This is a genomic window from Yersinia artesiana (assembly GCF_902726545.1).
In the GTDB taxonomy this organism is placed as follows: Bacteria; Pseudomonadota; Gammaproteobacteria; order Enterobacterales; family Enterobacteriaceae; genus Yersinia; species Yersinia artesiana.
This window is the reverse complement of the sequence record NZ_CACVAD010000024.1, coordinates 1-57,671: the sequence shown is the minus strand read 5'-3', so window position 1 is coordinate 57,671 and position 57,671 is coordinate 1. Positions and strand designations below refer to the sequence as shown.

Here is a 57,671-nt window from a genome sequence, read left to right as displayed (position 1 = left end):
TGACAGCTTTTGGTTACGAACCTGGCCAAATGGCCGGTTGCCCGGCAGCTTTCATTGCTGATCCCAAGTTGGTTGAATTGGCTGAAAGTTGCATCAAAGAATTGAAGTTAAACGCAGTACGCGGCCTGATTTGCAGCGGTGATGCTTTTATTAATGGTGCTGCTCCTTTGGCCCGCATTCGCGAAACCTTCCCGACCGTTGCAGCAGTTGAAATGGAAGCGGCGGCTATCGGCCATGTTTGCCACCTATTTGAGAAACCTTTTGTTGTCGTCCGTGCTATTTCTGATGTCGCCGATCAAGAATCTCATTTAAGTTTTGATGAATTCCTGACTGTCGCCGCTAAACAGTCAACGCTGATGATAGAAGCAATTTTAACCAAGCTAGCTAAATGCGGTTAATGGTGCGGTTTAATATTCTTTCCTGGGTTCGAGCGGCAATCATTCTGCCCCAAGCAGCGATGCTATTGTTGCTCGGCCTGTTGACCTTACCCACGCTGGCAGCAGAGCGGGTTATCAGTTTATCACCTAGCACAACAGAAATGGCCTATGCTGCTGGGCTTGGGGATAAACTGGTTGCAGTAAGTGCTTACTCTGACTACCCAGAAGCCGCTAAAAAACTCGAACATGTTGCTTCGTGGCAAGGGGTGAATGTCGAACGTATTCTGGCGTTAAAGCCGGATTTGATCCTCGCCTGGCGCGGAGGAAATCCACAACGTCCGCTAGATCAATTAGCCTCTTTTGGTATTCCGATCTTCTATTCTGATCCCGTTAATATTGATCAGATAGCGGATGATCTGGATAAACTGGCCCAATACAGCCCATATCCAGAGCAAGCACATCAGGCTGCGCAACAGCTACGTCAGGAAGTTAGCGAGTTACGCAGCCATAATGCGCGTAACCAACCATTGCGCACGTTCCTGCAATTTGGTACTCAACCACTGTTTACCAGTTCCGGACATACATTACAAAGTGAGGTTATTTCCCTTTGTGGTGGCGAAAATATTTTTGCTGGTAGTCGCGTTCCCTGGCCGCAGGTCAGCCGTGAACAAGTGATGATCCGCCAACCACAGGTGATCGTAGTCAGCGGTGATAAGTCTCAAGCAGATAACATCAGCGCTTTCTGGCGTCCCCAACTTGCAGTACCAATAATAACTCTTAATGAGGACTGGTTTAATCGCGCTGGCCCACGTATTCTGCTGGCCGCTAAACAGCTGTGCCAACAAATGGCCAGCCTTCCATCCTCAGTGGCGGAGTCACATTAATGCTGGTCTATTGGCTGGATATTTTAGGTACTGCGGTATTTGCAATCTCTGGTGTATTGCTGGCGGGGAAGTTACGTATGGACCCGTTTGGTGTGCTGGTATTGGGTGTAGTGACTGCCGTGGGTGGTGGCACAATTCGCGATATGGCCTTAGCTAATGGCCCTGTGTTTTGGGTGAAAGATCCCACAGATCTGGTTGTTGCGATGGTGACTTGTCTGGCTACTATTTTGCTGGTGCGGCAACCGCGACGAACCCCAAAATGGATCCTGCCCGTACTGGATGCTATTGGTCTGGCGGTATTCGTGGGTATCGGGGTCAATAAAGCCTTTGCTGCGGGTGCCAGCCCGCTAGTTGCTATCTGTATGGGGGTGATAACCGGCGTTGGAGGCGGGATTATTCGTGATGTTTTAGCTCGCGAGATCCCCATGATTCTACGGACTGAAATCTATGCCACTGCCTGCATCATTGGTGGAATTGTGCATGCTACAGCGTTCTATACTTTTGGTATGCCACTGCAACAAGCAATGATGCTGGGCATGGTGATAACCCTCGGTATCAGACTTGCCGCTATCCGTTGGCGCTTAAAACTACCCACATTTGAAATAGAGCATTAGTTGTAATTTTCAGTTTTTGATTGTCAGGTGTAGATTGTATTTTATACAATATGTTCCCTTGTTGGCTCTTACAGAGTCTACAAGGCCTGTAAATACCGATGAAATACGTTTTTAGTGCGAGTTAAATCTTCAAGTTTTTAAATAATTAGCCGATATCTAGCGTTATCGCTACCGACTCCGGTAGCGGCAGTTAAAAATGTAGTTATAAATTATGAAATATTTTTTGTTGATGTTTTGGCTGGTCTTTCTTGCCAGTCCGTCGCTAGCCCAGGGGCTAAGCGGCACAATAAATTTACAACTGACTATAGTGCCATCTTGTCAGGTACAATCGCCAAATCAAAACGAACACGTAGCAAATGACCCAAAAATGAATTCTCCAGAAATACAGTGTCATAGTGGAAATGGATTGATTAGAGAACCTAAAATCAGCCACTCTTTTATTGCATCAAATGGTACGCATGTTAGCAAAACCCGTGCCGACCAGATGGCGCAATTGATTACTGTAGAATGGTAATATTCAGATATAAAAAAAACCGCAGTTGTTAAAGCTGCGGTTTTTTTATCGAAAATCTAGCAGTGGCCTTATACCCGAACTCATTGCTGTTAAGGGTAAATTAGATGCTGAAAGAAGAACCGCATCCACAAGTACTCTTCGCATTCGGGTTAGTCACGATAAAGCGAGAGCCTTCCAGACCTTCGGTGTAATCTACTGCACCGCCAACCAGATATTGCAGGCTCATAGGATCAACGACCAGCTCGACACCTTGCTTCTCAATAGTCATATCGCCATCGTTGATTTGATCATCAAAAGTAAAGCCATACTGGAACCCGCTACATCCGCCACCGGTAATGTAAACCCGCAGTTTCAGATTTGGATTTTCCTCATCAGAAATCAGCAGTTTCACTTTTTTTGCCGCTGCCTCGGTAAACTGCAGGGGCAGTACTGTTTCATCGCTCATACTCATCACTCCCAACCGGTGTTCGAGGTGCAGGTTACTACAATGGCAGCCTGATCTGTGTATTGATTATCTAATACCCGAGTAATTCATTCAAGTATTGTGGCTTAATGTTATATATTATCTACCTGTTTGAGTGCTACTTTCAACCGCTGCTTGCTCTTCTGCTGCCTTTGCTGCCTGCTCTTGTCTTTGTAATGTGCGGGCCAAAATAGCTGAATACAAGGGCTGCCCTCCCATAAACTGCGCGATTAAAGTCGCCCCCAGACAAGTCACTATCATCGGTAAAATAAGCTGATAATTATCGGTCATTTCCAGTACCAATACGATCCCGGTCAATGGCGCACGCACCGAGGCGGCAAACAACGCTCCCATCCCAGCAATGGCAAAAGTACCAGCATCAATGCTGTACTGTGGGAAAAAGTGCGCACAAGACAAGCCAAAAGCGGTTCCCAGAATAGTTCCCAGAGCTAGCATCGGGGCGAATATCCCACCAGGGGCACCAGAACCAAAACACAGTAAAGTAGTAATCACTCTGGCAACAAAAATAAAGAGCAACATACCAATACTGAAATTGCCGGCGACTGCGATAGGAATTAATGCAAACCCGCCCCCCACGGCCTCGCCATGAATCAATGCAAGTAAGCCACACATCCCGCCCAGCAGGCCACCTATCAGTACCAACTTGCGCCAGTCACCACCGTGAAAACGCATAAACAGATCTTGTGTGCGAAATATTAGTGCATTGAACATCACTCCCACTGCACCGAAAATAATGCCTAGTAACAAATAGAGCCACAAGGTATTCAAAGAGACATCACTGAGTTTACCAACATCAATAATTGCACGTTCACCATTAAAATAGCGATAAACGATAGTTGAAGTAATAACCCCAACAAAGACAGCTTTAATTGAAACCAAGCTATAGCGGAACTGCGAGCGCATCTCTTCGATAACAAATAAAATCCCAGCTAGCGGAGCATTAAAAGCAGCTGATAGCCCCGCAGCGGCACCAGTCGCTAATAATGAGTGACGCGCTTCAGCGCTGCGTAGGCGGAAGATATCGACAACCATTCGCCCACTGTTGCCCCCCATTTGTACCATTGGCCCCTCTCGGCCTAATACCATGCCAGCACCGAGCGTACCAAGCCCACCAATGAACTTGACCGGGATGACGCGCCACCAGCGAACGGGTCGCATCTCTTCCATTGCTCCCTCTATTTCAGGTATTCCCGATCCTCCCGCCTCAGGAGCAAAACGGCGCACCAGAAAGTAGCCCACCATAGCCAACAGTGCCGACATAATAAAAGCCAGCGGCCAAACTAAAATCGCACTATCAGCAACTTTAGCCAAGGTTGCCAATCTCTCTTGCTGGATCCAATCAACGCCACGATCGAATGCCACACCTAATAAACCAGTAACTGCGCCGACGACAGCAGCCATGATCAGAATGACCAAAGGTGTTGTGTCACGATTAACCAATGCGTGGATAAAGCGACCACGCTTAACTTCAGAAATACTTTCAGCAGGTATATTTTGGGTTGAATCAGTCATAGTTAGTATGCTTGTCAGTTAAATAATAAGTAATACAAATCCGCTGTATGAGTCTAGCCTACACGCTGCTAGTGCGCCTGTTTAAACACCGATGAAATGATCTTGCACAGAAAAAGTTTTTTTCTTGAGTTTGCGGCACATCGCGCAAGCTATACGCAAAATATGCCCAATCATTTGATAACCGCTGCCAGTCCTTTAGAATAAGCAGCATTGTTATAACCAAGGCTAATACCAAGGTTAATGTCGCCAAATTCAGGAGCCAGTTTATGAGTAAATCCGAAAGTCTGTATGCCCAGGCTAAACAGTTGATCCCAGGCGGGGTTAACTCTCCGGTACGTGCATTCACTGGTGTAGGGGGAATTCCATTATTCATCGAACGTGCCGATGGCGCTTATCTGTTTGATGTAGATGGTAAAGCCTATATAGATTATGTTGGCTCTTGGGGGCCAATGGTCTTGGGGCACAATCATCCGGCAATTCGTCAGGCGGTGATTGAAGCCGTGGAGCGAGGTCTGAGCTTTGGTGCGCCGACAGAGATGGAAGTCAAAATGGCCGAGTTGGTCACCAATTTAGTCCCAACCATGGACATGGTGCGAATGGTCAATTCAGGAACTGAAGCAACGATGAGTGCCATTCGTCTGGCCCGAGGCTTCACTGGCCGCGATAAGATCATCAAATTTGAAGGCTGCTATCATGGCCATGCAGACTGTCTGCTAGTTAAAGCCGGTTCAGGCGCTCTGACACTGGGTCAACCTAACTCACCAGGAGTGCCTGCTGATTTTGCCAAGCATACCCTGACTTGCACTTATAACGATTTAGTTTCTGTACGTGAAGCCTTTGAACAGTATCCATCTGATATCGCCTGTATTATTGTCGAGCCTGTCGCCGGTAACATGAACTGCGTGCCACCATTGCCAGAGTTCCTGCCGGGTCTGCGCGCATTGTGTGACGAATTCGGTGCACTGTTAATTATTGATGAAGTGATGACCGGTTTTCGTGTCGCATTAGCGGGTGCGCAGGATTACTACAATGTGATTCCTGACCTGACCTGTCTGGGTAAAATAATTGGTGGTGGTATGCCAGTGGGTGCCTTTGGTGGCCGTCGCGATGTGATGGATGCTCTGGCACCAACTGGCCCGGTCTATCAAGCAGGAACCCTGTCTGGTAACCCAATTGCCATGGCTGCCGGTTTTGCCTGTCTGACTGAAGTTGCGCAGGTGGGTATTCATGAAACGCTGACTGAATTGACTGATTTACTGGCAGATGGCTTGCTAGATGCAGCTAAAGAAGAAAATATCCCACTGGTGGTTAACCACGTTGGCGGCATGTTCGGCTTATTCTTTACTGATGCCCCAACTGTGACTTGCTATCAAGATGTGATGCATTGCGACGTCGAGCGCTTCAAACGTTTCTTCCATTTAATGTTGGAAGAAGGTGTTTATTTGGCACCTTCAGCCTTTGAAGCTGGCTTTATGTCAGTGGCACACAGTAAAGACGATATCCAGAAAACAGTTGATGCTGCTCGTCGGTGCTTCGCTAAGCTTTAATATCAATATATTAGCCATCTCCCTATGCTGGGAGATGGTATTAATAAAATCTGGTTACCGCCCCTGTTTACGCAATAAATAAACAAAATAGGGTGCGCCAATGAATGTCGCCAATAAACCCGCAGGAATCTGATTAGGGAACAACAACATCCGGCCGCACCAATCGGCGAATACCATTAATAATCCCCCCAAGATAGCCGCAATAAATAGCTGTGGAATGGCACGGCGGAAGCCCAACATGCGGGCCATATGAGGTGCCATCAGTCCAACAAAACTTAATGGCCCAACCGTTAATGTAGCTGCCGCCGTCATGATCGCAGCCAATAGCAATATGGCTAATCTGCTGGGTGCCAGCGCCACACCTAATGCTCTTGCCGTCACACTACCCAATGGCAAAATCATTAACCAACGGCGGCACAGCGGTGTTAATGCAATTAGAACCAAAGCAATAACACCTGTACCAAGTGCTTGCGGGCCATCAACAGAATAAGTAGAGCCTGAAATCCATGCTAGCAAGCCGCGCATTCGTGGGTCGCCACTGGCGAGTAGCATGGTGATTACCGTAGTAAAAGCGGTGCTCAGCGCAATCCCGGCCAAGAGCATTCTCCCAGGGGAGAACCCGCCCCGCCCAGCCACAATCAGAATTAATAATAAAGTCGCGGCCGCGCCTAAACTTCCTGCGGGTAATAACCATGCCAACGCATTATCTGGCACGATAAACATCATGATCACCACACCAAAACATGCACCAGAGCTTATCCCCAGCACTTCGGGGCTAGCCATCGGGTTACCCGTCAGTTTTTGAATTAATGTTCCCGCGACCGCCAGCATCATACCGGCGGCCAATGCCGCTAATACCCGTGGCCAACGCCAGTGTAATAATGCCTGAATGTCATCACCGGCAATCCAATTCCAACCGTAGCTATCACGACCAAACATCAGTGCCACGGCCAATCCAGCGAGTAGGATCAGTAAACCACCACTGATCCATAAGCCCAAATGTTGCCGTTCAGCAGGAACGTTATCGCCAAAATCCATGCTGGGTGCCGTCGCACTGTGTAAGCGGGGCAACAACCATAGTAGTAGTGGTGCACCAATCAGCGCGGTTGCCGCCCCTGTGGGAATTTCTTGCCAAACCTGTGCCAACCAGATTAGCCCTTGATCCGTTACCCACAACAATAAAGCACCTAATACAGGTGCCAATATCAGGCGTTGCGATAAGCGGCGAGCACCGAGAATTTTTGCCAACAATGGGGCAAACAAGCCGATAAAGCCAATCACCCCAACAGCATTGACCAACATTGCGCTGAACAGGATTGCCAGCCCCAAAGCACACAATCGAGCCAGTGATAGCCCTAGCCCCAGATTACGAGCGACACCATCATCCAACCCGAGCAAGGTTAATGGGCGAATCAATAAAGCAGCCAAGACACCGGTTATCAGCAAGCGAGGCAGTAAAAACTGTACCGTGCTCCAATCTTGTTGATTCAGAGCACCGCTACTCCACAGGAACAAACCTTGCAGTTGGTCATAATTAAATAGCGCCAGCAGATTACTGACCGCGCTACAGTAAAGACCAAGTACCAGCCCCGCCAGTATCAGGGTGACCGGCGACATGCGTTTACCCCAGGCCACACCGAATACCAACACACCAATAAGGATGCCACCGGCCATCGCTGCCAACTGGTGGGTTAGTTCACCGCCGGGTAGCATCCATAACGTCGCGATAGTCAGGCCAAGCTGGGCTCCCGCAGCCACACCCAATGTGGCTGGTTCAGCCAGTGGGTTCCGCAAGACTTGCTGGAACAAAACCCCCACCAGCCCCAATCCAGCACCGGTTAACAATGCCACCGTCAGCCGAGGAAGTTGGCTGTAATGGAATAACATTTGGCGCACGTCATCGCTGTCAGGCTGCCATAGCGCGGCCCCCCAGAGCGGGGCTGGTAATACCTGACTAAAATTGTATAACGTCAACGCCACGGCAAAAATCAGCAGTAAGCTCAGTAAGCTGGCTGGCAGAAACCAACTTTTACGTAGGATCTTTGCCATCATGAGGGTTGACCCCATGCCGATTCTAATAACCGCACAAATCGCATGGCGGATAATGTCGCGCCATAGAACCACACCGCAGGCAGTATTTGTAATTGATTTTGACGCACGAATGACATGGATTGCCATAATGGTGTACTGGCAACTCGTTGTAACATTTCACTATTACCATGGACAAAGCACATTGCTCGCCCTGGTTTTACTGTCGCTAAACGTTCAATTCCCACCACTGCACTGCCCCAAATATTAGTCTCGCCCTGCCAGGCATTTTTAATATTCAATTCGTTTAATACATCCTGAAACAAGCTGCCTTGGCCGATGACCAATGCATGGCGAGTGTCCAATAGAGAAAACATCAGTAATGATGTGTTGCTGGTATCAAAAAGACGTTGCCGGGCAGCTTGCATAAATTGATTAAAATCATTGAGATGTTGTTCGGCAGCGGCCTCTAATCCAAGACGCTGGCCTAGTGCGCGCAATGAATTTTTACCGACAGCAAGGGGAGTGCTACCCTGTTGGCTGAAAGCAAAGCTCATTGAAGGGGCGATCGGATCGAGTTTTTCCGGTGAAGGGCCGAAACCTTCAGACATCAGAATCAGTGATGGAGCCATTTGCTGTAGCAATTCCAGATTAGGTTCTGTGCGCTGCCCGATATCAATGACACTGGCGGGTAATTCAGGTTCCTCAACCCATAAACGGTAATTATGAGTATCTGCCACACCATACGGAGTTACGCCCAAGGCCAGCAGTAACTCAACAGGCAACCATTCCAGAGCAACCACCCTGCGGCTATCAATCTTAGGGGGGTTCACTGCCCATCCGGGTAATGAATACAATAATGGCGATAAACCCAGCGCAGTGAGCAATCTGCGACGGGTAAGGTCTGGCGGCGTCAGATGAGCGTGTTTCATGGATAAATGCATTTTCATTAATACACGAAACTTACCGGCGCACCACCGGCCGGATGAGGCAATATTCCCATAGGAATACCGTAAATCTGCTCCAGAACAGCACCTTGCATCAGGCTGTCAGCAGGGCCTTGCGCGATCATCTCGCCACCACGTAACGCCACCAAATGGTCGCAATAGCGGGCCGCCATATTGATATCGTGTAATACCGCAATAACTGTCAGGCCGCGCTCGCGACTAAGCCGTTGAATCAGCCCCAGCACCTCAACCTGATGCGCGATATCGAGTGCCGAGGTCGGCTCGTCTAGCAACAGGCATCGGCTATTTTGCGCCACCATCATCGCCAGCCAGGCGCGTTGGCGTTCGCCGCCGGATAAGCTGTCGACCAACCGATTCGCCAGTGGTTTTAAATCCACCAGCGCTATCGCTTCTTCCACCTGTTCGCGGTCTGCCTGACGAAAACGCCCCAGCGCGCCATGCCATGGGTAACGGCCAATCGCGACCAGCTCGCGCACGGTCATCCCTTCAGCTGCCGGTAATTGCTGCGGCAAGTAAGCGACTTCGCGGGCAAAGGCTTTGTTGTCCCACAGGGATAATGGCACATCATTGAGCAACACCTTGCCACTGGAGGGAGGTTGATGGCGACCCAGCATTTTTAAAAGCGTCGATTTACCGGAACCATTATGACCAATCAGCCCACAAACCTTCCCTTGTGGAAATGTCAGTGACAAAGGTTGCAATAAGGTTCGGCCAGGAACCGAAAAGCTCAGCTCGTGAAGTGAGAATACGCTGGATTGGCTTGCCTGTTGGTCCAAGATGGTGTCCTGCGATTGAAAAAGTTAACGGGTATTGTTGTTATTGCAACCCGAACGTTATCGATAAATAACGAGAAGGTGAATCGAAACGATAATAATTATCAAAGCGAATAGTTTATGCGTAACCGACGATGAACTGCAAGTGCAATGCCAGCCGATTGACCCAGATGAAATGCAGAAGATAGGTACGAAGGGTGAAAGTGAAGAGAAATGAACAATTGGCACGATAACAGTAACCGTGCCAATTGTTTGGGCTTTATTGGCCGAACATATCTTTGATCCAACCCGCGACACCATCGCCATCAGGTTTGGCTTGTTCCGCAGGCTGAGCAGCCTGGCACAGCCCTTGTGGATTCTCTGTCCAGACCGGGATTGAGCGCATACCGCCCCCATCACCGCAGACAAAATTCCCCGCCGAATCAATATTCATCTGGCTAATCCCTTCCGGTGGCTGCAATACCAGCGGTAATGGAGTTTGATTCTCAAGATAGCGGCGATACAAGGTCAGTGCACCATTAGCACCGGTCAATTTGGCTGGGCCATTATTATCGCGCCCCACCCAGGCAATCGCCACTTCTTTGCCATCAATACCCGCAAACCAGCTATCTCGCAGGTCGTTGGTGGTACCGGTTTTGGCTGCCAGATTGTATTTAGAGAATTTCACTGACAATGAACGAGATGTTCCACGAGCTACCCCTTGTTGCATAGCGTACAGCGTCAGATAAGCGGCCTGTGCCGGAACCATGCGTTCCGCCTGCGGGAAGCTCTGATACAACACAGTGCCATCTTCGGCGATGACCGAGCGCACAGCAGATAACGGCGCACGATTCCCGCCGCTGGCGATAGTCTGATATTCCTGTGCGACTTCAACCGGCGTCAGGTCAATCGCCCCCAGCAACATCGCCGGAACTGGATGAATAACGTCTTTCGGAATGCCCAAACGTTGCAACATGACACTTATCTGATCCAGACCGACTGACATCCCCAGATTAACCGTCGGCACGTTTAGCGAGTTAGCTAAGGCATCGACCAACATCACCTGACCACGGAACTGGCGATCATAGTTTTTCGGTTGCCATGATGAACCGTTGGGTAATTTGATCGACAGCGGTTGGTCCGACAGCCAGGTATTGAGGCGGTATTTATCCGGTTCACTCAATGCAGTCAGATAGGTCGGTGGCTTGGCGAGTGAACCCACCAAACGGCGAGCTTGCATTGCGCGGTTAAAGCCAGCAAATTGCGGCTGCGCGCCGCCCACCATGGCACGAACTTCACCACTGAAGCGGTCAACAATCACCATCGCCGCTTCCAAATCATCCAAATGACGGGCCGCTTTCAATGCCGGGATCCCATCTTCGATGGCTTTTTCTGCTGCATCTTGTGAAACCGGATCTAGCGTGGTGAAGATTTTCACACCGGACAAATCATTGATCTTGTCGCCCAGTTTCTGCTGTAACTCCTGACGCACCATCTGCATAAAGGCCGGTTGCGGGGTGATTACTCCCCCTTTCGGCTGCACACCTAATGGACGGGCGCTGAGCATGGTGTACAACTCGGCATCAATCACCCCCTGGTTCTGTAACAGGCGCAGCACCAGATTACGGCGTTCGAGGGCCAGAGTCGGATTCCGCCACGGGTTATACAGCGATGCTCCTTTTACCATCCCCACCAGCATGGCTTGCTGATCGAGACTCAATTCATTCACCGGGCGACCAAAGTAGTACAGGCTCGCCAAGGGGAAACCGCGGATCTGATCACTGCCACTTTGGCCGAGATAGACTTCGTTCAGATACAGTTCCAGAATCCGGTCTTTGCTGTAACGGTAATCCACCAACAACGCCATATAGGCTTCGTTGAGCTTACGCCACAGTGAACGTTCATTGGTCAGAAATAGGTTTTTGACCAACTGCTGCGTTAACGTACTCCCCCCCTGAACGGCCTTACCGGCGGTCAGGTTGGCAACCACCGCACGGCCAATGGAATACGGGCTAATACCATCATGCTCATAGAAATGGCGATCTTCTGTCGCCAGCAAGGTATCGACCAGCAAATCAGGGAAACCGGCACGCGGTACAAACAGGCGCTGCTCACCATTTGGTGATTGCAGCATGGTGATCAATTTAGGATCAAGACGCAGGAAGCCGAAATCGCGCTGGCTATCCAGATTTTGGATCTGGGCCAATTGATCATTTTTAAACACCAAACGCGCACGAATTTGGCCTTCTTTCGCGTCTGGGAAATCAAACGGGCGGCGCAAGATATCAATGCTGTCACCCTGCACGGTAAACTCGCCTGGGCGAGTCATTCGAGTAACCTGACGATATTGCATCCCTTCCAGCAAATCGATCATCTCTTTTTTGCTGTAGGACATCCCCGGCTCAAGGCTCACCATGCGGCCATAGACAGCAGCAGGTAATTGCCAAACCTTGCCATCAATTCGGCTGCGGATTTGCGAATCCAGGTAAACCCCATAGATTGCCAATACCACGGCACCTACCAGGAACAGTTTGATAAATAACCCAAGCCAACGGCGTTTTTTGCGGGGCGGACGTGATGCTACCTTTCTTGGCATCGGTTCTTCCTCGTCATCATCATAGTCATCATCGTCGTGGTCTTCGTCATCTAAATAGTCTTCTTCATATTCATCTTCATCACGCCGCCGGCGCAATGGTCGTTTCGGTGTGGCTTTGGGTCGGGCTTTCTTGCCTTTGCGCCCTATCGGCTCGCGGTCATCCGCAGACATGTCTTTTTCTCCACGCGCATTGGCGATTATTGCGGCTTAATGTGTTCCCCAATTCATCGAATAGAAAGGGGAAACATCTGAAATTATTGGCTCCTGGCCGAGTGTGCTTAGTTATCCTGATACTTCTTAGTTCTGCGTGTTGGCCGGGTATTCGCGGGATCATCCGGCCAGACATGTTTGGGGTAGCGCCCTTTCATCTCTTTTTGTACCTCGCGATACGCTCCCTGCCAGAAAGCGGCCAGATCGCCGGTAATCTGTAATGGGCGATGCGCGGGTGAAAGTAACTCAAGCACCACGGCAACCCGCCCACTTGCCAACATAGGACTGTGTTGCTCGCCAAAAACCTCCTGTAAACGCACCGCCAACACCGGTGGCCGATCAACATAATAACGAATTGGCAGACGGCTACCGGTCGGCACAGTGTAATGAGTTGGCAGCTCAGTATCCAGCCGTTGACGTAACTGCCAGCTCAACAAACGAGTCAATGCTTCCGTGATGTTCACTTGCCGCAGCCCGCGTAAATCCCGCACGCCGGACAACGACGGCTGTAGCCACAGCTCAAGTTTATCCAGTAAATTGTCGTCATCTACCGCCGGCCATTGCTCTTCGGGTAACCAGCGGCTGGCGCATTGTAAGCGGGTACGTAGCTGTTCGGCATTTTCATCCCAATTGAGGATCTGCAACCCTTGCTCACGAACCCAGTTTAACAACGCGAATTGCAATGCTTCATCACTCGGTTTCGCTAAGGGTTGTGCTCGCAGGGTCAATCGCCCCATTTGCCAGCGCCGCCAGGTGCGTAATGTACCCTTTTCGTCATCCCATTCGACCGCGGTTTGCTCTTCCACTAAATGGGGTAACTGTTTCGCCAACTGTTCAACCTCAATCGGCAGCGCCAGTAAAATACGCGCATCCGGCCCGCTGTTGCTTTGCAACAAGCTGGCAGCCACTAACCAAGGCGCACGTGATAACGCCTCGTCTTGCGCCATGGCGGCCCCCATACCGTTAGCCAACAGATAGCGGCCATCTTGCCCACGTTGTTGCGCGATGCGATCCGGATAAGCCAGCGCCAACAACTGACCCGCCAAATCACCGTCCACAACACCTACCCGAGCATTAATTCTTTGTACCAGTTGCTTCGCCCGCCGCTGCCAATGCGGCTGCGGGCGGCTAAGCCAGTCATGTAAATCAATTTGCCCAGAACGCGGCGGTTCTTCCAGAATCGCGGCTAACAGCGCCGCCGTAGCCAAGGCGTCTGGACTTTGCCCGGCGGCAAAACACAACATAGCGGCCAGTCGTGGTTCACAACCCAAGTTCGCCATACTGCGCCCGGTAGCGGTAAGCTGCCCCTGCGAGTCGATAGCCCCCAAACGGTGCAGTAAATCTTGAGCAACGGCCAGTGCCGTTTGTGGGGGCTGATCCAGCCAACTGAGCTGTGCCGCGTCCTGGCATCCCCAATTCAGCAATTCCAGCCACAAACTGCATAAATCACTGTTAAGAATTTCTGGTTCGCTATATTCCGCCGCCCGCTCGCCCTGTTCTTTAGCAAACAGATGCCAACAGATCCCCGGTTCCAGTCGCCCGGCACGCCCAGCGCGCTGCACCATGGAGGCCTGACTAATACGCTGAGTCACTAATCGGGTTAGGCCGTTTTTGACATCAAAGCGCGCAACCCGTTCCAACCCACTATCGACCACCAGCCGAATACCTTCAATCGTCAGGCTGGTTTCAGCAATATTGGTCGCCAGCACCACTTTTCGCCGCCCAACAGGAGCCGGTTGAATGGCTTTCTGCTGCTCCGTGAGTGGTAAAGCACCATACAGTGGGCAAAGGTCGGTGTCTGTGGCGACATCGCCTTGCAACCGTTCCATAACACGATGAATTTCGCCAACACCGGGTAAAAATAGCAGCAAAGAGCCAGATTGCTCGTTCAATAATCGTTTAACGCGATTGGCAACCCCGTCCTCCAGCCGTTCGTGGCTAGACAAGGGCTGATAGCTGCGCTCGACAGGAAAGCTGCGCCCCGCTGAAACAATCGCAGGGGCTGATGGCAGCAGTGTAGAAAGGCGTTGGTTATCCAGCGTTGCGGACATAATCAGCAGTTTGAGATCATCACGCAGCCCTTGCTGCACATCCAGCAATAGCGCCAGTGCCAAATCTGCCTGCAAACTGCGCTCATGAAACTCATCGAGGATAACCAAAGACACGCTGGTCAACTCGGCATCTTGCTGGAGCATGCGGGTTAAAATACCTTCGGTTACCACCTCAAGGCGGGTGTCCGGCCCGCTTTTGCTTTCGGCTCGCATCCGATAGCCCACAGTTTGGCCCGGCTGCTCTCCCAATTGTTGAGCCAAACGGTAAGCCACATTTTTCGCCGCCAGCCGGCGGGGTTCCAACATAATAATCCGGCCTGATAATCCGCTATATTGTAGAATTTGCAGCGGTAGCCACGTCGATTTACCGGCCCCGGTGGGGGCATGGAGCAAAACTTGCGGTGAGGTTCGCAACGCAGACAAAATCTCACTGAGCACTTCACCTACCGGTAAAGTGCCCATCTGCGCATTATTTTCTCTCTGACTCACCACATTCTTCCCCATACTCTCTACTTTCATCGTCAGCCATTGTAACATCATGACCGTATAGCGTATTTAGCCGAGTGATTATGCCAACCTAATGATTAATGCTGTTGATAAAACTATTGTTAATAAACGACTGTTCTTTGCCCTGGCACTGCCTGATGCCCTGCAACAGCGCATTGTGTCATGGCGAGCCGATAACTTTCCGCCAGAAACTGGCCGCCTTATTGCTGCGGCTAATCTTCACCTGACGCTGGCGTTTCTCGGCGAGGTCAGTCATGCCAAAGCACAGGTCTTGCAGCAACAAGCCGGGCGCATAAGTCAGTCAGGTTTTAATGTGACACTGGATGATATCGGCCATTGGCCCGGTTCCGGTGTGGTATGGCTCGGGTGCAAAAATCCACCGCGCGGGCTGTTACAGTTGGCTCAATTACTGCGCTCCCAAGCGGCACGCAGCGGCTGTTACCAAACGCCGCTGCCATTTCACCCTCATGTCTCCTTATTCCGCGGCGCTATTCGCCCCGTCGCCATACCGGCTAAAACCACCAACGAAAGCTTTCGGGTGGACCATTTTTCGTTATATGAATCGGTATATGCGCGTGGCCGTACCCGCTATAACATGGTGCAAAGCTGGCCGCTGGCTGACAGTGAATAAAAGGAAATTGAATGCCGCTTGATACAAAATTGTTATCTTTTAACCCAAGGTTACAGCCAGCCACACTTATTAAGCGGTATAAACGCTTTTTAGCTGATATTGTGACGCCCGCTGGAGAAGTGCTGACCATTCATTGCGCTAATACTGGGGCAATGACCGGTTGTGCCACGCCAGGAGATACAGTTTGGTATTCGACTTCGGATAACCCCAAAAGAAAGTATCCCCATAGTTGGGAGCTGACTCAAACCCAAACCGGTGACTGGATATGCGTAAATACATTACGTGCCAATGAGTTAGCGAGTGTAGCGATAGATAATAACCAGATAATTGAATTATCTGGTTACACTTCTGTCAAAAGGGAGATTAAATATGGAGATGAGAACAGCCGTATAGACTTGTTATTACAGGCAGAAAATAGGTCTAACTGCTATATTGAAGTCAAGTCGGTTACCTTATTACAGCAACAGTGTGGGTATTTTCCGGATGCCGTCACCCTGCGGGGTCAAAAGCATCTCAGGGAGTTACAAAGCATGGTTGCCAACGGTCACCGGGCGGTACTTTTTTTTGCCGTATTGCATACGGGTATCAGGCAAGTTGCCGCTGCCCGACACATTGACAATCGCTATGCAGAATTGCTGGCCCAGGCTCAGCAAGCAGGAGTGGAGGTTATTTGCTACGGTTTTCAACTATCGCCTGACGGTATCGTGCTGGATGCTCGCCTACCGTTATTACTGGACGAAACACCCAATCCATAACGCCGAATAAAGCAGCGATTATGGAGTAAAGTTGCTCGCCAAATACGCCTTCCTTCACACCATTGTCAAGCAGGCGACAGGAATAATTGCCAACCTACCTTCCTTCTGTTATTTATAGCGGCCTGATTTTTCCCCGTCTTGGGGATTTCGATAGTGCGTATGAATGTAGGAGAAGCATCATGCAAGAAGGGCAAAAACGTAAAACCTCGTCCTTGAGCATTCTCGCCATCGCTGGGGTAGAACCATACCAAGAGAAGCCAGGCGAAGAGTATATGAATGCCGCCCAATTGGCGCATTTCAAGCTTATTCTTGAAGCATGGCGCAACCAGCTCAGGGATGAAGTGGACCGTACTGTATCGCACATGCAAGACGAAGCTGCTAATTTCCCGGATCCGGTTGACCGCGCCGCGCAGGAAGAAGAGTTTAGTCTTGAGCTTCGTAACCGCGACCGCGAGCGTAAACTGATCAAAAAGATCGAGAAGACGCTGAAAAAAGTCGAGGATGACGATTTTGGTTTCTGCGAGTCTTGTGGCGTAGAAATCGGCATTCGCCGTCTGGAAGCACGGCCAACAGCAGATTTATGTATTGACTGTAAAACTTTGGCTGAAATCCGCGAAAAGCAGATGGCAGGCTAACGCAGCAATAATCGGTATATCCAAAGAAGTTGGCGCTATAGGTAGCTAACACCCCTACAGCGCCAAGTACGAAGGATGTGACACGGTGCCAGAGCCACCTCCGGCACCGTATTTATCACGCTGGATCTCCCTTTCCCTTTTATGTCCGAAAATATCAATACTCGACAGTCAGGCTATGTAGGGCGTTTTGCGCCGTCTCCGTCTGGTGATTTGCATTTCGGTTCACTGATTGCAGCGTTGGGCAGTTATCTACAAGCTCGCGCTGAAGGTGGGCGCTGGCTGGTTCGCATTGAAGATATTGATCCCCCCCGTGAAATTCCTGGTGCTGCGGCCCGTATTTTGGCTGCACTAGACCACTACGGCCTGCACTGGGATGGCTCGGTGATTTACCAATCTCAGCGCCACGAAGCCTATCGCGCCACCTTAGACTGGCTGAAGCAACAAGGGTTGAGCTATTACTGCACCTGTACTCGCAGCCGAATTCAGCAGATCGGCGGCTTATACGACAGCCATTGCCGCGATCGTCATTTACCCGCCGTAGGTGCGGCCATTCGTCTGCGCCAGACTCATCCGGTCTATACCTTTTATGATAAATTACTCGGTGAGTTGCATGCGGAACCTGCACTGGCAGAAGAAGATTTTATTATTCGCCGTCGAGATGGTTTATTTGCCTATAATCTGGCAGTAGTGGTTGATGATGCCTTTCAAGGGGTGACCGAGATTGTGCGCGGAGCCGATTTAATCGAGCCAACTGTGCGCCAAATAGCCCTCTATCAGCAGTTACAGCAGCCGGTACCCAGCTATTTGCACTTGCCACTGGCACTAAACCATGATGGTAATAAGCTCTCTAAGCAAAATCATGCGCCGCCGCTACCGAATGGCGATCCGCGCCCGATTTTGGTTGAAGCACTGAAGTTTTTGCATCAACCACTGCCGGAATGCTGGCAAGATCTTGATTTGCCGTTATTATTACGTTTTGCAGTCGAAAATTGGACATTGGCAGCTATCCCACTTCAAGGGGCGATAACCACCACTGAAAACACAACGGCATTCTCAAAGGAACCACGGTGAGCTATGATTAGCCGCTGTTTTTCTGTTGTTCTGTAATTTATTAGCCACTATCGAGGTGTACCATTTTTACCCGAGTAGCCAATTTCTGCCGTAAGGTACTGATTCGCGATGATAAATCAGCTCGCGATAACAAAGCTGTCCGTGATGATGCGGCTCGTGATAGCAGTGCCAGTAAAGATAGAGTGCCCGGTGAAGATAACGTGGCCCGCAAAGAAAAAAGGCCTGCCAGAACGAATACTGGCCGCAAGAATCATGCGGTGTCTGCTTCACAGCAGCGTTCTTCACAACAAAGTGCGATGACGATTATTCCGCGAGATCAGCACAATATTTCTCGTAAAGATATCAGCGATAATGCGCTGAAGGTTCTCTATCGCCTGAATAAATCCGGCTATGAAGCCTATTTGGTCGGCGGCGGTGTCCGCGACCTGTTACTGGGCAAAAAACCGAAAGATTTTGATATCACCACCAGCGCCACACCTGAGCAAGTGCGAAAACTATTCCGCAACTGCCGCCTGGTGGGTCGCCGTTTCCGTCTGGCCCATGTGATGTTCGGCCCGGAAATTATTGAAGTCGCGACTTTCCGTGGTCACCACGAACAGCAACAAGCAGAAGACGGTGACAAAAATTCTTCTCAGCAGGCACAAAATGGCATGCTGCTGCGTGACAACATATTCGGTACGATTGAAGATGACGCCCAACGCCGCGATTTCACCATTAATAGCCTCTATTACGGCATTTCTGATTTTGCACTGCGCGATTACACCGGCGGCTTACGTGATCTGAAAGAAGGGATTATCCGCCTGATTGGCGATCCCGAAACGCGCTATCGTGAAGATCCGGTGCGGATGCTGCGCGCTGTTCGTTTTGCCGCCAAGCTGGATATGACGATCAGCCCGGAAACGGCAGAGCCGATCCCGCGTCTGGCCTCACTACTGCGCGAGATCCCACCCGCTCGTCTGTTTGAAGAATCACTCAAACTGCTGCAATCGGGCTACGGCTATAAAACCTATTTAAAACTGTGTGAATATCAGCTTTTCCAGCCGTTATTCCCGCTGATTGCCCGTAATTTTACCGAACATCATGATTCAGCGATGGAACGTATTCTGGTTCAGGTGCTGAAAAATACCGACCATCGTTTGCATAATGATAAGCGCGTCAACCCGGCATTCCTATTTGCCGCTATGCTTTGGTATCCGCTTATCGAACATGCGCAGAAGCTGACACAAGAAAGCGGCCTGGCCTATTACGATGCTTTCGCACTGGCAATGAATGATGTGCTGGATGAAGAGTGCCGTTCACTGGCCATTCCAAAACGCATTACCTCATTGGTGCGGGATATCTGGCTGCTGCAATTGCGGCTGTCACGCCGTCAGGGTAAACGTGCGCACAAGCTGATGGAGCATCCAAAGTTCCGCGCGGCTTACGATTTACTCGTATTGCGGGCAGAAGTGGAAAACAACCATGAACTACAGCGCCTGGCGCAGTGGTGGGGAGAATTCCAGGAAGCAACGCCGCTGCAACAGAAAAATATGCTAAATACTTTAGGGGCTGATCCGGCACCGCGACGCTCTCGTCCTCGCCGCCCACGTAAGCCAGCACCACGTAAAGAAGGGGCATAATACGCACTATGATCCGGGTCTATATTGCGCTAGGCAGTAATCAGTCCATGCCACTACAACAGGTCAAAACCGCACTGGAAGCGCTGGAGCATCTGCCGCGCACCCGGTTGGTGGCCTGTTCGCCGTTTTATCGCACTAAGCCGTTAGGGCCACAGGATCAGCCGGATTTTCTTAATGCGGTCGTGGCGTTAGATACCGCCCTTCCTCCAGAACAACTGTTGGATAGCACCCAAGCTATTGAGCGCAACCAGGGGCGCGTCAGGAAAGAACAGCGTTGGGGGCCACGGACTCTGGATCTCGATATTATGCTGTATGGCAATCAGGTGATAAAAACCGATCGTCTGATCGTGCCACATTATGGCCTGAAAGAGCGGGAGTTCATGCTCTACCCCCTGGCTGATATCGCCCCTGACCTTATTTTCCCCGATGGCGAATTGCTGTCAGACCGCCTTAAGCTCGTGGATAAAAATGGCCTGGTGCCCTGGTAACTGACCCACAATCCAACACGCTATATACCTATCTGATATCCCGCCATTTTAACCTACCGTCTCAGGAGAAAGAGTGATGAAAGCCACCACCATGAGCCACTTGCGTCAATGGAAACTCGAAAAGCGTAAGTTCGCCACACTGACTGCCTATGATGCCAGCTTTGCTCAGCTCTTTGCCGAACAGGGAATTGAGGTTTTGCTGGTGGGTGATTCGCTCGGTATGACATTACAAGGCTTCGACTCTACCCTACCGGTCACAACTGCGGATGTGGCTTATCACACCCGAGCAGTACGCCGTGGTGCGCCTCATTGTCTGTTATTGGCAGATATGCCGTTTATGAGTTACGCCACACCTGAGCAAACATTTGCTAATGCTGCCGAGTTGATGCGTGCCGGAGCCAATATGGTCAAATTGGAAGGGGGCAGTTGGTTGTGCGATACCGTCAGTATGCTGGCAGAACGCGCAGTGCCGGTATGTGGGCATTTGGGGTTAACGCCACAATCAGTCAATATTTTCGGCGGCTACAAAGTACAGGGCCGCGAAGAAGTGGCAGCTAACCAACTGTTGAAAGATGCTCTGGCGCTTGAAAATGCTGGTGCGCAATTGCTGGTACTGGAATGTGTCCCGGTGGAGCTGGCACAGCGCGTCACTGAAGCATTAGCTATCCCGGTGATTGGTATTGGCGCGGGAAATGTTACCGATGGGCAGATTCTGGTCATGCATGATGCCTTGGGCATCACCGGGGGTCATACACCGAAATTCAGCAAAAACTTCCTGGCGCAAAGTGCGGGCGATATTCGTGCTGCCATTAAGCTGTATATTCAAGAGGTTGAGAGCGGAGCTTATCCCGCTGAAGAACATACTTTTCAATAAGTTTTGTTGATAATACACTGCTATTACATCCCATTTATACCCAATAGATTTCAAGATGCAGGAAGGCGGCAAGCGAAATCATCCCGATGAGCTGACACAAGTCAGTGATTCAGGTGATGAGAGCAGCTAACACACCTGCAGTTTGAAAGATGACGGGTATACGGAGAAAAGAATGCTGATTATTGAAACCCTGCCACTGCTGCGCCAGCAAATCCGCCGTTGGCGTCAAGAGGGTAAGCGAGTCGCACTGGTACCCACAATGGGCAACCTGCATGAAGGGCATATGACATTGGTGGAAGATGCCAAAACTCGCGCCGATGTTGTTGTCGTGAGTATTTTTGTCAACCCGCTACAATTCGAACGCCCAGATGATTTAGCCCGCTACCCGCGCACGTTGCAGGAAGATTGCGAGAAGCTCACCCGCCGTGGTGTAGATTTAGTGTTTGCACCTGCAGCGGCTGATGTTTACCCGGCAGGCTTAGAAAGTCAGACCTATGTTGACGTCCCTGCCCTATCGACTATTTTGGAAGGTGCCAGCCGCCCCGGCCATTTCCGTGGCGTATCGACTATCGTCAGCAAGTTGTTCAATCTGGTTCAACCGGATGTAGCCTGTTTTGGCGAAAAAGATTACCAACAACTGGCGCTGATCCGCAAAATGGTGGCGGATATGGGCTATGACATCAATATTGTCGGCGTGCCCATTGTGCGAGCCAAAGATGGCCTGGCACTCAGCTCTCGCAACGGCTATCTGAGCGCTGAAGAACGTAAAATCGCACCACAGCTTTATAAGATAATGCAGACGTTGGCTGAGAAACTCGCCTTGGGCGAACGGCAGATTGATGATTTACTGGCTGACACCGCAGAGCAATTGCGTAATGCTGGCTTTACCCCAGATGAACTGTTTATCCGCGATGCTCAGACCTTGCAGCCGCTGACGGTTGACAGCAAACAGGCGGTCATTCTCATGGCTGCCTGGCTGGGTAAAGCACGCCTGATTGATAATCAACAGGTTGATTTGCATAGTTAATTTAAAATAGCAAATTATGGCGAAACGAGCATATAAAGTCAGCCATAGACAAGCGATATAAAATCAGCAAAACTGGGCACTTCTCCCTAAATCGGTCGATGATGGGATGGGGTGCCAGACTTATTCTGGGCAATAACCGGGGTCAAAGGTAAGAGTTATGATACGCACTATGTTGCAAGGCAAACTGCACCGGGTGAAAGTCACTCAAGCTGATTTGCACTATGAAGGTTCCTGCGCGATTGATCAGGATTTTCTGGAAGCCGCTGGGATTTTGGAATACGAAGCCATTGATATTTATAACGTTGATAATGGTCAGCGTTTTTCAACTTATGCTATTGCCGCTGAACGCGGTTCGCGGATTATCTCGGTGAATGGTGCGGCTGCACGCTGTGCCTGTGTGGGTGATAAATTGATCATCTGTTCTTATGTCCAGATGTCTGATGCTGATGCCCGCCTGCACCACCCTAAAGTGGCGTATTTTGAAGGTGAGAATCAGCTGCAACGCAAGGCTAAAGCCGTCCCCGTTCAGGTCGCTTAATTACCCTTTGTACTTGAAGCCGCAGGGGTGTTAGCTACGTTCGTTACTCGGCCCGTCCATGGGCCTCGCCTCTGCGAGGCCGCTGCAAGCAGCGTTCAAATCGGTTCCTGACCGATTTGTCACCCGAATCACTGACTTCAGTCAGCTCATCGGGATGCGTTTACTTGCTGCCTACCTGCGACTCCAATTACTTTGGGTAATATCCTTCTTACTGAAGGCTCAGGTTAGCCACGTTTTCTCATCTGTATTCTTGATCTTTCAAGATAAAAAATGGTGCCTTACCAGAGCACCATCTTTCATACCCTCTTCATACCATCGGGTTGTTAATCCGACTCCATCACCGCAGGGGCAGGGGCAGCTGGCTGGCCGGGTTCATTGGCAATACGCTCGGCCATAGTCGGAATTGAATCCGTGCGCAGAATATAAAGCCGTTTGAGGGTATACGGATTATCACCGGGTTTAACCTTGCCCTGCATCGTCGTTACCGCCAAATGGAAACCGGCATTTTTAGCAGCATCAATCGCCGTTTGATTAAAACCACCGAACGGATATGACAAAAAAACCACGTGCGGATTAAACTGCGATAATGCGCGGCGTGAGTGCTCAAAATCAAAAACAATATTGTGATAAGAACGGCTCAATAAGATTGGATTACGTTTATTGTCCGTCCGGTGCAAAAAGTGCGTATGAGATTGAATATCAAATACATCCTGAATCTCTTTCAATTCAGCAATACTCATAAACTGTAATGAGTCAGGATTCCATTTCTGTGGGTGACGTTTTATACGTGATGAAATAATAAAAGCGGTAGCCCGAAAACCATTTTCTTTTAGAATCGGGTAAGCATAGCGATGGACTGATTTAAGACCATCATCAAATGTCAGCACCACGACTTTCCCTGGCAGATTAATCTTGTTATTGAGATAACCTTCAAGCTGATAGAGAGAAATCGTGTCATAGCCTGTCTGCTTGAGATAGGTCATCTGGTTACTAAACGCGGCATCAGAGGTTGTCGTTGATGTGTTCAGGAAACGTTTATTTTCCTCATTTTTCAACATATGGTGATAAGTCAGGATAGGAATGCCGTTATCTATTTCAGCATCAACACTGCTGACATAGCCCAAACGATCGCCAATATTAACCTGATACCAGGTATTACTGAGCCTGTCTTTCAACTTACCCACAATCGGGTAGCGCAAATTTTCGACCAAGGTAGCAAATTGTTCGCTGTCGACATCTGCCGCCAGATAAACCGGCGTTTCGCGCTTAATAATAATGTTTTGGTTTGGTAGAGGCTTATTTAAATCCCCCAATATATCGTTGTTTTTTCGCGCCTTATTGATATCACGTAAATCGTCTTTATCAATAAAGCCGATACCGTTACCAAATTTAAACTCATAGTATTCTGCCGCTGCGGGCAAAACCTGAATAAGCTGATCTTCTTTAACCTCACCGACAGGAATGACTTGCTCACCTACCAGCGAATATATTTCGCTGTCACGATCTGTCACCATATATTTAGGAGTGAGGGCTACCTCATCTGGCAGGAGATCTGCGTGGGTTGCCGGCATCACTACCGACATGACAATACCGAGTAGCATCCCAATAGCTATTCTGTTTTTATGCCACATTATCGTTCTACTTATGCGCATTCGGCGCTGAATTGAAAAGGTAAAATCTGGTGCGCCAGCATAGCACGAGACACTTGAAGTTGAGAAAGACGATATTAGACGGGAACATTATTTATTACGATTAAATTCCAGCATTAACAACAATTAACTAACTAATGATTTACCAGTAATACCTAAAGTTCGGCCCAAAGTCATTGGCGTTACAGAGATGAAGTAGCCAACACCGCTGTAGCGCCAAGGCCGAAGGATATCCCCAAAGTCATTGGCGTTACAGCCAGGCGGCAAGTCAACGCATCCCGATGAGCTTACATTAGTAAGTGATTCGGGTAAGTGGACGCAGCCAACACCGCTGTAACGCCAAGGCCGCAGGGGATTAGGTGCGTAGGCCGCGACCACGCTCGATCAAATACCAAGCCCAGGCATAAAATACCGCGATAAACACCACCAAGACGCCAATGGTATACACCAGTGGTACATCAGTAATTCCGAGGAATCCGTAACGGAAACCACTGATCATGTACACGATAGGGTTCAGTTTTGATACCGCTTGCCAGAACGGTGGCAGCAAGGCTAATGAGTAAAATACTCCGCCCAGATACGTCAGAGGTGTTAACACAAAGGTCGGCACCAGACTGATATCATCAAATGTTTTGGCGAACACGGCATTCAACAATCCGCCAAGCGAAAACAGAATCGCCGTCAGCATTAATGTCAGTGCAATCATTGACCAGGAGTGGACATGCAGCGGCACAAAGAACAGCGAAACAATGGTCACCAGGATACCGACACAAATCCCACGCGCCACCCCACCACCAACATAACCCACAATCACGATATGAGTGGGAACCGGTGCGACCAGCAATTCTTCAATGCTGCGCTGGAATTTTGCGCCAAAAAATGAGGCTGCGACGTTGGCATAGGAGTTTGTTATCACCGCCATCATTATCAGACCAGGAACAATAAACTGCATATAATCAAAGCCCCCCATATCACCAATTCGGGAACCAATCAGGTTGCCGAAAATAACGAAATAGAGCGACATAGTAATCACCGGCGGCACCAGCGTTTGGATCCAGATGCGAGCAAAACGGGTGATCTCTTTGATCCAAATACTCTGCAGTGCTACCCAATACAGGCGGGTCATGCTTTTTCTCCCCCGTTGCCGTTAACCAAGGTGACAAATAACTCTTCCAGGCGGTTAGCCTTGTTACGCATACTTTGTACCTGAATTCCCTGTGCGTTCAGTTGGCTAAACAGACCATTCAAGCCTTGTTCACGTTTAACATCAACTTCCAACGTTGAGGTATCTGTTAGACGATAGCCATACCCTTCCAGCTTCGGCAGCGGGCTTTTCATCGCCAAATCAAAAATAAAGGTTTCTGACTCAAGTTTGCCAAGTAGCTGTTTCATGGTGGTATTTTCCACCAGCTCGCCATTCTGAATAATGCCGATATTACGGCACAGCATTTCAGCCTCTTCCAGATAGTGAGTCGTCAGAATGATGGTGGTTCCCTGCGCATTTAGCTCTTTAAGGAACCCCCACATAGAGCGACGCAACTCAATGTCTACCCCTGCGGTCGGCTCATCCAGAATCAGCAATTTTGGCTCATGCATCAGCGCGCGGGCAATCATCAAGCGGCGCTTCATGCCGCCGGAGAGACGAATCGCGCGCTCATCACGTTTACTCCATAAATCTAATTGGCTGAGATATTTTTCAGCTCGCTGCATGGCTTCTCGCCGCGTGACGCCGTAATAACCCGCCTGAGTAATCACAATCTGTAATACTGTTTCAAACGGGTTAAAGTTGAATTCTTGTGGTACCAGCCCGAGTTGGCGTTTGGCATTTACGATATCTTGGTCAATGTCGTAACCAAAGACCGTCACCTTGCCAGAGGTTTTGTTCACCAATGAGCTGATAATGCCGATGGTGGTGGATTTACCCGCCCCATTAGGTCCAAGCAGCGCATAAAAATCGCCTGCCTCTACGTGCAGATCAATGCCACGCAGAGCCTGAACGCCACCTGCATAGGTTTTAGTCAGCTGCGTTATTTCCAGTGCATATGTCATAAGTAAAAAAGAACCTTATTCTATGAGTTCCCAGCGGTTACAGCATGTCCGTAACTTGCTTAACCCTCCCTGTCAGGGCAAGTTACGGGAACAAAGGGAAACAGTTAGATACAGAGAAGATGTTGCGCAGACAAAAATTGTACCAACAACAAAGTCACTGTTCCGATTTTAAAATCGTGATCCTTGTCGTATATTATCCTATCGCAATCCGTTCATTACAGGCTATTTACATTTATGAAAGAAATAGAAAAGCTCATCGCGAACAACCGGACTTGGTCAAATGCTATCAGTAAAGATGACCCCGGTTTTTTTGAGCACCTGGCGCTAGCCCAGAAACCACGCTTCCTGTGGATTGGCTGTTCAGATAGCCGCGTCCCGGCAGAAGAATTGACTGGTCTGAAAGCAGGTGAATTATTTGTTCACCGTAATGTTGCTAACCTGGTTATCCATACCGATCTAAACTGCCTGTCAGTAGTGCAATACGCCATCGACGTTTTACAGGTCGAGCATATCATTATCTGTGGTCACCTGGGCTGTGGCGGTGTTGAAGCTGCAACCAAGAAAGACCTCGAATTAGGGCTGATTGATAACTGGCTACTGCATATCCGCGATCTTTGGTTTAAACACAGTTCACTGCTGGGCCGGTTGCCCGCGGAAGAACGTAGCAATATGTTATGCAAACTCAACGTAGTGGAACAAGTGTATAACTTAGGCCATTCGACTATTGTGCGCTCCGCCTGGAAACGCGGACAGAAAGCGATGATTCACGGCTGGGTCTATGGTATTGAAGACGGCCTGCTGACGGATTTAGAAGTATCCGCTACCAGCATGGAAGCACTTGAACAAGTGTACCGAAAAGCTATGGCTGAGTTATTGCCTAAAGACCCTAAAGAAGACTAAGTTAGCGGTTATGGGAGGGTACGTTCAAACGCGCCCTCTCCCATCAACCACGCGACTCAATCAACCTAAAATGCCCACACGCAGTCGCCGATCACTCGTCAAACATGACAACTTTACCGACATAGGGTAAATGCCGATAACGCTGAGCATAATCAATACCGTAGCCCACCACGAATTCATCCGGAATAGTGAAGCCGACCCACTCGACAGGCACCTGTACTTCGCGGCGCTCGGGTTTATCCAGCAACGTACAGATAGCTAATGATTTCGGGCCACGCAGTTGCAGAATTTCACGCACTTTACTTAAGGTATTACCTGAGTCGATGATATCTTCGACAATCAGCACATCTTTGCCACGGATATCTTCATCCAAGTCTTTGAGGATTTTTACATCGCGGGTGGTGCTCATGCCATTGCCGTAGCTGGAGGCGGTCATAAAATCGACTTCATGGGAAACATCAATGGCGCGGCACAAATCAGCCATAAACATAAATGAGCCACGGAGCAACCCGACCAGCACCATTTCACTGCCGCTGTCGCGGTAATGTTCGGAGATTTGGCGGCCTAATTCGGCAATTCGGGTTTTGACTTCCTGCTCGGAAATCATGACTTCTACAGTGTGTTTCATAGGTATTAACGTCGCTTTTTACGTTGCTTGCCGGAAGAAAGCCGCTGAGTTTACCATAGCCTGAGTCAGGTTGCGACGGACTCACCCGCCGCCGACATAACCTGTTGCCAGCCCTTAAGCACTAACCGTAAAGCCTAGCATCATACCGGTATCTTCATGTTCCAGCAGGTGACAGTGAGCCATATAAGGGTTGCTGGTTGGGGCCAGATGATTAAAACGCACCAATATTTCACTGCGAGCGCCTTCCACGCGCACGGTGTCTTTCCAACCACGGCGATGCTCCGCAGGCGGGTTGCCGTTTTCGCTCAGAATACGGAACTGCGTACCGTGGACATGGAATGGATGCAGCATCATGTCGCCTTCACCGGAAACCGTCCATTTCTCATATTTGCCCTGTTTGGCGTCAAATGCCGCTTCGGTCATGGAAAAGGCTTTGCCATTGATCATATTGGCATGGCTGAAATCAAAAGCAGGAGCCGCGGTCATCGCTCCATGATTCATACCTTTCATATTGCCGTGGTCCATGCCGCCCATCGCACCATTATCCATCCCGCCCATATTGCCGTGATCCATGCTCATCCCCGCCATAGCTTGCATACCATAACGGCTCATCAACGCCTGCATGCCCAGCATATCCAATTTAGGATCCATCATCAGTTGGAACCAACGCTCTTGCAGCCCCGTGGCATCAGCAAGTGACGGCACCACGACCAATGAATCTGGCAGCACTTTACTGCCTGCAGCTAATGAAGGTTGAAGCCGTAATACCGGTAGCGGCTTATCAAATGGCGCTAATGTCATACCCATCTGTTTTACCGGCAAAGTGACCAAATCAAGTGCCTTGCCGTCTGAAGTATCCACCAGCACCTCGAAACGTTCGCCCATCAGTATCGGCAATTCGCGCACCGCAACGGGTTCGGCCAATAGACCACCGTCACTGCCAATCACATACATTGGGCGGCCATCGCTAAGGGCCAGATTCAGAGATCGCGCATTACACCCATTCAGCAGCCGTAAACGCACCCAGCCGCGCGGAGTTATTTGCTGCGGATACTGGGCACCATTAGTGAACATTCGATCACCAAACCACCCCACCGCAGCCGTCATCACATCCAATTGATAGTCAATTTGACCATCTTTTCCGAGTAATTTATCCTGCAAAATAACCGGAATATCATCCACGCCCCACTGTTTCGGGAGCGGCAGTTTTTCGCTGTCACTATCATCTATCAGCACTAATCCCCCTAGCCCCATCGCGACCTGACGGCCGGTGATACCGTGGGTATGGGGATGGAACCAGCAGGTGGCGGCGGGTTGTTCTATTGTAAATGCCACCTGGCGTTTGGCTCCCGGCGGAATCAGCGCCTGTGGCCCACCATCTACGTCGCCGGGAATTTCCAGTCCGTGCCAGTGCACAGTTGTGGCTTCCGGTAAGGAGTTTGTGACATTAATCGTGACCGGCTTGCCGCGCTGCAAACGAATTGCTGGCCCTAATAAGTTGCCGTTATAGCCCCAGGTTTGAGTGGCGGCGGAGGGCAACCAGGCCATAGAACCCGTTTGGATATTCAGATCAATGTTACCGCTGGCATCTGGTTGAAGTAATGGCGGGATGGGTAAAGGTGAAAAATCTGCGGCCAAAGCCGCGCGGCTCCATAAAGGCAGTGAAGTGGCGGCTCCAAGAGCTGCCGTTAACTTGATAAAATCACGGCGATGCATGGTCGTCTCCATTCTGGGCTGTGAGTAAATGATGATGAGTAAGTGCTTACAAGGCACAAAAACAGCATTGTTGGCCAGCATAAACCTTCCCCTTGAGGGAAGGTCAAGGAGTAATCAATCACTTTGTGAATCAATCCCCGTATATCCCCACACGGAGAGCATAATAAAATTTACTCTGAACCATCACAGTGTGATAACGTCTGCTAACAATGAATAAGCCAGTCTCCGCTATGAAAAGAACAACATTAGTTATGCTGCTGCTCACTCTGTGCGGATTCTCATCTGCCAGTTCTGCATTAAGTGAATCTGAAGCAGAAGATCTTGCCGATCTGACTGCGGTATTCGTTTATCTGAAAAATGATTGTGGCTATAGCGAATTACCCAATAATGAAATCAAACGGGCAATTGTCTATTTTGCTCAACAGAATCGCTGGGATCTGCGTAACTACAATAGCTTTAATATGAAAGCCTTGGGTGAAGAGAGCTATCGCGACCTGCGGGGCATTGCGATCCCGGTACCTACCAAATGCAAATCTCTGGCTCGTGACTCTTTAAGTTTATTGGCCTACGCTAACTAGCGATCCCGCATTTACCCTTTCAGCCTAAAATTCAGCCGTGCAACCTCAGCCAGAGTTGGCTATGATGTTGCCCCCATTTTTCATGGCTGTTACTGCGAAGGAGAAGCCCCGAACATGTCACAGAAAGAACTATGGTATGAAACATTACATGCCAACTTCGGCCAGTATTTTTCAGTAGAAAATGTACTGTACCGCGAGAAAACCGAGCACCAGGATTTGGTGATTTTTGAGAACCCTGTGCTGGGTCGGGTAATGGCGTTGGATGGCGTGGTGCAGACCACCGAACGCGATGAATTTATCTATCACGAAATGATGACGCACGTCCCTTTGTTGGCCCACGGTCAGGCAAAGAAAGTGCTGATCATCGGTGGCGGCGATGGCGCGATGCTACGCGAAGTTAGCCGTCACAAAAATATCGAACAGATTACCATGGTAGAAATTGACGCCGGTGTCGTCGAGTTCTGTCGCCAGTATCTGCCCAATCATAGCGCGGGCGCCTATGATGACCCCCGTTTCAAGCTGGTTATTGATGATGGCGTCAACTTCGTTAATCAAACGACTGAAAAGTTCGATGTCATTATCTCTGACTGCACTGACCCCATTGGGCCAGGAGAAAGCCTGTTCACATCGGCTTTCTATGAAGGGTGTGCCCGTAGCTTGAATGAAGGCGGCATCTTTGTTGCACAAAACGGCGTGTGCTTCCTGCAACAAGATGAAGCGGTTGATAGCCATAATAAGCTTAGCCACTATTTTAAAGATGTCAGTTTTTATCAGGCAGCCATTCCGACATATTACGGCGGTATCATGACCTTCGCCTGGGCGACGCAAAACCCACTATTGCGCCAGTTGGATATCACCACGCTACAACAGCGTTTTGTCGCAGCGGGTCTGACCTGCCGCTACTATAACCCAGCCATTCATGTCGGCAGCTTTGCTTTGCCGCAGTATCTGCTGGATGCCTTAACGACCAAACGTTGATAATCCGTAAGGAGGTGAACTAAATTGTCCAAGCTTAAACTGCACGGCTTCAACAACCTGACTAAAAGCCTGAGTTTTTGTATTTACGATATTTGTTATGCCAAGACCGCAGACGATCGCGATGGCTATATCGCCTACATTGACGAACAGTATAATGCCAACCGCCTGACCGAGATCTTGACTGAAACCTGCTCAATCATTGGCGCGAATATTTTGAATATCGCCCGCCAGGATTATGATCCTCAGGGGGCAAGTGTCACGATTTTGGTCAGCGAAGAGCCGGTTGATCCACGCGATGTTGATACATCGGAGCACCCAGGCCCGCTGCCAAGTGCCGTTGTCGCCCATCTGGACAAGAGCCATATCTGCGTCCATACCTATCCGGAAAGCCACCCTGAAGGTGGATTATGTACTTTCCGTGCAGATATCGAAGTCTCGACCTGTGGCGTCATTTCACCGCTGAAAGCACTGAATTACCTTATTCACCAGTTGGAATCCGATATCGTCACCATGGATTATCGGGTGCGTGGTTTTACCCGTGATATCAACGGGATAAAACATTTCATCGATCATAAAATCAACTCGATTCAGAACTTCATGTCTGACGATATGAAATCGCTGTATCACATGATGGATGTGAATGTTTATCAAGAAAATATCTTCCATACCAAAATGATGCTGAAAGATTTCGATTTGAAGCATTATCTGTTTAACGCCAAGCCAGAAGAGCTAAGCGCGGAAGAGAGAGAACGTATTACCCACCTGCTGTATAAAGAAATGCAGGAAATCTACTATGGCCGCAATGTGCCAGAAGTGTGATGTTATTTGGGTAATAACAAGTCAAAAATCCCGGTTTTCGCCGGGATTTTTGATTAAGGTAGTTGGGTATTGATCTTCCACTATTCCCATCGCCCTGACCGGCAATGTATAAGAAGATCCTATTTCTCCATCTGATATCGCACAAGGATGATGCCCCTGTTATGAACCGCCTCCCGACCCTGTATGGCGTTATTGCGATCCTGCTCTGGAGCATGAGTGTCGCCTTGACCCGTGGGCTATCTGAAACCTTAGGGCCATTTGGCGCGGGTGCCGCCATTTACACCGTCAGTGGTATTTTGGTGTGGTTGGTGGCGGGTAAACCGACCGTACGCGGGCAACATCCGGCTTATCTTTACGGTTGTGGTTTGCTGTTTGTGGTGTATATGGTGGCTTTTGCCTTAGCTATTGGCATGGCGAATGACCGCCAGCAGACACTGGAGATAGGTCTGATTAATTACCTGTGGCCGAGCCTGACGCTGCTATTGGCGGTGCCATTACTTAAACTCCGTGCACGATGGTGGCTCTGGCCGGGTGCGGCTCTGGCCCTGTTTGGCGTGATTTGGGTGGTCAGTGGTGGGAATGGGCTGGATATCAAGGTGCTACGAACCAATATTAGCAGTAACCCATTGGCATACAGTTTGGCGCTGATTGCAGCATTTACCTGGGCCGGTTACTCCAATCTGGTGCGAGTATACAGCCGAGGGCCTGGGGCATTACCACTGTTTTTACTCGCCTGCGCGCTATGCCTGTGGGTGATGTTCTTTATGCTGACGCCCGGTAAGTTGCATTTCACCCAGCGTGCCACTTTTGAACTGTTACTGATGGGGGCCAATACCGCGCTGGCCTATCTGTGCTGGGATATCGCCATGAAAAAAGGCAACGCCACACTGGTCGCTGCCCTCTCTTACTTCACACCGTTGTTATCAATACTGATCGCCAGTTTATGGCTCAATACACCCCCCTCAGCCGCATTCTGGCCGGGTGTTGCCATGGTAGTGCTCGGCTCGTTGTTATGTTGGTCTGCCAGCCGCGCCACTATTTAGTCATGATGAAGTTACGGTAGCCTTTCAATACCAGCAGAAAGTCCTCTAAACCACACAGACAGAGGCTTTCTTCGTCATAGTAATTCATACCTTCTTCCATCTCGTCGCCTTCAATATCTAATTGATTGGCGCGCACCATCACTTCTTCACCATCCAGCCACAAAGTATATTCATGACCATCCAGCTGCCACTGACGTTCACTGCCTTTGACTTCAGCCGCTGCGGCTTCAATTTGATCGAGTTTGGCTAAATCGCCTTTAATTTCTTCATTGAGCCAGTGGCCGATCACTTCATGTCCCATGGAGAATCTGACCAGCACTTGCCCGGTTAAATCACGCAAGAATTCATAGTCCATAGCACGTCCTCCTGATGCCCTTCTAATTATTGTAACCGTATTTAGTTATCTCACTTGGCGCAAGCTCGCAAAGCCAGTAAATAGCGGCAATATTTCACTTCGATACGATGTTTAAAATAGAAACGGGAGGCCCTAGGCCTCCCGTGAGTGCTGGAATATAACGGTTTACACGGCGGTTTGGAAGATCACACCATCCGCTTTATCCGTATATTGACTCAACTGATCAAAATTCAGATAGCGGTAAGTATCTGCTGCGGTCTTATCAACCTGAGCCATATAAGTTTGATATTCATCAGGAGTTGGCAAACGTCCAAGCAGTGATGCAATTGCTGCCAGTTCAGCCGACGCCAGATAAACATTTGCTCCATTCCCCAAGCGATTCGGGAAGTTGCGGGTCGAAGTAGAAACCACCGTCGCCCCATCTGCTACACGTGCCTGGTTACCCATACACAGCGAGCAGCCTGGGATCTCAACACGGGCACCACTCTTACCAAAGACGCTGTAGTAGCCCTCCTCGGTCAGTTGCGCGGCATCCATTTTGGTCGGTGGCGCGACCCACAGGCGGGTTGGCAACTGGCCTTTGTGTTGATCCAGTAGCTTACCGGCGGCACGGAAGTGACCAATGTTGGTCATGCAGGAACCGATAAACACTTCATCGATTTTGCTATTAGCAACATCAGACAGCAAACGCGCATCATCTGGATCGTTAGGCGCACAGAGAATCGGCTGGGTTATTTCCGCCAGATCGATTTCGATCACCGCAGCGTATTCCGCATCTGCATCACCTTCCAGCAGATTCGGATTAGCCAGCCAGTTTTCCATACCATTGACACGACGCTCCAGTGTACGGCGGTCGCCGTAACCTTCAGCTATCATCCACTTCAACAACACAATGTTGGATTGCAGATATTCAATGATCGGCGCTTTATCCAGTTTGATGGTACAACCGGCAGCAGAGCGCTCGGCGGAAGCATCAGCTAACTCGAATGCCTGTTCAACTTTCAGCTCTGGCAAGCCTTCAATTTCCAGAATTCGGCCAGAGAAGATGTTCTTCTTGCCTTGTTTCTCAACCGTCAGCAGGCCTTCCTGAATTGCGTAGTAAGGGATTGCATGCACCAGATCACGTAGGGTGATACCCGGCTGCATTTTACCTTTAAAGCGCACCAACACTGATTCAGGCATGTCCAGAGGCATGACACCTGTTGCTGCCGCAAAGGCCACCAGACCAGAACCCGCAGGGAAGGAGATCCCGATAGGGAAACGGGTGTGGGAGTCACCACCAGTACCGACAGTATCTGGCAGCAGCATGCGGTTGAGCCATGAGTGGATGATGCCATCACCCGGACGCAGTGACACGCCGCCACGGTTCATAATAAAGTCAGGTAATGTGTGATGAGTGGTCACGTCTACTGGCTTCGGATAGGCCGCAGTATGACAGAATGACTGCATCACCAGATCAGCGGAGAAGCCCAGACACGCCAAATCTTTCAGCTCATCACGGGTCATCGGGCCGGTGGTATCTTGTGAACCGACCGAGGTCATTTTAGGTTCGCAATATTCACCCGGACGCACACCTGCAACGCCACAGGCACGACCCACCATTTTCTGCGCCAGCGAGAAACCTTTGTTACTCTTGGCAACCGGCTTCGCCACACGGAAGACTTCGCTGACTGGCAGGCCCAGGGATTCGCGCGCTTTGGTAGTCAAACCGCGGCCGACGATCAATGGGATACGGCCTCCGGCGCGTACTTCATCCAGCAACACGTCAGTTTTCAGTTCGAAAGTAGCTAAAATCGCGCCAGTATCATGGTGACGCACTTCGCCCAGATACGGGAAGATATCAATCACATCGCCCATATTCAGGTTGCTGACATCCACCTCGATTGGCAATGCGCCGGCATCTTCCATGGTGTTAAAGAAGATTGGCGCAATTTTGCTGCCCAGCACCACACCGCCGCCGCGCTTATTCGGCACGTAAGGGATGTCGTCGCCCATAAACCACAGTACCGAGTTGGTAGCGGATTTACGGGAAGAACCGGTTCCGACAACATCGCCAACGTAGGCCAGTGGGAAACCTTTTTTATTCAGCTCTTCAATCTGTTTGATGGGGCCAACACTGCCCGGTTGATCCGGATGAATGCCTTCGCGGGCATTTTTCAGCATCGCCAGTGCGTGCAGTGGGATATCAGGGCGCGACCAGGCATCTTGAGCCGGAGACAAGTCATCGGTATTGGTTTCACCGGTAACTTTGAATACGGTTACCGTGATTTTCTCAGCCAAAGGTGGGCGGGAGAGATACCATTCGGCATCCGCCCAGGATTGCATAATTTTCTTGGCGTGAGGATTACCTGCTTTGGCTTTTTCTTCCACATCGTAGAAGTTATCAAACATCAGCAGGGTGTGAGATAAAGCTTTGCCCGCAATCGGAGCCAGCTTTTCATTATCTAACGCATCAATCAACGGATGAATATTATAACCGCCCTGCATGGTACCAAGCAGTTCAATTGCTTTCTCAGGGGAAATCAGTGGGGAGTGGGCTTCACCTTTGGCGACAGCCGCCAGAAAACCGGCTTTAACGTAGGCGGCTTCATCAACACCGGGGGGAACACGGTTAATCAGCAGATCTAACAGGAATTCTTCTTCGCCAGCAGGCGGATTTTTTAATAATTCAACCAGCGCTGCCATTTGTGATGCATCTAATGGCTTGGGGACGATACCCTCAGCAGCACGCTCGGCTACGTGCTTACGGTATTCTTCTAGCACGACTCTCTCCTCGCTTTAATTATCATATATTTTCTTGGCTTATCTGTAGTCACCAGCCATCATCAATGATGCACCAGGTGTAAGGTAAGATGCCCAGTTTCGCTCAGCCAGCATACCAGTATTTGAACTCAGTGTTAATTCGTTCACATAAAAGCAACATTAAATTTTTGCTGAATCGTTGAGCGCAGTGTAATCACCTGAACTATTGATAACCGCTCTCAGTTAGCCCCTTGCAAGCGGGCAAATATCCGCAAAACCTCCCCGCATAATAACCATACATTAGGAATGGATACCATCTCTCGGTGAAAATCTCGTGCTGTTGATGGGGCTTTTAGAGCGCGGAATGAGGAGGGGAAAATATTGTGGCGATAAATGCAGCAGAAACAGCCGATAATGGCTGTTTCTGCATTTTCTGGCAAAGCGAATAATAGCCCGTAGACTGGTGGGGCGACTGCATCGATGGGCGCTTCGGCGGCCTAAGCCGCTACGACCCATTCGGTACATTTCCCCGCTTATCAACTCCGTTATTACTATGAAAAAACACTATTTTTCAAGTGACTCTTCTAATATTTAGAATTGGGTATTCAAGCTAACAAAATATGTCCGCCCCGGTTCATTGTAGGTTGCTGCACCGGCACCGGCGATATTGGCGACGTTCTGGGCATTCCCCTCACGGAACTGGCGTTTATCGAACAGGTTTTCAATACCGGTGGTCACACTGACATTTTTGGTCACTGTGTAGCTCGCGCTCAGGCCAAAGATGGCATATGGGCTAACTTCATTGCGCGCTGTACCGGTGACTGGCAGGCCCTGATAGTCATATTTCTTCGGTTTCTGACGCCCATACCATGTCACGGTAGACAGTAAGGACAAATCATCTGTAGCCTGCCAGCTTACTGAGCTGTTCAGGGTAAACTCCGGTGTGATAGATAAGTAATCGCCGGTAGATTTGTTCTTCGACTCCAGCATGTAGGTCAGGTTGCTGCTCCATTGCACTGTGTCAGTGAATGGCACCGTCAGGTTACCTTCCAGCCCTTCAACCAGCGCTTTTGGCACATTTTCCCATTTGAAAATATCGGAATTAGCATAAGTTCCGGTGCCGCCATTGGCCGTCCCCAGGGAGACTAAACCTGGCTCAATCTTATTGCGGTAATCGTTACGGAAATAAGTGATACCCGCAATAATGCCATCATCATGGAATTCGAAACCGATCTCTTTGTTGACGCTGGTTTCTGCTGATAAATCGTCATTGCCCATCAAGTAACAGCTACCGCCACCGCCATAGCAACCCTGACCACGGCTATACAGCAGGTAATTGGGGTTGGTTTGATAGAGGTTTGGCGCTTTGTAGGCGCGGGCAATCCCCATTTTCATGGTGAAGTAATCGCCCAGTTCCTGTGACAGGTTTAACCCCGGACTCCAGTTGCTGCCTGCGGTGCTGTGGTGGTCAAAACGCAGCGCTGGGGTCAGCATTGTGGTGTCTGTCAGCTCGATATTATCTTCAACAAACACTGAGGCTATCTGTGCTGAGGTGCGCGTATCTCGCCCTGTTCCCGTCAAACCACTAACACTACCGCCCTCAGTCGTCGTCTGGGTGTTGGAAGTCGGGTCATTCATTTTCTGGTCATTCCATTCCGCACCGACAGTCAGCACTTGATTAACCCCTAACTCAAACGGCAGGTTAACCTCGGAATGGGCCAGATAGTTGTCCAGCTTGATGGTACTGAAATAATTATTTGAGAAGATACCCTCGGTACCCCCTGCCAGCCCCTCATTAATACGGGAGTTGCGAGTATTTTCATACTGCACATAGGAGGTGGTACTGACGCCGTTATCCCAAAAACCACGATGCGTTAACGAGAAATTATCGCGATACATTACGTTGGTTTCCGCGCCATACAGGCTGCGCACAATGGCATTGCTGTTGGTGTTTTGTGTATCACCAGCATAAATATTTCCCTGACGGCTATAGCCCGCCTCGAACTCCAGGGATTGGCCCTGCGCAAACTCCCAACGCAGTAACCCGTTGATATCTTTATTACGAACCCCTTCACGACCGGCAGGCAATGTGCCAGCCTGATTACCGGTTCGGGCCGATTCATGGCCTTGGTTAATATCCCAATCATCAGCATCAGTTTTATTGTATCCACCGTATAAGCGGAAACTGACGGTATCACTGAGCGGCCCCAACAGGCTAAAGTCGGTACGACGAGTCGCGCCTTCTTCGCTGTGCTGCGGCAGATTCATGTAAGCATTCCAGCTACCATGCAGCTCTTTGTCCGGCTGTTTGGTGATGATATTCACCACGCCACCGGCGGCACCATTACCGTAGCGCGCGGCGGCTGGCCCGCGTAATACTTCGATTTTCTCAACCATATTCGCCGGTACCCAGTTGGTATCACCACGGGTATCGCGCTCACCACGCCAGCCATAACGCACGGCATTACGGCTCGACACCGGAATACCATCAATCATAATCAACGTGTTTTCAGGCCCCATGCCGCGAATATCAATCTGACGATTATTCCCGCGCTGACCGCTAGCTGAGTTACCGGACAAGTTAACACCTGGCATGGTACGAATAATTTCAGACAAATCATTAGCTGGAGGACGTTTGCGGATATCTTCCGCCGTGATAGTCGATGCGCCAAGTGCTTGACGAACTTGCTGCTGGGCCGTGACCACCAAGGTATCGCCGGTAGTTGCTTTGTTGTCGGTTGCCGTTGTTTCTTTTTGTTGTGTTGCGGCTGTATCAGACCCTGCCTGAGTGGTATCTTGTGTCTGCGCCCAAAGCGGGGTCGAAATACAGATACCAATCAAGCTCGCTAAGGTCGTCAGAGAGCGCCGCTGCCATTTTACTTTCATTACACTTTCCCCGATGCAAACGCCCACAGCAAATGTCAGCAGAGGAAAGTCTCTGCCAATCTATTCATAGGGCAACAAAAACGAACAAGATTGATAATTATTTTCATTATCAATTCATCTGGCTAATTGTTACATTTGCAATCAGAAAAATGGTTTGTGCAAACAGCAAAACCCTTTGTTATAAAGTCAATGTTGTCAAAACATGAATATCTTTAGAGAGGCCAGCATGTCGGCGGTGAAGAAAAATAAGTTGCGCAATATTTCCCCGTCATCCAAACCGATTTATCGCGACCAAATTGTGCAACAGTCAAATCTGGTGGCCAGTGACTATCAACTGAGTGGCGCGAAGTCATTGTCCACTGATCCGGTTTTGTATGGCGATTTTCAGGTATTGCGTCTGAATCCGCATCTGATCCTGCATACCGCGAATGTGACTAACCTCTACGATATCAAAACGCAGAATCAGCTCAATCCGGCGCTGAAGCTAGCGATTGTGGTCAGTGGCAGCGCACATATCTCATTTGGCGGTAAAGAGCTGCATTTGCAGGAAAAGGGCGATGCTTCACTGGTTTCCCTGACTGAAAATACCCTATTTACTCGCCACGGTAAGAACAATAGCCATGAGCGCACTCTGACCCTCACCTTTGACCGTGAATGGCTGTATGGCGATCTATTACCGCAAGCCGGTTCCTGGGATACGCTGTACAACTTTACTCAGCAGCATCTGGCGATTCATTTATGGCGGCCATCAGTTCACGCCCAAGCCATCGCCCAGAAAATAGCGAGTGCTCCGCCCTTTTCAACTCCACTGGAACGTTTGCATTGTGAAACACAATGTATTGGCTTAATTATCGAAGCATTCAGTTCGCTGGAACAGCAGGCGTTACAGCAAAATAAAGTCTCGTTACGCGGCATGAATCGAATCCAGCAGGTACGTGATTGGCTGGAAAGTGGCGAGGCAGACCATCTATCGATGAGTGAATTGGCGCGTTTGGTCAATATGAGCCAAAGCACTTTGCAGCGACGTTTCCGTGAAAGTTACCACACCACGGTATTTGAATATTTGCGCCATTGCCGTTTAAAACGCGCCATGCTGGCTATCCAGAAAGAAGGGATCAGCATCGATCAGGCGGCAACTATTGCGGGTTATACCAGCCCGGCGAATTTTGCTACGGCGTTGCGCCGCACTTTCGATATTTCGCCCAGCCAATTACGTGCTGGGGCTATCTTTGATCGCTAAACTTATTGATCGATTAAGTTACTGATCAATAAATTCATTGAACGCTAATAATTAAGCGATCAAAAGCGCCTGATTTATACCATCCCTTAAACAAAAAAACGGCCCCTCTTCAGGAGCCGTCCATTAACTTACTGCGTCAGCGAAAACCTATTTCTTTTTCGCTTTCGGGTTAGGCAAGTCAGTAATGCTACCTTCGTAGATTTCTGCTGCCAGGCCGACAGATTCATGCAACGTTGGGTGAGCATGGATAGTCAATGCGATATCTTCAGCATCACAACCCATCTCGATTGCCAGACCGATTTCACCTAACAGTTCACCGCCGTTAGTCCCGACAATTGCACCACCGATGATACGGTGTGTTTCTTTGTCGAAAATCAGTTTGGTCATACCGTCGGCACAATCAGAGGCGATAGCACGGCCCGACGCCGCCCACGGGAAGGTGGAGGTTTCGTAGCTGATGCCTTTTTCTTTAGCTTCTTTCTCGGTCAGACCAACCCATGCGACTTCTGGTTCAGTGTACGCAATGGATGGAATCACTTTTGGATCGAAGTAATGCTTCATGCCGGAGATAACTTCAGCAGCAACATGGCCTTCGTGAACACCTTTATGTGCCAGCATTGGCTGACCCACGATGTCACCGATAGCAAAGATGTGCGGCACGTTAGTACGCAGTTGTTTATCAACGTGGATAAAGCCACGTTCGTCAACTTCAACGCCAGCCTGACCTGCATCCAGCAATTTACCGTTAGGTACACGGCCGATAGCCACCAGCACTGCATCATAACGCTGTGGTTCTGCTGGCGCTTTTTTGCCTTCCATCGTGACATAGATGCCGTCTTCTTTGGCTTCTACCGCAGTCACTTTGGTTTCCAGCATCAGGTTGAATTGCTTGCTGATACGTTTGGTAAAGACTTTCACTACGTCTTTGTCAGCAGCCGGAATAACCTGATCAGCCATTTCGACTACATCAATCTTCGAGCCCAACGCATGGTAAACCGTACCCATTTCCAGACCGATGATCCCGCCGCCCATAACCAGCAGACGCTCAGGGACGGTTTTCAGTGCCAGCGCATCAGTGGAGTCCCAAACACGTGGGTCTTCATGAGGAATGAATGGCAGTTGGATTGGACGAGAGCCGGCGGCGATAATCGCGTTATCGAAAGTAATGGTCGTCGGGCCGTTTTCACCCTCAACAACCAGGGTGTTCGCGCCAGTGAACTTACCTAAACCGTTAACGACTTTGACTTTACGGCCTTTAGCCATACCTGCCAAACCACCGGTTAACTGATTGATAACTTTCTCTTTCCAAACACGTACTTTATCAATATCAGTTTTAGGCTCACCAAATACGATACCGTGTTCAGCTAATGCTTTAGCTTCTTCGATAACTTTAGCGACGTGCAACAACGCCTTGGAAGGAATACAACCGACATTCAGGCAAACACCACCCAGAGTGGCGTAACGCTCAACCAGAATGGTTTCTAAACCTAAATCCGCGCAACGAAAAGCAGCAGAGTACCCTGCTGGGCCTGCCCCAAGTACCACGACCTGAGTTTTAATTTCAGTACTCATCATGACCTCTTAATTGTTTGTCCGGCGGGTCAGACATCATTTTTAGGCTAATTAATTTCATAATGCCGTTCATACACCGGGATACTGACACGCGGCAGTTTACAGAATTGTTAATAAACTGAAAAGCCGCATCGCGTGACGAGTGTCTCAACAACCTTGTCGACTTATGTAACGAGCCGACAAAGCCGGTTCATAACTGTCTTTTGTCTGTCTGTAATAGTAACAAGGCCGGCGCTAAGCCGGCCTTGACGATTACATCACCAGACGGCGAATGTCGGCCAGCATATTGTTGATGATAGTGATAAAGCGCGCACCATCAGCACCGTCAATCACACGGTGGTCGAAGGAGAGCGACATCGGCATCATCAGACGCGGCTGGAACTCTTTACCGTTCCAGACAGGCTCTATCGCAGACTTGGAGACACCGAGGATAGCCACTTCCGGCGCGTTAACAATCGGCGCGAAGTGAGTTGTCCCGATACCACCCAGGCTGGAGATAGTGAAGCAACCGCCCTGCATTTCGCCAGCGGTCAGCTTACCATCACGAGCTTTCTTGGAGATAGCCATCAGTTCACGGGACAATTCAGTGATGCTTTTCTTGTTCACATCCTTGAATACCGGAACGACCAGACCATTTGGCGTATCTACCGCGACACCGATGTTGATGTACTTTTTCAGCGTCAGCTTCTGACCATCTTCGGACAGTGAGCTGTTGAAACGTGGCATCTGCTCAAGAGCAGCAGCAACAGCTTTCATGATGAACACCACCGGGGTGAACTTCACGTCCAGCTTACGCTTGGCAGCTTCGTCGTTCTGCTGCTTACGGAACGCTTCCAGATCAGTGATATCGGTTTTGTCGAAGTGAGTTACATGTGGGATCATGACCCAGTTGCGGCTCAGGTTAGCACCAGAGATTTTCTGGATACGACCCAATTCCACTTCTTCGATTTCGCCGAACTTGCTGAAATCAACTTTCGGCCAAGGCAGCATGCCTGGCAGACCACCACCGGTGGCAGCCGCTGGTGCCGCTTCAGCGCGTTTAACCGCATCTTTCACGTAAGCCTGAACGTCTTCGCGCAGGATACGGCCTTTACGACCAGTACCTTTCACTTTCGCCAGATTCACGCCAAACTCACGGGCCAGACGACGGATAACCGGCGTTGCATGCACGTAAGCATCATTCTCAGCGAACTCACCTTTGCTGGCAGCAGGTGCCGATGCAGCAGCGGCTTTGGCCGGTGCAGCAGCAGGAGCGGCTTGCTGGGCTGGTGCAGCAGCAGGTGCCGCGCCTTCCACTTCAAACACCATAATCAGAGAGCCGGTTTTCACTTTGTCGCCGGTGCTGATTTTGATCTCTTTCACGATACCCGCGAATGGTGCCGGCACTTCCATTGAAGCCTTGTCACCTTCAACGGTAATCAGTGATTGTTCAGCGGCAACTTTATCGCCCACTTTCACCATCACTTCTGTGACTTCAACTTCATCACCACCGATGTCTGGTACTTCAACATTTTTGGCAGCAGAGGCCGCCGGTGCAGCAGGAGCCGCCGGAGCTGACTCAGTTGCCGCTGCTGGTGCCGCAGCACCTGCCACTTCAAATACCATAATCAGGGAGCCAGTGCTGACTTTATCGCCAGTGCTGATTTTGATCTCTTTAACCGTACCGGCGAATGGCGCAGGCACTTCCATAGAAGCTTTATCGCCCTCTACCGTGATAAGAGATTGTTCAGCGGCAACAGTGTCGCCCACTTTGACCATCACTTCAGTGACTTCAACTTCATCACCACCGATGTCTGGTACTTCAACATTTTTGACAGCCGATGCCGCAGGAGCCGCTGCCGGAGCAGGGGCCGCTGATTTCTCTTCCGCTTGAGCAGGTGCCGCAGCGGCACCTGTTGCTTCGAAGATCATCATCAGTTTGCCGGTCGCAACCGTATCGCCAACCGCGATTTTGATTTCTTTAACGACACCCGCCTGTGGTGAAGGGACTTCCATGGAAGCCTTATCACCTTCAACAGTGATAAGTGATTGCTCAGCTTCAACGGTATCACCCACTTTCACCATAATTTCGGTGACTTCAACTTCATCTGCACCGATGTCCGGTACTTTGATTTCGATAGACATTATTCAGTACCTCTTAAGCCAGACGCGGGTTAACTTTTTCTGGGTTGATGTTGAATTTCTTAATCGCATCAGCAACCACAGAAGCTTCAATTTCACCGCGTTTAGCCAGTTCACCCAGAGCAGCAACCACCACGTAAGAAGCATCAACTTCGAAGTGGTGACGCAGGTTTTCGCGGCTGTCTGAACGACCGAAGCCGTCAGTACCCAGTACGCGATAATCGCTGGCTGGTACGAAAGTACGAACCTGCTCGGCAAACAGTTTCATGTAGTCGGTAGACGCTACCGCTGGTGCTTCATTCATCACCTGAGCGATGTATGGCACACGTGGGGTTTCAGTTGGGTGCAACATGTTCCAACGCTCACAGTCCTGACCATCACGCGCCAGTTCGGTGAAGGAAGTTACGCTGTAGGTGTCAGAACCTACGCCGTAGTCGTTAGCCAGGATCTGCGCAGCTTCACGCACATGACGCAGGATCGAACCGGAACCCAGCAACTGTACTTTACCGTTCTTACCTTCCAGAGTTTCCAGCTTGTAGATACCTTTACGGATACCCTCTTCTGCGCCCTGCGGCATGGCTGGCATATGGTAGTTTTCGTTCAGCGTGGTCAGGTAGTAGTAGATGTTTTCTTGCGCGTCACCGTACATACGCACCAGGCCATCATGCATGATGACAGCAACTTCATACGCATAAGCTGGATCGTAAGAGATACAGTTAGGGATAGTCAGTGACTGAATGTGGCTGTGACCATCTTCGTGTTGCAGACCTTCGCCGTTCAGTGTGGTACGACCTGAAGTACCGCCGATCAAGAAGCCGCGTGCCTGTTGGTCACCCGCTGCCCAGCACAGATCGCCAATACGTTGGAAACCGAACATGGAGTAGTAGATATAGAACGGGATCATTGGCAGATCGTTGGTGCTGTATGACGTCGCAGCAGCCAGCCAGGAAGACGCAGCACCCAGTTCGTTGATCCCTTCTTGCAGGATCTGGCCTTTTTCGTCTTCTTTGTAGTAAGCAACCTGTTCACGGTCTTGCGGGGTGTACTGCTGACCATTCGGGCTGTAAATACCAATCTGACGGAACAGACCTTCCATACCGAAGGTACGCGCTTCGTCGGCGATGATTGGAACAATACGGTCTTTGATAGACTTGTTCTTCAACATCACGTTCAGCGCACGTACGAAGGCGATAGTGGTAGAAATTTCTTTGTTCTGCTCTTCCAGCAAGGAGCTGAAATCTGACAATGCTGGCATTTCCAGCTTTTCAGTGAACTTAGGCATACGGGTTGGCACATAGCCTTCCAGCGCCTGACGACGTTCGTGCAGATATTTGTACTCTTCGGAATCTTTCTCGAAGGTAATGTATGGCAGTTTTTCGATATCAGCATCGGCAACAGGTACGTTGAAACGATCGCGGAAGTGGTGAACCCCTTCCATGTTCATTTTCTTCACCTGGTGGGCGATGTTTTTACCTTCAGCTGTTTCGCCCATGCCGTAACCTTTAATGGTGTGGGCCAGGATAACAGTTGGTTTGCCAGTGGTTTCTTGTGCTTTTTTCAGTGCAGCAAAGACTTTCTTCGGATCATGACCGCCACGGTTCAGAGACCAGATCTCGTCGTCGCTCATGTCTTTCACTAATGCAGCAGTTTCTGGGAAACGGCCAAAGAAGTGTTCGCGCACATAAGCGCCGTCTTTGGATTTGAAGGTTTGGTAGTCGCCATCCAGTGTTTCGTTCATCAGTTGGATCAGTTTACCGCTGGTATCTTTACGCAGCAGTTCATCCCAACGACCACCCCAAATCACTTTCAGAACCTGCCAGCCAGCACCACTGAAGATGCCTTCCAGCTCATTAATGATTTTGCCGTTACCAGTAACCGGGCCATCAAGGCGCTGCAAGTTACAGTTGATAACGAAGACCAGGTTATCCAGTTTTTCACGGGTGGCGATGGTGATCGCACCTTTGGATTCTGGCTCATCCATCTCGCCGTCGCCCAGGAAGGCGTATACGGTCTGTGCTGAAGTGTCTTTCAGACCACGGTGAGACAGGTATTTCAGGAACTTGGCCTGATAGATTGCACTGATTGGGCCAAGGCCCATAGATACAGTCGGGAACTGCCAGAATTCAGGCATCAGTTTCGGGTGCGGGTAAGAAGACAAACCTTTACCGTCAACTTCCTGACGGAAGTTATCCATCTGTTCCTGAGTCAGGCGGCCTTCAAGGAAGGCACGTGCGTAAACGCCCGGAGAGATGTGGCCCTGGAAGTAAACCAGATCGCCGCCGTCTTTTTGGTTACGCGCACGGAAGAAGTGGTTGAAGCAAACCTCGTAGAAGGTCGCGGAAGATTGGAAGGATGCCATGTGGCCGCCCAAATCCAGATCTTTCTTCGATGCCCGCAACACGGTCATCACGGCATTCCAGCGGATTGCGCTGCGGATACGACGTTCAAGTTCCAGATTGCCAGGGTAAGCAGGTTCTTCTTCTACCGGGATAGTATTGATGTAATCACGGCTGGCAGAACCAGCAGCAACACTCACACCACCTTTACGGGCTTCGCCCAAAACCTGATCAATCAGATACTGAGCACGCTCAACACCCTCTTCACGGATGACCGATTCGATCGCCTGTAGCCAGTCGCGGGTTTCGATCGGATCCACGTCATTATTTAAACGTTCTGACATGGTGGTATTCCTTATCTGTTTCTAATGGTTTATTTGGAGCCTATCTTCCTGTGCTTTAACCCCAGGCTAAAGCACGTGCCCTGGTGAAAACACCGGAAGATAGGCCCATCAGTTTAGTTGCCGCTAATCATTCTCAAATGAGAACTACTACCCAAAGAAATTGGAGTTACAGCACGGCGGCCAGAGAATGAACCCCGATGAGCTGACTCAAGTCAGTGATTCAGGTGAGTTCACGTAGCTAACAACCCTGTAGCTTCAAGTAAGAAGGGTATCAACGAGTTATTGAGGTCTTGCTAAGGCGCAACCCAAATGATTCGTTTCTAATCCTTGCGCTGTTGGAGCCGACGCAAAGATCGCTCACGGCGACTGTGCTCCCGACTGAGATCCAACAGGATTTCCTCAATAAACGCCAAGTGACGGTGTGAGGCTTCACGGGCTTTTTCTGGCTCGCGTGCCACAATCGCCTCAAAAATCCCGGCGCGGTGACTGCTTACCGTTGCCAGCATTTCGCGGCGCGAGTAAAGCAATTCAAAGTTTTGTTTTACGTTTTGTTCCAACATTGGCCCCATGCAGCGCAGTAAATGTAGTAACACCACATTATGTGCCGCCTCGGTGACCGCCACTTGATACTGCATAACAGCATCAGCCTCGGCATCCAAATCGCCGCTGTCTTGTGCTTGCTGAATAACAGTATGGCATTCACGAATACGTTGCAGATCTTCATCAGTACCACGCAGTGCAGCATAATAGGCAGCGACACCTTCAAGGGCATGACGGGTTTCTAACAAGTCGAATTGTGATTCTGGATGGTCGGCCAGCAGTTCAGCCAGCGGATCGCTAAAGCTTTGCCACAGATTGGTTTGCACGAAAGTGCCACCACCCTGGCGGCGCAATAACAGCCCCTTGGCTTCCAGGCGCTGGATTGCTTCTCGCAGAGAAGGTCGGGAAACATCAAATTGCTTCGCCAACTCGCGCTCAGGCAGTAATTTCTCACCTGGGCGTAGCGTCCCTTCCAAAATCAGGTATTCAAGCTGCTGCTCGATAACATCTGATAATTTGGGTTGGCGTATTTTGTTGTAGGCCATAATTTGTTGTAAGCCGTATTGAGTGAATCGTCTCTGCGAGTGGTGCGGAGTCAATTGGTAATACCAATTTCAAAAACGTGACGATAAAGTAACAAAGTATTCACTACCTGTCCATACGGACCTTGACCGAAATCATGAAACCCAGCACATTTTAACAATTTTACTGACAGCGCGATGCAAAGTGATAACGTCGCGTTGGTAATACCATTACCTGCCATCTGAGAGTTTTAACTTTTATGAAACGGATATTTAGGCAAGCTGAAGCGTTATAGTTATTTTATTTATGAATTTAAATCCTATTTATGTGAATTTAAATTCAATCACATTCAAGAAATGTCTGTATTTTCTCTTTCCTTTTTCTAATAACTGGTATGACCATTATAAAAATGGCCAACTGATGACTTTTTGCGCAAAAAAGGTCGATTCCTGCTTTTCCTGCAAACAACAGCTTGATCATCCACCAACATTTTTATTCGCATTTTGCTGAAAAATTCATCGAATAGAATAAAAAGCAGATGCAATAATTTTCACCTACCACTATTCTCTTTTAAAGGGTAGCCAGTAGAGTAAATTCTGAAAAAAGCACCCGTAAACAAAATAATACAAATAATGTAATCAAAATCTTACGCATAGCACGCGGCAACCATTTTGCCGGTGAATAGTGACAACGACAGAGGATGCAATAATGAGTATTCAACAGGAAGGTGCGGAGCTAAAGCGGGGGCTTAAAAACCGCCACATTCAGCTTATTGCCTTAGGTGGTGCTATTGGTACCGGGCTATTTCTCGGTATCGCGCAGACCATTCAAATGGCGGGGCCTTCAGTGTTACTGGGGTACGCGATTGGCGGTTTTATCGCGTTTCTGATTATGCGCCAGTTAGGTGAAATGGTGGTTGAGGAGCCGGTGGCAGGTTCGTTTAGTCACTTTGCTTATAAATACTGGGGCAATTTTGCTGGTTTTGCTTCCGGCTGGAACTACTGGGTACTGTACGTGTTAGTCGCGATGGCAGAACTCACCGCTGTCGGTATCTACGTACAATATTGGTGGCCGGAGATCCCAACCTGGGTCTCTGCCGCAGTATTCTTCCTCGCGATTAATGCCATCAATCTGGCGAATGTAAAAGTATATGGCGAGATGGAGTTCTGGTTTGCCATCATTAAAGTGGTCGCCATTATTGCCATGATTTTATTTGGCGGCTGGTTATTACTGAGCGGCCAGGGTGGCCCGGAAGCTACTGTCACCAACTTATGGGCGCAGGGCGGCTTCTTCCCCAATGGCATCATGGGGTTAGTGATGGCAATGGCGGTGATTATGTTCTCCTTCGGTGGGCTTGAGTTAGTCGGCATCACCGCAGCAGAAGCAGAAGACCCAGCCAAGAGCATCCCGAAAGCGACTAATCAGGTTATCTATCGTATCCTGTTGTTCTATATTGGTTCTCTGGCAATTTTATTGTCACTTTACCCGTGGGGAAAAGTCGTCGAAGGCGGCAGCCCGTTTGTACTGATCTTCCATGCATTGAACAGCAATGTGGTGGCAACTGTGTTGAACGTCGTGGTATTGACCGCAGCATTATCGGTCTACAACAGTTGTGTGTACTGTAACAGCCGTATGCTGTTCGGTTTAGCCAAGCAAGGTAATGGCCCGAAAATGCTGTTGAAAGTCGATGGTCGCGGGGTTCCGGTGATTGCTATTGCGGTTTCCGCCTTCGCCACCGCTTTCTGCGTGCTGATTAACTATTTGATTCCGGGCCGTGCTTTTGAGTTGCTGATGGCATTAGTGGTATCCGCACTGGTGATCAACTGGGCGATGATTAGCCTGGCACACCTTAAATTCCGTGCGGCGAAAAACCGTCAGGGCGTTATCCCGCAATTCAAAGCCTTCTGGTATCCGTTTAGTAACTATTTATGCTTGCTGTTTCTGAGCGGTATTTTGGTGATTATGTATCTGACGCCGGGTATTCAGATTTCGGTGCTGTTGATTCCTGCCTGGTTAGTGCTATTGGCTGTCGGTTATATCCTGAAAAATCGCAACCAAAGAGTGAAATCCTGATAGCGGCGAATGAATTAGCGGCGCAATAAACTAATATTTTCAAAAAAATCAGGCCCACATTTTACTGTGAGCCTGATTGAGTAGTTATGTAATAAGCAGGGAAAATTTCTCTGCTTATTACTATGCATACGCTACTACTTACTTAATATCATGAGATTTCCATTCACGCTCACCTTTCCCTCCGCCAAACCAAGAGAAGCCATACATATCGTAGCGAGTAATATTACCTGCATGATTAATAATAATTTCATTTGCCGGAGTTCCATCATGAGTATTCCAGCATTGCTGTTTTAGAGACGCATTAGAATCTTTACCGAACTCATTCTGCCGTTGAAGATAATTTGTCTTAAATGAATCTTTAATGAGCTGTTTTGCCCCTAAGTTATAAGTTAATTCCATAGGTTCCAATAACTCATTATCTAGTTTAATCGAAATTTCCCATTTTAGATTGGCATGATGTTCTCTCCCCGCCCAAGTTGTTCGACATGTTGTATCGTTCAGGCCTGAAGAGGTAGTAATCAAATTAAAACTACGATTAAGTTTAGCTGAACTCCATATATCTACCGGCTGCAACCGCCCTATATCAATAGGTTGAGAATCAACAACAACCCCATTAATACCTTGATAACCAGAGGATTTAATCTTGACTTTAACTTTTTTACCCACCCAGCCGGATTTATATTTAATAGTTGTTGATTGTAGATTAAATGTATTTTTAATCATCTCTGCTACCAAATTAGCACCGGTGTTTTCATCTATTAATTCAACAGTGACAGTTTCTGGAAGTCTGTACTTATCTGTATATAGAGAAGACCAATCGATAACTAAATTATCACCAACAAAAACTGGTTTCCACGAGCGTTCATTGGGAGAAATAGTACCTTTACTCATCGGTTTTATAGCAGATAGCTTTATTTCAGGCTTGCCATAAATCTCCTGCACATAACTATTGCTACTCGCCAGATAATAGTCATCTCCCGCCACTTGAGCGGTTAGCTCTACTCGCCCTGGGTTTTGTACGCTTAATTTGCTTCCGCTCTGATTCACCGTCAGGACATTATTATCTGAAGATGACCACACTATGCTAGGGATTGAAGCGCCATTTGGTAATTGCAGTGAAACATTATCCGTAATTTTTGATTGAACCGTAGACCTGTTAAAATTAATCGGGAATGATTTCTTCTCAACAACCAGCGCATAAGTGGCAGTGCCAGCCTTGAAACGATCATCTTGCGCAGATTTCACCGTAACCAGAGTGGAATCCGGTTTCTTGGTGGTGATCTCACCTTTACCGGAATCAATTGTCGCAACTGCACTATTATCAATTGCCCAATTTAAGGTTAATTTAGCAATATCTGCATCAGCATTATCTGCAACGGGTTGATATGCAGCAATTGTTGTACCCCACTCCTTATTTTGTATCGGCTGCTGGAATTTCAGTTTAGGATCAGCCCGCTCAACTTCAAGCTGATAACTGGCCGTCCCCATAGCATAGGTTGCATCCGCCAGTGTTACCGCTGAAATATTCACTACACCGGCTTTGAGCAATTCAATTTCACCGGTAGATGTATTAACTTTCGCCACATCCGGATCACTACTACTCCAGTGAGGCTTTAACCCATTGGGTAATGCGGTGTTCAGCTTTTGGGCTGACAATTTCTTACTGGTATAGGTCACTGGGACATTTTGGTTAGCAAAGCCTAACTGCGGCATAATATTCCCCACCAGCAGTTGTGGTTGCTGAGTCAAACTTATGCCGTTAATGCTGGCAATAAATTTGGTATTCCCCTTGGCGGTTGAGGTGACTACAGTGCTGTAAGTTCCATCACCATTATCCGTCATTGGGTTGGCGAATTTTAGGTTTTTCAGACTATGACTATCTTTAACATCAACCTTCTGGCCTACCAGTAAGTTGCCAAATTTGTCTTTCAGCGTGGCGGTTAGCTTGGCTTTAGTGTTGCCACTGGCATCAATTTTCGCCACATCCAATACAAGATCAGATTGGCTTGGATCGACATCACCCGCAATGGTGCCTACATCTGGTGCAGCCACAATCAGTGTGCGAACCTGCGCCTCCATTTTATATTGACCTAAACGACTGGCACTCAATTTGGTTTCTGCTTCACCGTTCTTATTGGTGTAGCTCAGGCCCTGATACTGACCTTCGCCCTGCGCCAAACGCCAGGCAACCGGGAAGTTGTCCAGCAGATTACCATTACCATCAACCACCCTGGCGGTATAAGTCACTTTATCCGCATTATCGGCTTTAAAGGTCGTTTTGTTTGGCTTAACCTCAGCTAGTTTAGCCGTCCGCGTATCACCCACCAATTCTACATTGACTGTATTCGGCAAAGGCTTGCCCGCAACAGAGACAGTGACAGGATATTTACCGGCCTGAGTGCCTTTAATCGTCACCAAATAGCCGCCCGACGAGTTAGCTTTGGTTTCGATTTCCAGACCATTTTCGCCATGCTTTGGTGAGGTGGTTATCTGGCTTGCCAGATTAGGTAACGGGTTACCTTTGCTGTCTGCAATATCGACCTGAACGGTGGCAATATCTAGCCCATTGGCGGTTATTTGTTGCGTCAGTAACGCCACGGTAGAGGCACTGATATCCACCCCACCACTGGTAAATTTAACCGCGCTGGCCTGCGAACTGTGATTACCAACCGCAGCTGTAACCAGAGCATCACCTGCCAAATCACGGCTGATTTCAACTTCTGCCACGCCAGCACTGTTAGTTAGGCTAATAAAGTTGCCAGTAATTATGGTGTCGCTATTGACTGACCAATGCACTGGAATAGCTGCACCCAGCAGGTTATCGTGAGCATCTTTGATGACCGCCTGATAAGTGACTTTATCACCCACCGCAACAGACCCGGATTGCAACGGTTTTACTTCAGCAATCTTGGCAGTGCGCACATCAGCAATCACTTTCAGCTTCTGCTTAGGTAATACCTGACCATCAAGCGTAGTGACAATTTCGCCCGCACCGGCTTTAGTCCCGCTAATAGTTGCGCTATAGACGCCATTCGCCACTTCAGTAAATTGACTAACCGATACTCCCGGTAAACCGAGTGCATTGGCGCTAATTTTCCCGCTTTGACCAGTTAATGGGTTGCCATTGGCATCATTGACCTTAACTGTCAGTGTGGTGGTGGTAACGCTACTAGCCACCAGATTCGCAGCCGAGACACTCACGGATGATTGTGCTATCGCAATGCCACCGGCGGTAAAGGTCACTGGTGCTGCGTCCATCTGACTGGTGCTGCTAACAATAGCGGTCACCGTCGCACTACCGGCTTGTTTACTGGTCAGGGTGACAGTTGCCACGCCAGATGCATTAGTTTTGGTGATAGCCACCAACTCACCCAGACTGGTTCGCCAACCCACCGAAACATCCGCCAGGCTCGGGTTACCCTGAGCATCTACCACGGTGGCGGTATAAGTAATACGTTCCTTGCCGTCAGCTTTGGCTATATTAATATTCGATGTGACATTTTTCAGTGTGGCGGTCTTATTATCCGCCTGTAAGGTTAGCGTCTGCGTTTTACTCACTTCCACTTTGTTGACCACATTTTTGGCAGTTAAATCCACAGCACCTTCTTTGGTTCCGGTGATAGTGGCTTGATAAATCCCTTTCACCGCTGATTCAGTGATAGTGCCAATGGTCACATGATTTGCTACTGACTGAGTGACCTCAATCTGCGATGCCAGACCCGAAACCGGGTTATGGTTGGCATCACGCAGTGTGAATTTCAGCATGGTGCTTTGCTTACCATCAGCAATGATCATATTAGGTTGTAACAACAAATCCGCGTTGGATAGCACTGGTGTTACCGCGACAAACTCCGCCTGATTAGTGCTTTTTACCGGCATTGCTGCATTATTGCCGACGTCCAGTTCTACGGAAACTTCAACCTTACCCGCCTGAGTACCGGTGATAGTTTGTGTACTCACGCCGTTGGCATTGGTGGTGGTTGATGGGTTGGCAACATTATTGATATTGCTACCCCAATTTAGGTTTATCCCGCTGACCGGATTGCCATAGGCATCTTTAACTGTCGTCACATAACTGAGGGAACTAGAGCCATCAGGTGCAGGCTTGCTGTTACCCGCTACAACCACGCTCTCGATCTTCGCAGTTTGGCGGTCCGCATTAAAGCTAATTGGTTGCGCAATAGCCTTGTCAGCATTGGCAAGTGTCGCGCTGATTTTTGCCGTGCCCGCTATCACGGAAGTGATATTGACCGTTGACTTACCGCTGTTATCCGTCTTACTCGTTGGATGATCAATACTGACCGGGTGGCCGTTCTCATCTTTCCAGGTAATATTTTCAGCTATTACTGGGTTGCCTTTGGCATCAACTACCGTAACGCTATAAGTCACCTTGTCTTTATCATTAGCCACGAAATTACGCTGAGCCATTGGCGCTAAGGTAATTTTTGCGGTACTGCTGTTAGCGATAAACTCAGCCTTGTCAGGTGATGTACTTGGGATCCCATTAACAGATGCTTTAACTGTGGCAGAACCCGCCTTAATACTGACAAGATCTATAGTCGCTTCACCCTGACTGTTAGTCGTGGTCATTACGGTGGTAGCCTGCGCCGGAGTAAATTCACCCAGACTGGTTTCCCAAAGAACCGGACTATTGGCCACAATATGACCGTTGCTGTCTTTTACCACGACTTTGTAAGTGACCTGTACCTGACCATCAGCAACCTGTTTGGTGTTAGTCGGTGCTAACCAGTCAGAGATTTTGGCCGTCACGGCATCCGCGGTGAAACTCAGCTTTTCAGTTGCCTGATTAAGCGCCAAATCACCTTTAGCTACCTGCGCATTAATGGTGATATCACCCACATCTGTGCTGGTAAGGGTAATTTGCGACTCACCCAAATCGTTAGTTTGAGTTTTTCCCGTTGCAGGGCTAAACGTCACCTTATGGTTGCCTGCCCCCCATATAATCTCTTCATTTTTAATCGGGTTGCCGTTGGCATCGATAATTTTGGCATTGAGGGTAATACTATCTGTGCCATTAGCCGCAGCACTGTTTTTGCTCACAGGCAGTAATGTAATCTTGCCGCTTTGACGATCAGCAACAAAGACTACCTTGCCTGCATTATAAGGTTTGCCACCGACAGTCGCCGTGACGTTGGCCGTTTCTGCCTTGGTGCTCACGAACTCAATAAAGGTTTCCCCATTAGCGTCGGTGGTGGTAGTGGTATTGCCCTGAACAAAGGAGCCGATATTGCTCGACCACTCCACAGCTGCGCCAGGAACGACATTACCCTGCTTGTCTGTCACCTTCAGTTTATAAATGGTTGTATCTTTACCATTGGCGACCACCTGAGCGGTGGTGGTCGTGACAGTAAAGTCGCTGGGTTTCACCGTTATGGTGCTGTTATCTGGCTTTATCTCTATCGCTCCCGCACTCACTGGGGCCGCAGTACCTACCTGCACAGTAACATTGGCCGTGCCGGTCACGGTGGAACTGAAGGCATTTTCTGCAATACCCTGTGCGTTAGTGATACTGGTAACGAATTCAAGACCAGGCGAATTTAAATCACTTGCCCACTTAACTTCAACGCCAGCCACCGGATGACCCAATGCGTCAGTCACCAACACTTCAAGTTTGGTTTTATCGGTAGCATTGGCAGTAATTGTTGGCGTGGAGAGAGTAATAGATGAGCTGCCAGGAATGGTTGCCGTAGTTTTATCGGCAGTCTGGGTCAGAATGATCGGATTCAACTGAACCCCACGCACCGTTGGCGTAATGGCAAAGCTGCCAACCGCACTACTGCTGGTCAGCGAGGCTTCATAAACACCGGTCTGTATTTCCTGTACATCGCTTATCGCTACCGCTGGCACTGGCACTGGCACTGGCGCTGGCGCTGGCACTGACATTGGCACTGGCATTGGCACTGGCATTGGCATTGGCATTGGCGAAGGAGCAGAACGTCTGATTTTAGGAATATTGCCTGTGACGTTGCGCACCGCAAAAGTGATGTTGCCTGCAGCACCACTGACCGGTTTACCTGCATCGGTTTTTAAAGCCAACCGAAGTGTAGAACGGCTGGTCGTATTGGCTGGCAACGTAGCGGGGGTTAATGAGGAGATACTATTGATAATATTAATATTTACGCCAGTAACGTAAAGATTAGTTGAACTGGAAGTGGAGTAATTGCCTTTTTTATCAACCGCACGCCCACTTAATACATAAGCATTCGCCGCACCATCAATATACGGCGGCAAAGCGACATGATAGGCCAAATTACCTAAATCGCTCACCTGCCCACCAGCCAGAATCACATCGGCAGCATCCCACTCGATTCGATCCAAGCCATGACGGGCATTAAAGGTATAATTTATCGGCAATATTTGTGCTTCTTTCCCGCTAATATTGTCAGGTAGATTTAATGTCACTACCTGCTGCTTACGGTATTCCAGCACAATGTTGTTATTACGATCGACCAAATCCATGCGGCTACCCGCCAGAGTCCGCGTCGCTTGTACCGCTGCGGGATCTATCTGCTTATGCCACGGAGTATTAATTTCGTAATTAACACCTAAATTCAAACCGGTTTTATTTTTCCCACTATTACCAATAGTATGATCAAGCCCTAAGCTCACTAATGGGATCGGGGTATAGCTCACGCCAGCCGTTAACGCCGATGGGTTTTTCTGCCGTTCGTTAATGCCAAACAAGGCGACTTCATCACCGAAATATTTCTCATACATCAACTTCCCGCCTAGCTGCGGGTAGAAAGGTAAGTAGGCTTCAGTGCGAATGTCATAACCATTAGCCGCACGTTCGTCATAATCTTCAACTTTAGCGGAATGCTTCCATCCACCCAAACGATGATAACTATTGGCTGAGAGCTTAACGTAATCCCGCGCTAATTCACCGCCAAATCCTACCCGCCGATGAGCATTACCGGATATTTGCTGATCCAAGAAAATGTTATAGCCGAACATCCAATCAGACACATAATGGCGTTGCCCCAACCCAATATTCATAATATTGCGTTGATCAATACGACGAAAACCAAACTGGCTGAAGGCAAGCTTCTCAGGTTGGTCATCAAGAGGGATAAATAAGTCCATTTCAGAACCATTGAAATCATTCTTATCGTCAACCTGCAATTTAATCTGAGCCTGACCGATATGGCTTAACCACTCCTCGACCGTTTTCGCCGTGGAAGATAACAACATCCCCTTGGCTAAACGAGAGAATGCATCGACGCGGTTCTCACTGCTTAACGAATTCCCGACCTGGGATAAATGAGAGGCAACCAAAGAGGCTTGCTGGGTAGCCCGTTGCTCTTCTTCCTGATTTGGAACATAAACAACCGCACCGTATTTGACTGCATCAAACGCACTGCGATTGTTATATAAATTGATATTTAACGCCCAAAGCTCATCGACAGATAAGCCATAGCTTGCTGCAACTGACTCAAGTGTGTCGGTTGGGGTGAGCGTATGAAGTTGCTTAAAAAGCACTGCTTTTTTCGGCATATCACTGTTCGCCTGAGTACTAAAACTCACCGAATACAGCGGAAGTGTACTTATTAATATTTGTAAAACTATTTGCGCATAGGCAATGGCTTTCTTAGGAAAGTCATTGCCTAAGTAACGCCCTATGCCTTTAAAAATGGTGGCCATTATAATATTCCTGATTTGTTACCGGTATAATCGACACGCATTAATTCAAATGGGTTTGAAACATAAACACAGATGAAAATAAGTTGAGTAATGCATGAAGAAATAAGCCAATAGAAATTGATCAGGCGGATAATATGGCGAATAGTGAAATGATAAAAAGGAATAGCTCGGAATTTAATTGGACTAATAATAAATCATAAAAAAAATAGATTTTTTATTTAGAATAAGAATAATTC

At 49.1% G+C, this 57,671-nt stretch carries 40 protein-coding genes (1 of these 40 running past the window's edge); 20 read left to right on the top strand and 20 right to left on the bottom strand.

Features of this window, described 5'->3' with window-relative positions:
- The 3 genes in view from mtnN to HU019_RS10250 are tightly spaced (each overlapping or abutting the next) and all read left to right on the top strand, a layout consistent with a single transcriptional unit that may run on beyond the window.
- Positions 1-398, top strand: the 3' portion of a protein-coding gene (gene mtnN, locus HU019_RS10260) for a 5'-methylthioadenosine/S-adenosylhomocysteine nucleosidase (RefSeq protein ID WP_174848679.1). Its footprint begins 304 nt before the window's first position; 398 of the gene's 702 nt are visible here — the last part of the coding sequence; the start codon falls outside the window, past its left edge; its stop codon occupies positions 396-398.
- Positions 398-1,261, top strand: a complete 864-nt coding sequence (gene btuF, locus HU019_RS10255; RefSeq protein WP_174848756.1) for a vitamin B12 ABC transporter substrate-binding protein BtuF — start codon at positions 398-400, stop codon at positions 1,259-1,261. The genes mtnN and btuF overlap by 1 nt, the downstream gene beginning before the upstream one ends.
- Complete coding sequence (locus tag HU019_RS10250) at positions 1,261-1,875, top strand: TRIC cation channel family protein (RefSeq protein WP_019211026.1); 615 nt, start codon at positions 1,261-1,263, stop codon at positions 1,873-1,875. The genes btuF and HU019_RS10250 overlap by 1 nt, the downstream gene beginning before the upstream one ends.
- A gap of 614 nt (positions 1,876-2,489) precedes the next feature.
- On the opposite strand, the gene erpA is transcribed toward HU019_RS10250, so the two are convergent.
- Both erpA and clcA read right to left on the bottom strand, forming a co-directional pair.
- Positions 2,490-2,834 (bottom strand): iron-sulfur cluster insertion protein ErpA, encoded by a 345-nt coding sequence (gene erpA / locus HU019_RS10245; protein WP_004706254.1) that lies wholly within the window; start codon positions 2,832-2,834, stop codon positions 2,490-2,492.
- 117 nt (positions 2,835-2,951) lie between these two features.
- The gene (gene clcA / locus HU019_RS10240; RefSeq protein ID WP_174848682.1) at positions 2,952-4,385 is read right to left on the bottom strand and encodes a H(+)/Cl(-) exchange transporter ClcA; all 1,434 of its coding nucleotides are present in this window, start codon (positions 4,383-4,385) and stop codon (positions 2,952-2,954) included.
- A gap of 266 nt (positions 4,386-4,651) precedes the next feature.
- Here clcA and hemL point away from each other — a divergent pair, with 266 nt between their 5' ends.
- Positions 4,652-5,932: a glutamate-1-semialdehyde 2,1-aminomutase gene (gene hemL, locus HU019_RS10235; protein WP_174848683.1), complete on the top strand. Its 1,281-nt coding sequence runs from the start codon at positions 4,652-4,654 to the stop codon at positions 5,930-5,932.
- Positions 5,933-5,986: 54 nt separating this feature from the next.
- Here hemL and fhuB read toward each other — a convergent pair whose 3' ends face one another.
- The 5 genes from fhuB to hrpB all read right to left on the bottom strand — a co-directional run bounded on the left by fhuB (position 5,987) and on the right by hrpB (position 15,074).
- On the bottom strand, positions 5,987-7,984 hold the full coding sequence (gene fhuB / locus HU019_RS10230) for a Fe(3+)-hydroxamate ABC transporter permease FhuB (RefSeq protein WP_174848684.1): 1,998 nt from the start codon (positions 7,982-7,984) through the stop codon (positions 5,987-5,989).
- Positions 7,981-8,910, bottom strand: coding sequence for a Fe(3+)-hydroxamate ABC transporter substrate-binding protein FhuD (gene fhuD / locus HU019_RS10225; protein ID WP_174848685.1), 930 nt, complete (start codon positions 8,908-8,910; stop codon positions 7,981-7,983). Before fhuD ends, fhuB begins: the two co-directional genes overlap by 4 nt.
- The gene (gene fhuC / locus HU019_RS10220; RefSeq protein ID WP_174848686.1) at positions 8,910-9,704 is read right to left on the bottom strand and encodes a Fe3+-hydroxamate ABC transporter ATP-binding protein FhuC; all 795 of its coding nucleotides are present in this window, start codon (positions 9,702-9,704) and stop codon (positions 8,910-8,912) included. The genes fhuD and fhuC overlap by 1 nt, the downstream gene beginning before the upstream one ends.
- Positions 9,705-9,960: 256 nt before the next feature.
- Entirely contained in the window at positions 9,961-12,447 is a 2,487-nt protein-coding gene (mrcB, locus tag HU019_RS10215) for a bifunctional glycosyl transferase/transpeptidase (RefSeq protein WP_174848687.1), read from the bottom strand.
- Between the two features lie 107 nt (positions 12,448-12,554).
- On the bottom strand, positions 12,555-15,074 hold the full coding sequence (gene hrpB, locus HU019_RS10210; RefSeq protein WP_174848757.1) for an ATP-dependent helicase HrpB: 2,520 nt from the start codon (positions 15,072-15,074) through the stop codon (positions 12,555-12,557).
- A gap of 43 nt (positions 15,075-15,117) precedes the next feature.
- Here hrpB and thpR point away from each other — a divergent pair, with 43 nt between their 5' ends.
- The 9 genes from thpR to panD all read left to right on the top strand — a co-directional run bounded on the left by thpR (position 15,118) and on the right by panD (position 22,682).
- Complete coding sequence (gene thpR / locus HU019_RS10205; RefSeq protein WP_174848688.1) at positions 15,118-15,675, top strand: RNA 2',3'-cyclic phosphodiesterase; 558 nt, start codon at positions 15,118-15,120, stop codon at positions 15,673-15,675.
- 11 nt (positions 15,676-15,686) lie between these two features.
- Complete coding sequence (gene sfsA, locus HU019_RS10200; protein WP_174848689.1) at positions 15,687-16,430, top strand: DNA/RNA nuclease SfsA; 744 nt, start codon at positions 15,687-15,689, stop codon at positions 16,428-16,430.
- Between the two features lie 179 nt (positions 16,431-16,609).
- A complete protein-coding gene (gene dksA / locus HU019_RS10195; RefSeq protein ID WP_005156764.1) occupies positions 16,610-17,065 on the top strand; it encodes an RNA polymerase-binding protein DksA in 456 nt (151 codons plus the stop codon).
- Between the two features lie 141 nt (positions 17,066-17,206).
- Positions 17,207-18,136 (top strand): tRNA glutamyl-Q(34) synthetase GluQRS, encoded by a 930-nt coding sequence (gene gluQRS / locus HU019_RS10190; RefSeq protein ID WP_174848691.1) that lies wholly within the window; start codon positions 17,207-17,209, stop codon positions 18,134-18,136.
- Positions 18,137-18,198: 62 nt separating this feature from the next.
- A complete protein-coding gene (gene pcnB, locus HU019_RS10185; RefSeq protein ID WP_174848759.1) occupies positions 18,199-19,755 on the top strand; it encodes a polynucleotide adenylyltransferase PcnB in 1,557 nt (518 codons plus the stop codon).
- Between the two features lie 8 nt (positions 19,756-19,763).
- Positions 19,764-20,243: a 2-amino-4-hydroxy-6-hydroxymethyldihydropteridine diphosphokinase gene (gene folK / locus HU019_RS10180; protein ID WP_174848693.1), complete on the top strand. Its 480-nt coding sequence runs from the start codon at positions 19,764-19,766 to the stop codon at positions 20,241-20,243.
- Between the two features lie 76 nt (positions 20,244-20,319).
- Positions 20,320-21,117 carry a 3-methyl-2-oxobutanoate hydroxymethyltransferase gene (panB, locus tag HU019_RS10175; protein WP_174848761.1) on the top strand — a complete coding sequence of 266 codons (798 nt, stop codon included), beginning with the start codon at positions 20,320-20,322 and terminating at the stop codon, positions 21,115-21,117.
- A gap of 172 nt (positions 21,118-21,289) precedes the next feature.
- Positions 21,290-22,144, top strand: a complete 855-nt coding sequence (panC, locus tag HU019_RS10170) for a pantoate--beta-alanine ligase (RefSeq protein WP_174848695.1) — start codon at positions 21,290-21,292, stop codon at positions 22,142-22,144.
- A gap of 157 nt (positions 22,145-22,301) precedes the next feature.
- Positions 22,302-22,682, top strand: coding sequence for an aspartate 1-decarboxylase (gene panD / locus HU019_RS10165; RefSeq protein WP_005156780.1), 381 nt, complete (start codon positions 22,302-22,304; stop codon positions 22,680-22,682).
- A 323-nt stretch (positions 22,683-23,005) separates the two neighbouring features.
- Here panD and HU019_RS10160 read toward each other — a convergent pair whose 3' ends face one another.
- The 3 genes from HU019_RS10160 to HU019_RS10150 all read right to left on the bottom strand — a co-directional run bounded on the left by HU019_RS10160 (position 23,006) and on the right by HU019_RS10150 (position 26,380).
- Complete coding sequence (locus HU019_RS10160; protein ID WP_174848697.1) at positions 23,006-24,313, bottom strand: polysaccharide deacetylase family protein; 1,308 nt, start codon at positions 24,311-24,313, stop codon at positions 23,006-23,008.
- 373 nt (positions 24,314-24,686) lie between these two features.
- On the bottom strand, positions 24,687-25,457 hold the full coding sequence (locus HU019_RS10155; protein ID WP_050075929.1) for an ABC transporter permease: 771 nt from the start codon (positions 25,455-25,457) through the stop codon (positions 24,687-24,689).
- Positions 25,454-26,380, bottom strand: coding sequence for an ABC transporter ATP-binding protein (locus tag HU019_RS10150; protein ID WP_174848699.1), 927 nt, complete (start codon positions 26,378-26,380; stop codon positions 25,454-25,456). The genes HU019_RS10155 and HU019_RS10150 overlap by 4 nt, the downstream gene beginning before the upstream one ends.
- Positions 26,381-26,614: 234 nt before the next feature.
- Between HU019_RS10150 and can the strand changes: the two genes are divergently transcribed.
- Positions 26,615-27,280 (top strand): carbonate dehydratase, encoded by a 666-nt coding sequence (can, locus tag HU019_RS10145; protein ID WP_004706235.1) that lies wholly within the window; start codon positions 26,615-26,617, stop codon positions 27,278-27,280.
- A gap of 91 nt (positions 27,281-27,371) precedes the next feature.
- On the opposite strand, the gene hpt is transcribed toward can, so the two are convergent.
- Together hpt and cueO are read right to left on the bottom strand one after the other, a co-directional pair.
- Positions 27,372-27,908, bottom strand: a complete 537-nt coding sequence (gene hpt, locus HU019_RS10140; protein WP_005167149.1) for a hypoxanthine phosphoribosyltransferase — start codon at positions 27,906-27,908, stop codon at positions 27,372-27,374.
- Between the two features lie 114 nt (positions 27,909-28,022).
- A complete protein-coding gene (cueO, locus tag HU019_RS10135; protein WP_174848701.1) occupies positions 28,023-29,624 on the bottom strand; it encodes a multicopper oxidase CueO in 1,602 nt (533 codons plus the stop codon).
- Positions 29,625-29,854: 230 nt separating this feature from the next.
- On the opposite strand from cueO, the gene HU019_RS10130 reads away from it, so the two are divergent.
- The 4 genes from HU019_RS10130 to yddG all read left to right on the top strand — a co-directional run bounded on the left by HU019_RS10130 (position 29,855) and on the right by yddG (position 33,042).
- Positions 29,855-30,202 carry a YacC family pilotin-like protein gene (locus tag HU019_RS10130; protein ID WP_050100428.1) on the top strand — a complete coding sequence of 116 codons (348 nt, stop codon included), beginning with the start codon at positions 29,855-29,857 and terminating at the stop codon, positions 30,200-30,202.
- A gap of 114 nt (positions 30,203-30,316) precedes the next feature.
- Positions 30,317-31,180 (top strand): polyamine aminopropyltransferase, encoded by an 864-nt coding sequence (speE, locus tag HU019_RS10125; protein ID WP_174848703.1) that lies wholly within the window; start codon positions 30,317-30,319, stop codon positions 31,178-31,180.
- Positions 31,181-31,204: 24 nt separating this feature from the next.
- Positions 31,205-31,999, top strand: coding sequence for an adenosylmethionine decarboxylase (gene speD, locus HU019_RS10120; RefSeq protein ID WP_050165462.1), 795 nt, complete (start codon positions 31,205-31,207; stop codon positions 31,997-31,999).
- 161 nt (positions 32,000-32,160) lie between these two features.
- Positions 32,161-33,042 (top strand): aromatic amino acid DMT transporter YddG, encoded by an 882-nt coding sequence (gene yddG / locus HU019_RS10115; RefSeq protein ID WP_174848705.1) that lies wholly within the window; start codon positions 32,161-32,163, stop codon positions 33,040-33,042.
- Here the strand turns inward: yddG and yacL are convergent.
- The 3 genes from yacL to HU019_RS10100 form a co-directional block, all read right to left on the bottom strand.
- Complete coding sequence (yacL, locus tag HU019_RS10110) at positions 33,035-33,397, bottom strand: protein YacL (protein ID WP_174848707.1); 363 nt, start codon at positions 33,395-33,397, stop codon at positions 33,035-33,037. The two genes, yddG and yacL, sit on opposite strands and share 8 nt — an antisense overlap.
- A 165-nt stretch (positions 33,398-33,562) precedes the next feature.
- The gene (gene acnB / locus HU019_RS10105) at positions 33,563-36,160 is read right to left on the bottom strand and encodes a bifunctional aconitate hydratase 2/2-methylisocitrate dehydratase (RefSeq protein ID WP_174848709.1); all 2,598 of its coding nucleotides are present in this window, start codon (positions 36,158-36,160) and stop codon (positions 33,563-33,565) included.
- Positions 36,161-36,730: 570 nt separating this feature from the next.
- On the bottom strand, positions 36,731-39,025 hold the full coding sequence (locus tag HU019_RS10100; protein WP_174848711.1) for a TonB-dependent siderophore receptor: 2,295 nt from the start codon (positions 39,023-39,025) through the stop codon (positions 36,731-36,733).
- 226 nt (positions 39,026-39,251) lie between these two features.
- On the opposite strand from HU019_RS10100, the gene HU019_RS10095 reads away from it, so the two are divergent.
- Complete coding sequence (locus HU019_RS10095; RefSeq protein ID WP_174848763.1) at positions 39,252-40,265, top strand: helix-turn-helix transcriptional regulator; 1,014 nt, start codon at positions 39,252-39,254, stop codon at positions 40,263-40,265.
- A gap of 147 nt (positions 40,266-40,412) precedes the next feature.
- Here HU019_RS10095 and lpdA read toward each other — a convergent pair whose 3' ends face one another.
- The 4 genes from lpdA to pdhR all read right to left on the bottom strand — a co-directional run bounded on the left by lpdA (position 40,413) and on the right by pdhR (position 47,723).
- Complete coding sequence (gene lpdA / locus HU019_RS10090; RefSeq protein ID WP_005156808.1) at positions 40,413-41,837, bottom strand: dihydrolipoyl dehydrogenase; 1,425 nt, start codon at positions 41,835-41,837, stop codon at positions 40,413-40,415.
- A 252-nt stretch (positions 41,838-42,089) separates the two neighbouring features.
- Entirely contained in the window at positions 42,090-43,961 is a 1,872-nt protein-coding gene (gene aceF / locus HU019_RS10085; RefSeq protein ID WP_174848712.1) for a pyruvate dehydrogenase complex dihydrolipoyllysine-residue acetyltransferase, read from the bottom strand.
- Between the two features lie 13 nt (positions 43,962-43,974).
- The gene (gene aceE, locus HU019_RS10080; protein ID WP_005156812.1) at positions 43,975-46,638 is read right to left on the bottom strand and encodes a pyruvate dehydrogenase (acetyl-transferring), homodimeric type; all 2,664 of its coding nucleotides are present in this window, start codon (positions 46,636-46,638) and stop codon (positions 43,975-43,977) included.
- 320 nt (positions 46,639-46,958) lie between these two features.
- On the bottom strand, positions 46,959-47,723 hold the full coding sequence (gene pdhR, locus HU019_RS10075; protein ID WP_004389026.1) for a pyruvate dehydrogenase complex transcriptional repressor PdhR: 765 nt from the start codon (positions 47,721-47,723) through the stop codon (positions 46,959-46,961).
- A 685-nt stretch (positions 47,724-48,408) separates the two neighbouring features.
- Between pdhR and HU019_RS10070 the strand changes: the two genes are divergently transcribed.
- Positions 48,409-49,773, top strand: coding sequence for an amino acid permease (locus HU019_RS10070; protein WP_174848713.1), 1,365 nt, complete (start codon positions 48,409-48,411; stop codon positions 49,771-49,773).
- Between the two features lie 138 nt (positions 49,774-49,911).
- Here HU019_RS10070 and HU019_RS10065 read toward each other — a convergent pair whose 3' ends face one another.
- Positions 49,912-57,435, bottom strand: a complete 7,524-nt coding sequence (locus HU019_RS10065; protein ID WP_174848715.1) for an Ig-like domain-containing protein — start codon at positions 57,433-57,435, stop codon at positions 49,912-49,914.
- Between the last annotated feature and the right edge of the window lie 236 nt (positions 57,436-57,671).

Coding starts and splice junctions, on each gene's coding strand:
- btuF (WP_174848756.1), top strand. CDS start 398: ATGGTGCGGTTTAATATTCTTTCCTGGGTTCGAGCGGCAATCATTCTG.
- HU019_RS10250 (WP_019211026.1), top strand. CDS start 1,261: ATGCTGGTCTATTGGCTGGATATTTTAGGTACTGCGGTATTTGCAATC.
- erpA (WP_004706254.1), bottom strand. CDS start 2,834: ATGAGCGATGAAACAGTACTGCCCCTGCAGTTTACCGAGGCAGCGGCA.
- clcA (WP_174848682.1), bottom strand. CDS start 4,385: ATGACTGATTCAACCCAAAATATACCTGCTGAAAGTATTTCTGAAGTT.
- hemL (WP_174848683.1), top strand. CDS start 4,652: ATGAGTAAATCCGAAAGTCTGTATGCCCAGGCTAAACAGTTGATCCCA.
- fhuB (WP_174848684.1), bottom strand. CDS start 7,984: ATGATGGCAAAGATCCTACGTAAAAGTTGGTTTCTGCCAGCCAGCTTA.
- fhuD (WP_174848685.1), bottom strand. CDS start 8,910: ATGAAAATGCATTTATCCATGAAACACGCTCATCTGACGCCGCCAGAC.
- mrcB (WP_174848687.1), bottom strand. CDS start 12,447: ATGTCTGCGGATGACCGCGAGCCGATAGGGCGCAAAGGCAAGAAAGCC.
- hrpB (WP_174848757.1), bottom strand. CDS start 15,074: ATGTTACAATGGCTGACGATGAAAGTAGAGAGTATGGGGAAGAATGTG.
- thpR (WP_174848688.1), top strand. CDS start 15,118: ATGATTAATGCTGTTGATAAAACTATTGTTAATAAACGACTGTTCTTT.
- sfsA (WP_174848689.1), top strand. CDS start 15,687: ATGCCGCTTGATACAAAATTGTTATCTTTTAACCCAAGGTTACAGCCA.
- dksA (WP_005156764.1), top strand. CDS start 16,610: ATGCAAGAAGGGCAAAAACGTAAAACCTCGTCCTTGAGCATTCTCGCC.
- gluQRS (WP_174848691.1), top strand. CDS start 17,207: ATGTCCGAAAATATCAATACTCGACAGTCAGGCTATGTAGGGCGTTTT.
- folK (WP_174848693.1), top strand. CDS start 19,764: ATGATCCGGGTCTATATTGCGCTAGGCAGTAATCAGTCCATGCCACTA.
- panB (WP_174848761.1), top strand. CDS start 20,320: ATGAAAGCCACCACCATGAGCCACTTGCGTCAATGGAAACTCGAAAAG.
- panC (WP_174848695.1), top strand. CDS start 21,290: ATGCTGATTATTGAAACCCTGCCACTGCTGCGCCAGCAAATCCGCCGT.
- panD (WP_005156780.1), top strand. CDS start 22,302: ATGATACGCACTATGTTGCAAGGCAAACTGCACCGGGTGAAAGTCACT.
- HU019_RS10160 (WP_174848697.1), bottom strand. CDS start 24,313: ATGTGGCATAAAAACAGAATAGCTATTGGGATGCTACTCGGTATTGTC.
- HU019_RS10155 (WP_050075929.1), bottom strand. CDS start 25,457: ATGACCCGCCTGTATTGGGTAGCACTGCAGAGTATTTGGATCAAAGAG.
- HU019_RS10150 (WP_174848699.1), bottom strand. CDS start 26,380: ATGACATATGCACTGGAAATAACGCAGCTGACTAAAACCTATGCAGGT.
- can (WP_004706235.1), top strand. CDS start 26,615: ATGAAAGAAATAGAAAAGCTCATCGCGAACAACCGGACTTGGTCAAAT.
- hpt (WP_005167149.1), bottom strand. CDS start 27,908: ATGAAACACACTGTAGAAGTCATGATTTCCGAGCAGGAAGTCAAAACC.
- cueO (WP_174848701.1), bottom strand. CDS start 29,624: ATGCATCGCCGTGATTTTATCAAGTTAACGGCAGCTCTTGGAGCCGCC.
- HU019_RS10130 (WP_050100428.1), top strand. CDS start 29,855: ATGAAAAGAACAACATTAGTTATGCTGCTGCTCACTCTGTGCGGATTC.
- speE (WP_174848703.1), top strand. CDS start 30,317: ATGTCACAGAAAGAACTATGGTATGAAACATTACATGCCAACTTCGGC.
- yddG (WP_174848705.1), top strand. CDS start 32,161: ATGAACCGCCTCCCGACCCTGTATGGCGTTATTGCGATCCTGCTCTGG.
- yacL (WP_174848707.1), bottom strand. CDS start 33,397: ATGGACTATGAATTCTTGCGTGATTTAACCGGGCAAGTGCTGGTCAGA.
- HU019_RS10100 (WP_174848711.1), bottom strand. CDS start 39,025: ATGAAAGTAAAATGGCAGCGGCGCTCTCTGACGACCTTAGCGAGCTTG.
- HU019_RS10095 (WP_174848763.1), top strand. CDS start 39,252: ATGTCGGCGGTGAAGAAAAATAAGTTGCGCAATATTTCCCCGTCATCC.
- lpdA (WP_005156808.1), bottom strand. CDS start 41,837: ATGAGTACTGAAATTAAAACTCAGGTCGTGGTACTTGGGGCAGGCCCA.
- aceF (WP_174848712.1), bottom strand. CDS start 43,961: ATGTCTATCGAAATCAAAGTACCGGACATCGGTGCAGATGAAGTTGAA.
- aceE (WP_005156812.1), bottom strand. CDS start 46,638: ATGTCAGAACGTTTAAATAATGACGTGGATCCGATCGAAACCCGCGAC.
- pdhR (WP_004389026.1), bottom strand. CDS start 47,723: ATGGCCTACAACAAAATACGCCAACCCAAATTATCAGATGTTATCGAG.
- HU019_RS10070 (WP_174848713.1), top strand. CDS start 48,409: ATGAGTATTCAACAGGAAGGTGCGGAGCTAAAGCGGGGGCTTAAAAAC.
- HU019_RS10065 (WP_174848715.1), bottom strand. CDS start 57,435: ATGGCCACCATTTTTAAAGGCATAGGGCGTTACTTAGGCAATGACTTT.